We start from the raw sequence: 57,235 nt of genomic DNA on the forward strand, positions 1-57,235 counted from the left end.
CCTGGTGGCGGACACGGTGGTGCTGTGCATCCAGCCCGCCTCGGGCGACAGCCTGCAATTCATGAAAGCGGGGGTGATGGAGCTGCCGGACATCATCGTGGTCACCAAGGCGGACATGGTGGAGGTCTCCCGCCGCGCCGCCTCGGAGGTCGCCGGCGCGCTCTCCCTTTCGGGGGGCAGCGAGGCCTGGAAGGTACCGGTGATCCGCCTTTCCGCCGCCAGCGGCGAGGGCCTCGATGCCTTCGACGCGGCGGTGGACAGCCATCGCGCCTTCATGGCCGCCGAAGGCCGGCGCGAGGCGCTGCGGGCGGCGCAGGAAAGCAAGTGGGTGGAGGAGGCCATCAAGGTGCGCTTCGGCACCCATGGCCTCGGCCGCGCCCGCAGCCTTGCCACCACTGCGTGCACCCCCTTCGCCAAAGAAGCGGAATTGGCGGCCCGGTTAACCTCCGATCAACGGTGATCGGTCAATGTTCTTGTCTGTCGCCGGCACGCAACAGCCGGCGCGCTAAGGGCGCTTTCCCGCGGGCCGCGACACGCACCGCGCAGGGCGCATGAATGCGATCATCCCCGGCATGTGCCGCGAACCAACGCGGCCGGCCCGGCAATGAGCGGACGAGGGCAGAACCCATGGCTTCTTCGGATGTGTGGCGGCGCGCGCTGCCGCTCGTCGTCGCCGTCGGCGTGCTGGCCCCGCAGCCGCGGGCACCGAAGGCGGGCGAGCTGGGGCTGATGGACCGCCCGGGCGCGACGGCTCTCCTCTCCGCCCCCCTTGCCGCGCCCATGCGCACCCTGAAGGTCGCGACCCTCGATTTGCCCCAGCCCATCGGCACCATGCCGTCCGTCCCCGACCTGCCGGCCGAGGCGAAGGCCCCGGCTCCACCCCCCGCGCGCGCCGTCACCGCCGACCGGGACTATCAGTATCCCCCGCCTTTGGTGATGGGTGACCCCGAACCCGCCGCGCCCGAGGCGGCGCCGATCCGGGTCGCCAGCCTCACGCCCGATCCGGCCCCCATCGCCGCCAGCCCGGCGGCCATGGAAGAGCCCGCAGCTTCGACGGCGGACGACGCCTCCGCCATTCCCACGATCGCGGATACGACCCCGGCCGCCAGCGCTCATCTTGAGCTCGCTCTCGACCTGCTGCTGGAACTGCCGGTGATTCAGGACGATGGCGCAGGCCTTGCGGCCTCGACCGCCTTCGGCCCGGATTTTGACGGCATGGAAGCCGCGGATGTGGCCCTTCCGGCTGAGCCCGAAATGGTTCCCGACGAGAGCGCGCCCAGCAACGCCTTGACCGAGGTTTCCCCCGGCGAGGCGTCCGCTCCCGCCGTGCTGCACGACACCCGCACGGTGTTTGCAAGCGATCCGCGCCAGTTCCCGCCGCTGGCCTTTGAATACCACGCCTTGGCCGACCAGGGCTTCGTGCCCCAGCCGCTGGCCCCACCGACGCCCGCCCCCGCCTTGGCCCCCGCCGTGGTGGAGCAGAGCGCCGAGCGCGACGGTATCTGGCCCTCTCCGGCGCAGCGCCTGGGCCTTGCCGGCGCTGGCCTCGCCCGCGCCCAGAAGTGCCTGGCGGAAGCCATCTATTTCGAGAGCCGGGGGGAGCCGAAGCGCGGCCAGATCGCGGTCGCCCAGGTGGTGGTGAACCGCGTATTCTCCGGCTATTACCCGGCGGATGTGTGCGGCACGGTCTATCAGAACGCGCATCGCCACCTCGCCTGCCAGTTCACCTTCGCCTGCGACAATGTGAAGGACGTGATCCGCGAGCCCGACATGTGGGTGCAGGCCAAGCAGATCGCCGCCGAAATGCTGGATGGCAAGCTGTGGCTCGACAGCGTCGGCCGCGCCACCCACTATCACGCTTATTGGGTGCATCCGAGCTGGGTGCGGGAGATGAACAAGCTCGACCGCATCGGCGTGCACACCTTCTACCGCCCGCGACGCTGGCAGGGCTGAAGACGCGGCGGGAGGGGCCATGATCGAGGACAGCTTTCTGGCCCGCCCCCATCCGGCCTTCCGCGAAAGCTACATCGCAGCCCTGCGGGAAGGCTTCGTGTGGGCCGCCCGCGCGCCGCTGGCTGAGGACGCTATCGCCTTTGCCGCCAGCCACTTCCCCGATTATCTGCGCCGACTGGATGAGGACGGGCAGATGCCCAAGCCCGGCGGACCGGCGCTGAGCGGCGTGCCCGCAAACACCTTCTGGCTGGTGAGTGGCACAACCTTCATCGGCGCGGTGAACATCCGCTCTCGCGTCGATACCCCGGCCCTCACCCATTTCGGCGGGCATGTGGGCTATGCGGTGCGCCCCTCGCTGCAAGGGCGCGGCTATGGCCGCCACCAGCTGGCGCTGGCGCTCGACATCTGCCGGGGCATGGGCCTCAGCGTGCCGCGCCTGAGCTGCGCCGAGGACAACCACGCCTCGCGCCGGGTCATCGAGGCCAATGGCGGCCTGCTGCTGCGCCGCTGCCCGCCCGCATGGTACGCACCCTACCCATTCCGCCTGTACGAGATCCCTCTGCTGTAGCCGGCCGCGGGGTGGCCACGTCCCTGCTTTTCACTCGGGCCTGCCCGACAAGTGGGGCACCGAAAGCAGTCGATGAAAGCAGCGCTCACCGCTCATCGCCAGTCAGCAGCGGGGCGCAAGCGCCTCCTCCCCAACCCAAGTCCCGCAGATTGGCGCCCCGAACCTGGCGCCCCGAACTTGGCGCGACCGGAACGCCGCTTCCACGCGGGACCGAAACTCCGCCCCAGGGCATGGCTCCATCCCGGAGCGCGTTCGAGCGAAGCGGATGCCGGCCCGCCTCAGGAAGACGCGTGAACGCGATGCGCCGGAGCCCCTTCATTTCCGCGACGGGAGCGGCGGCACGGCACCGCGCGCTTCCCCCTAAGCGAGAAAAGAAAACGGGCCCCGCTGCGCGCAGGGCCCGCGTCTTCGGAATAGGTCGGCACGCCGCCGCCGGCAGGCGGGAAGCCTTGCGGCCCCCTGCCCGCAGCTGCGTTCAGTCCGCCGTCTGGGCTTCCACCACCGCGACGGCCGTCATGTTGACGATGCCACGGGCGGTGATGGAGGGGCTCAGAATGTGGGCAGGCTTCGCCGTGCCCATCAGGATAGGGCCGACGGGCAGGGAATCACCCAGCACCTTCAGCATGTTGTAGGCGATGTCGGCGGCGTCGAGGTCGGGCATCACCAGCACGTTGGCCACGCCCGAGAGCCGCGAATGCGGCAGCGCGCGCTTGCGGATGTCCTCCACCAGAGCCGCGTCGGCCTGCATCTCGCCGTCCACCTGCAGGTCCGGCGCCCGCTCGCGGAGGATATCCAAGGCCGCCCGCACGCGCTTGGCGGAGAGCGTCTCATGGCTGCCGAAATTGGAGTGGGAGAGCAGGGCCACCCGCGGTTCCAGGCCGAAGCGCCGCACATGCGCCGCCGCCAGCACCGTCATTTCGGCGAGGTCGGGAGCCGTGGGCTCGGTCTGGATCTGGGTGTCGCAGATGAAAAAGTTGCCCTTCGGGGTGATGAGCAGCGACAGCGCCGCCAGCTCCTTCACCCCCGGTGCACGACCGATGATGTCGCGCACCTGGCGGAAGTGGCGGGTGAAGCGCCCCTCGATACCGCACAGCATGGCGTCCGCCTCACCGCGCCGCACCGCCAGCGCGGCGATGACGGTGGGATGGGTGCGCACCAGGGTACGGGCGGCATCCGGCGTCACGCCGCGGCGGCCGGCAACCTCGATATAATCGCGCACATAATCGCGGTAGCGCGGATCATCTTCCGGATTGATGAGGTCGAAATTCTCGCCCGCCTTGATGGACAGGCCGAAGCGCTTGATGCGGGTTTCCACCACATTGGGGCGCGCCACCAGGATGGGACGGGCGATGCCCTCTTCCACCACGGCCTGCACGGCGCGCAGCACGCGCTCGTCCTCGCCCTCGGCATAGATCACGCGCTTGGTCTCCTGCTTCGCGCGGGCGAACAGGGGGCGCATGATGAAGCCGGAGCGGAACACGAAGTCGTCCAGCACCGCGTCATAGTGGTCGAAATCGGTGATGGGGCGGGTGGCGACGCCCGTCTCCATGGCCGCCTTGGCCACCGCCGGCGCGATGCGCAGGATGAGGCGCGGATCAAACGGTGAGGGAATGAGCGAATCGGCGCCGAACATGCGGGTTTCCCCGCCATAGGCCCGGGCCACCACGTCGGAGGGCGTCTCGCGGGCGAGCTCGGCGATGGCCTCCACGGCGGCCATCTTCATGGCGTCGTTGATGTCGGTGGCGCCCACGTCCAGCGCCCCGCGGAAGATGTAGGGGAAGCACAGGACGTTGTTGACCTGGTTCGGGAAATCCGAGCGGCCGGTGCAGATCATGGCGTCGGGCCGCGCCTCGCGCGCCAGCTCGGGCATGATTTCGGGCGTGGGATTGGCGAGCGCCATGATGAGCGGATTGTCCGCCATCTTCTTCACCATTTCCGGCTTCAGCACGCCGCCGGCGGACAGGCCCAAGAAGATGTGCGCGCCCTCGATGACTTCATCGAGGGTCCTTTTGTCCGTCTGCTGGGCGAACTTTTCCTTGTAGGGATCCATCAGGGTGTTGCGGCCCTCATAGACCACGCCCTCGATGTCACAGACCCAGATATTCTCTTTCTTCGCGCCCAGCTTCACCAGAAGGTTGAGCGAGGCGAGCGCGGCCGCGCCGGCGCCCGAGGCGACGATCTTGAGATCCTCGATCTTGCGCTTGCCCACTTCCATGGCGTTGCGCACGGCGGCGCCGACGATGATGGCGGTGCCGTGCTGGTCGTCATGGAAGACCGGGATCTTCATGCGCTCGCGCAGCTGGCGCTCCACCTCGAAGCACTCGGGAGCCTTGATGTCCTCAAGGTTGATGCCGCCGAATGTGGGCTCCAGCGCGCTGATGACGTCCACCATGCGGTCGACCGTCAAAGCGTCGATCTCGATGTCGAACACATCGATGCCGGAGAACTTCTTGAACAGGACGGCCTTGCCCTCCATCACCGGCTTGCCGGCGAGGGGACCGATGGCGCCGAGGCCCAGCACCGCCGTGCCGTTGGAAACGACGCCCACGAGATTGGCGCGGATGGTCAGCTCGGCCGCCTGGAGCGGATCGGCGGCGATGGCCTCGCACGCGGCGGCCACGCCCGGCGAATAGGCCAGCGCCAGATCGCGCTGATTGCCCAAGGGCTTGGTGGCCTGAATCTCCAGCTTCCCGGGCCGAGGCAGGCGATGGTAGACGAGAGCGCCGGAACGCAAATCATCGGAAATATTCGACGCCATCCTTGTCCCTGCTCCTTCACCCGTCATAACGTTACTTGGATACCGTGCCAGCGTTCGCATGTGTATGCCGGCACGATCTCGTTATGATCTGTCTTGCGTTAGTCCTGAAACGGGGGCGAAAGGTAGCTGTGCGGTTCGGCGATGTCACGGTCTACCGCACAAATTGAGCAATGCTGCGGACGCAAAGGAAGGCTGTGCGTAGCGCAGAGGTCCGGGACGAGGACTTTTCCCATGAAGAAACCGCTTGTCATCGGCATCGTGGCCGTCCTCGCCCTGGGCATTGGCGGATATGCCGGTGTTCAATACTGGGCGCAGAAGAAGGCCTATGCCGTCATCGATGACGCCCTCGCCCAGGTGCGGGCCACCGGGGCCAAGGCCAGCGTGGGGTCCAGCGCGGTCTCGCTGAAGGATCGCAGCCTGACGCTGGGTGACCTCTCCGTCACCTCGGCGGACGGGGCCGTGTCCCTCACCGTGGCCCAGTTTTCCGCCCACGGGGTGGGCGCGCCCACCAAGGACGGCCGAATCACGGCCGACAGCATCGTCCTGGAAAATCTCACCCTCACCCGCACCGACGGCGCGGACGGGCCGCGTGTGGTGGAAACCCTGCCCCATGTGGCCATCGAGCGCTTCGCCGGCCCGCTGGTGGTGACGCCCACCGCCGGCAACGCCGCCGACATGGTGAATGCGAACCCGGTGGTGCTGGCCCTGCGCCAGCTCGCGAGCGTCGACGCCGCGCGCATCGACGTGCCCCATGCCGTCACCCGCGTGACCCCCGGCAAGGCCAACCCGCTGCAGCTCAATGCACGCGAGCTGACCCTGGACGGCATCGCGGCCACCGATGTGCGTTCCGGCAAGGTAGCCCGCCTGTCCGTGGCGCGCCTGCTTTCCGAAGGTCAGCCAGCGGATGGAGCCGCCCAGGCGGCGGCTAACGCCGCAGCAAACGCCACCGGCGCGGGGGCCGACGGGGCGAAGGGGAACGACGAGCCGGCCAATCCCGCTCTGGCCGAGGGCAGCGGCCTGCCCCGCGTTCAGGCGGTGGCGATCGTGGCCCGCGACATTGACATCACCCCCCTCCTCGCCCCCTCGGCGGACAGTGACGGAGCCCTGCGCGCGGTGCTGGGGGCGCTGGAAACCGGCGCCTTCAACATCGAGCAACAGGACGACGTGCGCACCGAAGGCGCGGGCATGACCCTCACCGCCGTCGCGCTGCGGCCGGCGGCCATCACCGCGGCCCGCCTCGCGGCGCTGGAGGCCCTGGCGGCGGACGAGCCGCCGACCGATCCGGCGCCGATGCTGAAGGACGCCACCGATCTGCTGAAGGGGCTGGCCTTCACCGCATTCGAGGTGCGCGACATGCGCACCGTGGAGCCGGTGGGCGGCGGCCGCGCGGCCTTGTTCGCGCTCAAGGCGTTCGATGCCGGCACCCTGGCCGAGCTGCGGTTCGAGGGCGTCGATGGCGACAGCGACGGGCAGGCCGTCAAGTTCGGCACCATTTCCGTGACCGGGCTCGACCTACCGCGCCTGCTCACCATCGCCCATGCCGACGATCCGACCCAGCCGGACGTGGCCCTCTCCGGCTTCCGCGCCCTCACCGGCGTGACCGCGACCGACATCGAGGTTCCGGTGGAAGGCAGCGATGACACCCCGGCGGAGCCCGTGACCATCGCCCGCGCCAGCCTCACCTGGGGCGCGTTTCCGGACCCCGCCGCCGGCGAGCTGCCCGGCCGCATCCTGTTCGAGCTCAAGGACGTGAACGGCCCCATCGACGCGGAGGACGGCGAGCCCTTCAACACCCTGGCGGCCGCCGGGCTGAAGCGGGCCACCTTCTCCATGGCGCTGGGCGCCGCCTATGACGCCGGCACCCAAAGCATCTCGGTCGGTCCCGCCGACGTCGAGGTGAAGGACGCCTTCCGCACCGGCTTCAGCGCCCGGCTGGACAACCTGCCGCCGGCGGCGTTCGCCTCCGAACAGGCGTTCACGGGGGCGCTGCCCGGGGTGAATATCGGCCCGATCAGCGTCACCATCAGCGATCATGGCCTGGCGAACCTGGTGCTCCAGCGCCTCGCCGATGCCGACGGCCAGGGCCTGGAAGAGTATCGCGCCCATCTGCTGGACCTGCTGAACGAAGGCATTGCCGCCGTGGCCCCCGGCGCGCCGGAGACGGCGGCGGTGGCGGAGGCCATCGCCCAGTTCATCCGTGATCCGAAGACGCTGGAGATCACCGCCACGCCCAAGGGGCGCGTGCCGTTCCTCGCCTTCCTCAATTCGGATGATCCCACGGAGCCGCTGCAGCTGTTCAGCTTCTCCGCCGTCAACAAGCCCTGAACGCGAAAGGGGGGCGGGCGCCACGCCGGCGCCCGCCCCCCTTTTTTTGCGCCCGAGGCCGGGTCTCAGCCGCCGGCCTTTTCCAGCGCCGCGAGATCGATGGCGGTGAGGAACGCCTTCTTCTCCGCCTCTCCCGCATTGCCGTCGATGGTGATGAAGGTGGCGCCGCTCAAAAGCTGCACCGCGCCGTCCTTGGTGACCACGGCCGTGCGGCCGCGATCGCGGAACACCTTGCCCATGGCGCCGAGCATGCCGGCATTGGAGAACATGGCCGCCATCTGCGCCACCATGGGGGACTGGGCGATAATCTGCACATTCACATGGGTGTCGCCCTTGCTGTATTCGCGCTTGGCGATCAACCCGCCGCCGAACATGGCGGCCGCGGCCGCGTCGGTCTCGGTGGCGCCTGCGGTCCAGCCGGCGGGCGCCGGGGGCAGGAACTTGGCAAGGCCCTCGGCATTGCGCTGGGCGAGGAGCTGGGACGCCACGTCCAGCGCCTGCTTGGTGGTTGCGGTGTCGCCGGCCGCATAGGCCTTCTGGGCCTCGGAGATGGCGTCGGCGATCTCATCGGCCCGCGCCGCCGGCGCGGCAATCAGCGTCAGGGCAAGAACGGCTTTCGGCAGGATGCGGATCAAGGGGGCTCTCCCGGATCGAACAGGCGGGCGCAGACTGCCGGAACGTCATCCGGGCCGCAAGCCACGGCCCCGCTCAGGGCACCAGAAAGCGACGGCTCTTCTCGTCCCAGACCTTGATGCCGATGCGCAGGGCTTCATCATTGGAGACGAAATTCATCTCGTCCGCCGAGGCGCGAAACATGATGCGCAGGAAGTCCAGGTCTGTGCCGATGGCGCGAAGGTAATCAGCGACATCGAGCACGGTTCGCTGCGTGCGCTGCTCCAGCGCGGCCATGTCATTGGCGCTATAGGTTCGGTCCGCAGGGAAACGGCTCCGGAAGGAATGGAAGCCCAGCTCGCTCGACGATGATTTGGCGCGCCATGGTGCGCCGCTCCCGTCTCGCCCGCCGAGGAAGGCGAGCGCGCAGGCGCTCAGGCATCCCGCGCCATTCCCCTCGATGACGGTGCGCACGCCAAGTTCATGGAAAGCGCGGCCCAGGGCCATCCCCTCGTGAAGATTGCCGCCCGGCGAGTTCAGGTAGATCGCCGTACGTTTTCGCGCCGGCCGCTGCGCTAGATAGGCGCGGAACCGGTCGGCGTCTCCCTTTTCTACGGTGCCGGTAGCGAGCACGGCGAGCAGGCTCGCGCTGTCGTTCTCATGTCCGGAGAAATCCAGGGCATTCACATCCTGGATTGCAGGTAGCAATGCCAGAAGAGCCAGTACCACACGGAGCGCCGACCGGCCTCGCAAGGCCGGTCGGAAGACAACGCCCCCGGGGCGCAACGGCCTGCCCCTCACTTCTGCGGAGGCACCGGGCGGATGTGGAGCTCGCGCAGCTGCTTGGGGGTGGCCTCGTTGGGCGCGCCCATGAGCAGGTCCAGGGCCTGCTGGTTCATGGGGAAGATGGAGATCTCGCGCAGGTTCTCGGTGCCGCACAGGAGCATCACGATGCGGTCCACGCCTGCCGCCATGCCGCCATGGGGCGGGGCGCCGTACTGGAACGCGCGATACATGCCGCCGAAGCGCTCGATCACGGTGGCCTCGTCATAGCCCGCGAGCTCGAACGCCTTCACCATCGCCTCGGGACGATGATTGCGGATGCCGCCGGAGGCAATCTCGTAGCCGTTGCAGGCGATGTCGTACTGGAACGCCTTGATGGTGAGCGGGTCCTGCGTCTGCAGCGCTTCCAGGCCGCCCTGGGGCATGGAGAAGGGGTTGTGGGAGAAGTCCACCTTCTTCTCGTCCTCGTCCCATTCATAGAAGGGGAAGTCGACGATCCAGGCCAGCTCGAACCGCTCGGTGTCGATCAGGTTCAGGTCCTCGCCCACCTTGGTGCGGGCGGCGCCGGCGAACTTCACGAACTTCGAGGGATCGCCCGCCACGAAGAAGGCGGCATCCTCCGCCTGCAGGCCCAGCTGCTGGCGGATGGCCTCGGTGCGCTCGGGGCCGATGTTCTTGGCGACCGGGCCGGCGCCCTCATTGCCCTCGCGCCACATGATGTAGCCGAGGCCGGGCTGGCCTTCGCCCTGCGCCCAGGCATTCATGCGGTCGCAGAAGGCGCGCGAGCCGCCCTTGGGCGCGGGGATGGCCCACACCTCGTTCTTCTCCACCTCCAGCAGGCGGGCGAAGACCTTGAAGCCGGATTCACGGAAATGCGTGGAGACGTCCTGCATTTCCAGCGGGTTGCGCAGGTCCGGCTTGTCGGTGCCATATTTGCGCATGGACACGGCATAGGGAATGCGCGGCCAGTTCTGGGTCACCGGCTTGCCGTTCGCGAACTGCTCAAACACGCCGCGAATGACGGGCTCCACCGCCGCGAAGATGTCTTCCTGCTCCACGAAGCTCATTTCCAGATCGAGCTGGTAGAACTCGCCGGGCAGGCGATCGGCGCGCGGGTCCTCGTCGCGGAAGCAGGGCGCGATCTGGAAGTAGCGGTCGAAGCCGCTCATCATGATCAGCTGCTTATACTGCTGGGGCGCCTGGGGCAGCGCATAGAACTTGCCGGGATGCAGGCGGGACGGCACCAGGAAGTCGCGCGCGCCCTCGGGGGACGAAGCGGTGAGGATGGGAGTCTGGAACTCGAAGAAGCCCTGGCCCTTCATGCGGGCGCGCATGGCGTCGATGATGGCGCCGCGGGTCATGATGTTCTTGTGCAGCTTCTCGCGGCGCAGGTCGAGGAAGCGATACTTGAGCCGCGTCTCTTCCGGATATTCCACGTCGCCGAACACAGGCATGGGCAGCTCGGCGGCGGCGCCCAGCACTTCCAGATCGGTGGCGTAGACCTCGATGGCGCCGGTGGCCAGATCGGGGTTTTCCGTGCCCTCGGGACGCGGGCGCACCTTGCCGTCGATGCGGATCACCCATTCGGAACGGGCCTTCTCGGCGTCCTTGAAGGCGGCGCTGTCGGGGTCCACCACCACCTGGGTGAGGCCGTAATGGTCGCGCAGATCGATGAACAGCACGCCGCCATGGTCGCGGATGCGGTGGCACCAGCCCGAAAGCCGAACGTGCTCGCCGACCTCGGCGGTGGTGAGCGCGCCGCAGGTGTGGGAGCGATAGCGGTGCATCAGATTGCCCTTTCAAGGCTGAAAATATGAGACACGGGGAGCCTTCCCCGCCGGCGAGACCCCGCGCGCAGCCGGCCCGGCGCGCGCGGAACCGCGCTGGCACAGTCCGCCCCGGCCGCAGCGCTGACGCGCGCCGGCGCGGACTGTCCGCATCTGAAGCGGGGCGAAGGTGCATGCGCCCCGTCCCTTGTCAAGCACACAGTCCTATTTCACCATTCGCAAAGCGTGTTATGAGCATGACTTGCGTCAACCGCGCGCCTGTCCGAAGGCGGTGGTCCGACGCCCAATGCGAGAGACCGAGTGAGTTCAGGCGTTTCCCCCTCCGGCCCCGCATCGCCCCCTTCCCGTCTGGAAGCCATCGGTGGTGGCGAGCCGGCGGATGTCGCGCAAGCGCCCTCGGCGCGCCGCCTGCGCCCCCGCGCCCTGTTGATCGGCCTCGGCGTCATGATCTGCGCGATCATCTGCCTCGGCACCGCGATCCTGGTGACGGCCCTCTACCGCCAGAGCTACGCCGAACATCGCCGCGAGGTGCGCAACCTTGCCCTCAGCCTGGCGGGACAAACCGACCGCGCCTTGCAGAGCCTGGAGCTGGTGCAGCGCAGCCTCGCCGATCGGGTCGCGGACGCGAATGTCGCGACCCCGCAGGAATTCGCCACCTTCATGGGCCAGCGCTTCATGCACCGGCTGATGCGCGAGAAAATGTCCGGCCTGCCCCATGTGGACGCCATCTCGGTGGTTGGCAGCACCGGCAAGCTGCTGAACTTCAGCCGCGCCTGGCCTATTCCCGACCTTGACCTGTCGGACCGCGACTACTTCATCGTGCTGAGCAGCATGAAGGGCCCGCCCACCTTCATCGCCGAGCCGGTGACCAACCTCATCACCGGCGCCGTCACCCTGTTCCTGGCCCGGCGCGTGACCGCCGCGGACGGCACCTTCCTCGGCCTCATCCTCGGGGCGATGGAGCAGGCCTCATTCGAGCGCAACTTCTCCACCATTGACCTTGCCCCTTCCGGCCTCATCGCCCTGGTGCGCGATGACGGTGCCCTCCTGGCCCGTGTTCCGGGCAGTGCCGCCCGCTTCCCCCGAGACGCGGCGGTGCGGGCCGAGATGGCCCGCGCCCTGTTCGCTCCCGATGCGAGTGACGTGATCCCCGCCGGCATTCTCGACGAGCACGAGCGGGTGGTGGCAGTGCAGAAGCTGGCCCATTTCCCGCTCGCCGTGGTCATCAGCGATGGCACCGACTGGCTGGAGGCGCAGGCCTGGAAGGAGGTTCTGCCCATCATCCTGGCCGCCGCGCTGGTGTGCTGCCTGATTGGCAGCGTCATCTTCTTCGTGATTCGCCAGCTGGATGGCGAACGAGCCTTCTCGGAAAAGGAACACCGGCGGGCCCGCTACGACGCCCTGACGGGCCTGCCCAACCGCCTGTTCTTCTCCGAGCGCCTCGCGGCGCGCCTTGCCCACGCCGAGAGCCCCCCACTCGCCCTGCTGTTCATCGACCTCGACTACTTCAAGAGCGTCAATGACACGCTGGGCCACGATATTGGCGATTCGCTGCTGCAGGCCGTGGCCGAGCGCCTCCTGGACACGGTCGCGCCGCACGATTTCGTCGCCCGGCTCGGCGGCGACGAGTTCGCCGTCATCTGCCGGCAGGCCGCGGGCGACCGCAGCGCGGTGGCGGCCGCCGAAGCCATCATCGAATCCCTGAAGGCGCCGTTCCTGCTCGATCACCATCAGGTCCTCACCGGGTGCAGCGTCGGCATCGCCACCTCCCCCGCGGATGGGAACGATGTCGCGACCCTGCTCAAATGCGCCGATCTCGCGCTCTACGAGGCCAAGAATGACGGCCGCGGCAATGCCCGCCTGTTCGAGGCCAATATGGGCGCCGTGGCCCGCGCCCGGCGCGACCTGGAGCTCGACCTTCACGACGCCTGGGAGCGCCACCAGTTCCGCCTCGCCTACCAGCCCATCTTCGAGGCCGCCAGCGGCCAGCTGGCGGGCTTCGAGGCGCTGTTGCGCTGGCACCATCCGGTCCGCGGCGAGGTGCCGCCCGAGCGCTTCATTCCGGTGGTGGAAGAATCCGGCCTCATCGTGAAGGTGGGCGGCTGGATCCTCCGGGAAACCTGCCGGACGGCGGCGAGCTGGCCCGGCCACCTGTTCGTCTCGGTCAACGTTTCCCCCGCCCAGTTTCGCGGCGGCGGCACCCGCCAGCAGGTGCGCGACGCCCTGGCCACCAGCGGCCTCGACCCCACCCGGCTGGAGCTGGAAATCACCGAATCTCTGCTGCTGAAGGCCGACACCTCGGTGCGCACGCTGCTGGACGAGTTCCGCGCGCAGGGGATCATTCTCGCCCTGGACGATTTCGGCACCGGCTATTCCTCGCTGCGCTACCTGCAGGTGCTCAACATCAGCCGGCTGAAAATCGACCAGAGCTTCATCCGCCACGTGGTGGACGATCCCCACACCCATGCCATCGTGAAGGCCATCCTCAGCCTGGCCGAGGCGCTGGAGCTGAAGACCACGGCCGAAGGTATCGAGAACGAGTCGCAGCTCGCCATCCTGCGAGAGGAGGGCTGCACCCACCTGCAGGGCTACCTGCTGGGGCCTCCCATGTCGGAGGAGGACGCCGCGGGCCTCGCCCGCGGCGCCGCCGCCTGAAGACCGCCATCGCCGGCCCGGCCCATGCTCCGACATCCGGACAAATTCACGCCACAATCCCTTCCGCCCGCGACCCGAGGCGGCTATGTTCGAGCCCATGGATCCGATCACCACGACCGACGCTCTCACAGCGGCTTGCGAGCGTCTTGCCCGCCATCCCTTCGTCACCGTGGACACGGAATTCCTCCGCGAAACCACGTTCTGGCCCAAGCTTTGCGTCGTGCAGGTGGCCTCCCCGGAAGAGGCCATCGTGGTGGACGCACTGGCCCATGGGCTGGACCTGACCCCCTTCTACCGGCTCATGGCCGACAAGGAGGTGATGAAGGTGTTCCATGCCGGCCGGCAGGACATCGAGATCATCTGGCATCTCGCCCGCCTCATTCCCCACCCGGTGTTCGACACCCAGGTGGCGGCGATGGTTCTGGGCTACGGCGACAGCATCTCCTATGACCAGCTTGTGCAGCGCGTGTGCGGGCACGCCATCGACAAGTCCTCCCGCTTCACGGACTGGTCCCGCCGCCCGCTCAGCCCGGCCCAGCTCGTCTATGCGATGACGGACGTCACCCATCTTCGGGACATCTATGTGAAGCTCACCACCGATCTCGACACCCGCGGACGTGGCGAGTGGGTCGGGGAGGAGATGCATGTCCTCACCTCGCCGAGTACCTATGACCAGAACCCGGATAGCGCCTGGGAACGGCTGAAGTCGCGCGTGCGCAAGCCGCGCGAGCTGGCGGTGCTGGTGGAGGTGGCCGCCTGGCGTGAGCGCGAGGCCCAGACCCGCGACCTGCCGCGCGGCCGCGTCATCAAGGACGAGGTGATCGGCGAGATCGCCGTGCAGCAGCCGCAGACGCCGGAAAAGCTGTCGGAGCTGCGCTCCCTGCCCAAGGGCTTTGAGCGCTCGCGCTATGGAGAGGCCGTGATCGAGGCCGTGAAGCGCGGCATCGCCCGCGATCCACGCTCCCTGCCCCGCATCGAGCGTGACAAGCCCCTGCCCAACGGGGCCAGCGCCACGGTGGAGCTGCTGAAGGTTCTGTTGCGGATGACCGCCGAGCAGAATGCTGTGGCCGCCAAGGTGCTCGCCACCACCGACGACCTGGAGCGCATCGCCGTCGACGACGAGGCGGACGTGCCGGCTCTGAAGGGCTGGCGGCGCGAGCTGTTCGGCGAACGCGCCCTCGCGCTCAAGGCCGGGCGCATCGCCCTCGCCGTGGAGAAGGGCCGCGTGATCGCTGTGGAGCGCTGAGGCCCCGCGCGAGGGTCAATCCAACGAGCTCTCCCGAAAGGAGAGCGACCTTGGAGAGCCCTTGACCCTGGCCCGCCGGGCGCCCCGCCAAGACCAAGCCGGGCTTACGACGCCGGGCTTACCACGTGCCGGCATGTGCCCGCGTGCTCGTCCCGTCGCCCGGGGCGGCGTGCGGATCGAACAGGCTTGGAAGCGATTGACTATTCGCCCCTGAGCCGTCCCCTGCTGATCACGCCACGGGTGTAGCCATCCCCCCGGCCCATGGCAGTCGAGGATGCCCCTACGTCAACACTCCTGTCGGGATAGTGCTCCCAGGCATGTGAGCCTTCCCTAATCGGCATCAAAAGCACGAGCGCATAGCTGGAGCGATGAGACTTTCCCAACGCCTCGTCGACTATGACCGTCATTTTCCATAAGCGATTGCAGTACCCGAATATTTTCCGTTCGGCACGACCTCTTGAACGCCTTTCATGACTGGAACACCGGCGTCGACCAGCTGTTTACTGAAGAGGTTCTTCTTTCTTTTCTCGATACACGCCCTGACCTGTTTCTTGGTCACGACGATTTTCCGAGAGGCACCATCGGCGCGCGGATCCCCAGGTGACGTCTTTTTCAGGCGGGACGAGGCCTTGCATGCGAGAGGCCATGCGCTCCCCCGCTGTATAGGCCTTGCGGCAGCACCGCAAAGCCACAGAATATTCTACCTATGATTGCCTTTCCGGCACCTGCATCTTTTCGGCCTTCTGCGCGCACCAACGGGCCCGCTCGGTGGCCGACGCATGATGGGCATGATCGCGACGGAGGGAGCGGAAACGCTGAGCGTCCCCCCTCCGCCCCCGGCCAGCGGCACCGGCCCACTCTCGGCGGTGCGCCGGTGCCCGGGGCTCAGTCCACCACTTCGGTGTGCGGCTCGCGGCCGATGAGCTTGGCGAGCTGGCGCAGGCGGCCCTGCACGCGCTCGTTCACCAGGGATGCCAGATCCCGCGGCACGCTCAGCACCAGCTGGTCGCCGCGCACTGCCAGCGGCGTGCGCGACAGAATCCCCGGCATGGCGGCGGAGAGCAGGTAGCCCACCCGCATGGCGCCGCCCAGGATGCGCGCGCGGTCCAGCTGCCCGGTGCTCACCAGCTCCAGGATGCGCGTCTCCGCGTCGTCGGCGCTGATGCCCACATGGCGGAAATAGACCGACAGCGCCAGATAGGCCCGCCCCGGATGATCGAGCCCGGCAAGGGCCGCGTGGGCGATCATGTTGAGGCTCTGCTCACCGCGATAGTCCGGATGGGCGCGCCAGCTCACATCCGAAAGCAGGCAGGCAGCCCGGCGCAGGCGGGTTTCATCGGCGCTCTCCTCCAGCACCGGGGAGGAGGCGAAGAAGGCATCCGTCCACCCCACCAGCTCCTCGCCATGGCGCGGCGAGCGCGAGCGCAGCGCATTGAGCTCGGCGGCCGCCAGCAGCAGCGGATCCTCGGCCCGGTTCTCCTCGTTCATCAGGGAGTAGAGCAGGCCCTCACGAACGCCGAGCGCCGAGATCACTACTTCCGCGGCGCGCCCCTGGCGAACAACGTTTTCCAGCACCAGCGCCCCATAGGCCAGCAGCGGGCGACGGGCATCGGAGATCACGTCGATATGGGCGAGGGTGTCAGCATCGGCGCGATGGACGATGCGCGTGAAGTCCAGCGCCTCGCGCGCCGGAATCACGTAGCCGTGCATCACATGGAGCGGATAGCCCTTCTGGAACATGTGCAGACGCGCCAGCGCCCGCCAGGTGCCGCCCACCGCATAGAAGGTGCGCCCAGCCAGATCGCCCAGCACGCCGGCGTCGGGCATGGTCTCCTTGATGATCTTCTCGGCCTTGCGCGGCGAGCGCGAGGAGCGGTCCTGCAAAGCGAGGCCACCGAGCGGCAGGGTGATGCCCGTGCCGATCCGCCCGCCCTTCACGTTCACCAGCTCCAGCGAGCCGCCACCAAGGTCGCCCACCACGCCGTCCGGGTTGTGGACACCGGCGAGAATGCCGCAGGCGGCCAGCTCCGCCTCACGCTTGCCCGTGAGCAGCTCGATGGTGGTGCCGCAGATGGCCTCGCACTCGGCGATGAAGGCCGGGCCGTTCTCCGCGTCGCGGGCCGCGGCGGTGGCCAGAGCGTGGATCACCTCCACGCCCATGGCATTGCACAGGGCCTTGAAGCGGCGCAGCGCCGAAAAGGCGCGCTGCACCGCATCCTCCGCGAGCCGGCCGGTGGAGAGCACCTCCCGCCCCAGCCCGCACAGCGCCTTTTCGTTGAAGATGGGAGTGAGCGCACGGTTCATCCCCTCGTACACCACCAGGCGCACGGAGTTGGAACCGATGTCGATCACCGCCACCGGCGCCCCGACCGGCAAGCGGCCGGGTGCCCGATGGAGGCCGTCCGTCACCTCAGCGGCGGACGAGGAGACTGCGCGGCGAAGAATCCTTGAGAGACTTTCCACGTCCAGACAAGCTCGGGTTGGTCATGAAATATTGATGGGCGTTGAACGGTTCCTCGCCCGCGGCGGGGACTATGCGTTCCGAGGAGCCATCCGGCAACACCCGCCAGCTCTGCTGGTTGTCGATAAGGTTCGCGACCATGATCTGGTCGAGCACCTGCTCGTGCACCGTCGGGTTGGTAATGGGGCACAGGGTCTCGACCCGACGGTCGAGATTGCGCGGCATCAGGTCGGCGGAGGAAATGTAAACCACCGCCTGCGGGCTCGGCAGGCCGTGGCCGGCGCCGAAGCAATAGATGCGCGAGTGCTCCAGGAAGCGCCCGACGATGGACTTCACCCGGATATTTTCCGAAAGCCCGGGAATGCCCGGCCGCAGGCAGCAGATGCCGCGGATCACGCAATCCACCTGCACCCCGGCCCCGCTGGCCTCGTAGAGGGCATCGATGATGACCGGGTCCACCAGCGAGTTGCACTTCAGCCAGATGGCCGCCGGGCGGCCGGCCCGCGCGTGCTCGATCTCCTCGCGGATGTGCTGGAGCAGGCGCGGCTTGAGCGACACCGGCGAGACCGCCATGGCATCCAGCTCGCCCGGCTCCGCATAGCCGGTGATGAAGTTGAAGATGCGCGCCACGTCCTGCGCGATCACCGGATCCGCCGTGAAGAACGATAGGTCGGTATAGATGCGGGCGGTAATGGGGTGGTAGTTGCCGGTCCCCACATGCACATAGGTGGCGAGCGTGCCGCCCTCCCGGCGCACTGCCATGGAGAGCTTGCCGTGGGTCTTCAGCTCGATGAAGCCGAACACCACCTGCACGCCCGCGCGCTCCAGGTCGCGCGCCCAGCGGATATTGGCTTCCTCGTCGAAGCGGGCCTTCAGCTCCACCAGCGCGGTGACCGACTTGCCGGCCTCCGCCGCCTCGGCCAGCGCCTTCACGATCGGGCTGTCGGAGGAGGTTCGGTAGAGGGTTTGCTTGATGGCGACGACGTTGGGGTCTCGGGCCGCCTGGCGAAGGAACTGAACCACCACGTCAAAGGATTCATAAGGGTGGTGAACAAGAATGTCCTTTTCGCGTATGGCCAGAAAACAGTCTCCGCCGTTCTCGCGAATGCGTTCGGGAAATCGGGCGTTGTAGGACCGAAATTTCAGGTCCGGCCGATCCACCGACACGAGCTGGGAAAACTCGTTCAGCGCCAATACGCCGTTCACCACGAAGATCTCGTCGTCATGCACGCCGAGTTCGCGGGCCATGAAGTTGCGCAGTTCCTCCGGCATGGCGGCATCGGCCTCCATGCGGATCACCTCGCCATAGCGGCGTTGCTTCAGAGCGGTCTCGAACAGGCGGACGAGGTCTTCCGCCTCCTCCTCGATTTCCAGGTCGCTGTCGCGAACAACGCGGAACACGCCCTGGCCCTTCACATGGTAGCCGGGGAACAGGTTCGCGATGAACAGGCCGATCATCTGCTCCAGCGTCATGAAGCGCGCGCCCGGGGCGGCGGCGAGATCCGGCAGGCGGATGAAGCGCTCCACCTTGGCCGGAACGCGGATAAGCGCGTTCATGCCCCGCCCGTCGCCCTCGCGCACCAGCTGCAGCGCCAGGGAGAAGCCGAGGTTCGGGATGAAGGGGAAGGGGTGCGCCGGGTCGATGGCCAGCGGCGTCAGCACCGGGAACACATGGTTCAGGAAGTGCTTCTCCAGCGCCACGCGATCCTCGGCGGTGGCGTCGGCCCCGTCCACGAGGGTAACGCCCGCGCCGGCGAGATCGGTGCGCAGCTCGCGCCAGCGCACCTGCTGGTCGGCGATGAGCTGGGCGGCGCTCGCCATGATCTTGGTGAGCTGCTCGGAAGGGGTCAGGCCATCGGGGCTACGGGTCTGCACGCCTTCGCGGATCTGCTCCTTCAGGCCCGCCACGCGGACCATGAAGAACTCGTCGAGATTGTTGGCCGAGATGGAGAGGAAGCGCAGCTGCTCCAGCAGCGGGTGGCTGCGGTTGGAGGCCTCTTCCAGAACCCGGCGATTGAAGTGCAGCCAGGAAATCTCGCGATTGATGAAGCGGTGCGGCGACTGCGCCAGCGCAAGAGCCTCTTCGACGGGCACGGCCTGGGCATTCTCGGGAAGGGTCTCGTCGTCTCTCAAGATTGCGGCTTCCTGTGCGCTCATCGTCGGCTCCCTGATGTGCAGGCGGACCATGGCTGCCTTAGGTGACTACTCTATGACGGAGCGCGACCGGTCGCCGCCCCTCCCCCGCCACCATTTCAGGGGTCGTCGTCGGCATCCTCGCCCGGCTCGTCCTCGGGCATGGCGAGATCGGGGTGGGCCTTGAGCACCTGCGCCGCCAGGGCGCGGGTAACCGGCCGGTGGGCCGCGAGGGCGGCGCGGTCCAGCGCCTCCACCACCTTCTGCGCTCCCGCCACCGAGCGCGGAATGCGCAGCAGCAGATAGCTCACGGTGGCCTCGTCCACAGCCAGCTGACGGTCGGAGAACAGCTTCAGCAGCAGGGCCGCGAGCAGGTCGTCATCCGCCGGGGCGATCTCGAACACCGGCACCGCGCGCAGGCGCGAGGCGAGATCCGCGGTGGCAAGGCGCAGCTTGGACGGGGGCGTGCGGGTGGTCATCAGCAGGAACGCCCCCTGCTCGCGCGCAAGATTGAGGAGATGGAACAGCGCCGCCTCCTCGAACGGGGCGGCGTCGAGATCCTCCAGCACCAGGGCGCCGGACGCGAGCGCCGCGGGCACGCCGGCGCGCTCCAGCTCGCGGGCGGACAGGGTGCGCGCGCCGGAGCGGGCGGCGAAGATGGCCGCGAGGTGGCTCTTGCCCGCCCCCTCCGGCCCCACCAAGCACACCACCTTGGACGGCCAGGCGGGAAATGCGTCAATGAGCGCCAGCGCCGCCGCGTTGCCGGGCGCGGCCAGGAAATCCTCGCGCCGCGACGCCGGTTGCGCGGGCCATTCGAGGGGAAGCTGGCGCGAGGTTCCGTCGCCAACAGCCATGGGATCAGCGCCCCTCCGGGGGCAGCGCGCCCTCGCCCGGGCCGCGATAGAGCGAGGACGACAGGTATTTGGCAATGGCGAAGCGCGCCAGCACCCCCACCACCGCCGTCAGCGGAACCGCCAGCAGCAGGCCCACGAAGCCGAACAGATAGCCGAACGCCAGCAGCGCGAACATCAGCCACACCGGATGCACGCCGATGCTGTCGCCCACCAGCTTGGGGTAGAGCACATAGCCCTCGATGGTCTGGCCGACGATGAAGATGCTGAACACGATGGCGATCATGCTCCAATCCGGGAAGAACTGGACGATGGCCACGCCCGTGGACAGCACCAGCCCCGTCAGCGAGCCGACATAGGGAATGAAGGACACGGCACCCGAGACGAGACCGATGATCAGCCCGAAATTGAGCCCCGTCATCGACAGCGCGATCGCGTAATAGGCGCCGAGGGCGAGGCACACCAGCGCCTGCCCGCGCACGAAGCCGGCCACTGCCCCGTCCATGTCGCGGGCAAGGGTGCGCACCACGTCGTGGTAGTGGACGGGCACCAGGGCGTCCACGAACTCCACCATGTCGTCCCAGTCGCACAGGATGTAGAACATCACCACCGGCGTCACGACCATGAGCGCGAACATGGAAATGACCGCCTGCCCCCCGGCCCACACCGACGACAGCAGGCCGAGCAGATAGGAGACGCCCTGCGTCATCAGCTCCGAGATGGAGCGCTGCATGTCCGGCAGCCGGTCGCCCACGATGTGGCTCAGCCACTCGCGATTCTCCTCCGTCACCAGGCCTTGCAGCCGGGCGACATAGGAGGGCAGGCGCTGGATGAACTCGAACAGCTGGGACGCCAGGATGGGCAGCGCCACCAGGAAGAACAGCACCACCAGCAGCAGCATCACCACCACCACCGCCAGCGAGGCGATGGTGCGCCCGACCCCCAGGCGATGCAGGCGAATCACCACCGGATTGAGGAAATAAGCGAGCACGATGCCGGCCACGAACGGCAGCAGGATGCCGCTAAGCAGCCACAGCGAGAGCACCAGGACCGCAAGCGCCCCGACCCAGAACCAAAGCCTGATGCGCAAGGGCATTCCTTCTCCCCCGCCGTCGGAGCTCATGCCGGAGCCTATGCCCGCCCCCTTGCCGGAGCGAAGCCCCCAGCCCGCCACCGCGGATGGAGCGGACGCCCCGCCCGCGCGGTTGGGTTCACCATTCAACTGGCCATGTGGCGCGTCCATTCCGCGAGATAGGCAGCGGCGGAAAGCCCCGTCAAGAGCCCCACCGAAACGAGGCCCAGGGTGAAGGCCTGCGGCACATGGAAGCCGAAGCCGGCGCTGGCCAGCACGAAGGCGGCGAAGGCGATCTGCGCCGCCGTGTTCAATTTCGACACCAAGAGCGGACGGATGGCCACCGGCCGCGCCACCACCAGCGAGAGCACCACCGCCCCCACGATCATCACATCACGCGAGACCACGGCGATGGCCACCCAGCGCGGGATGAGCTCCATCACCGCCAGCGCCACATAGATAGAGACCAGGAGCGCCTTGTCGGCCACCGGGTCGAGATAGGCGCCGAGCTCGGTCTGCATGCCGAAGCGCTTGGCGATGAAGCCGTCAAGCGCATCGGACACGCCGGCCGTCAGGAACAGCCAGAAGGCGAGCTGGGTCTCGCCCACGCCGATGGCCCACACCACGGTGGGCACCAGCAGGATGCGAAACAGGGTGATGATATTGGGCACGCTCACGCCTTCACCTCCCCTCGCGCCATCATGCCGAGACCGCTCATCCTCCGCCACCCGCGATGCTCACGCCGGATTGCGCTTCACCACCAGCGGGCCGAACGTCTGCTGCGAGGCCATGGCCTGGATGCGGGTGATGTTGACATGGCGCGGCAGGGTGCAGGCGAAGAACACCTGCTCGGCGATGTCCGCGCCCGTCATGGGGGTGGCGCCGGCATAGACGTTGCCGGCACGGTCCTTGTCACCGCTGAAGCGCACCACGGAGAATTCGGTTTCCGTCATGCCCGGCTCGATATTGGTCACGCGCACGCCGGTGCCGGCCACGTCGGACCACAGATTGAGCGAGAACTGCTTCACGAAGGCCTTGGTGGCGCCATACACATTGGCGCCCGGATAGGGATAGTCGCCAGCGGTGGAGCCGGTGAGCACCACATGGCCTTCGCCCCGCGCCACCATGGCCGGCAGGGTCGCCCGCACGGTGTAGAGCAGGCCGTTGATGTTGGTGTCCACCATGGTGTCCCAATCCTCGATGTTCGCCTTTTGGGCCGGCTCCAGGCCCAAGGCGAGGCCGGCATTGGCGAACACCACATTATAGTTACGGAAGGCCTCCGGCAGGCTGGCCAGCAGCTCCTCGATGGCCTTCAGGTCGCGGGTATCGACCACCGCCGTATGAATCAGCTCGCCATACTGGGCCTTCAGCTCCTCGAGCCGCTCCACGCGCCGGCCGACGGCGATGACGCGGGCACCCGCCTGCGCGAAGCGGCGCGCCGTGGCGGCGCCGATGCCGGAGGTGGCGCCGGTGACAAGAAGCGTCAGGCTCCGGGGATCGAGGTGCTGGGTCATAGGCTGCTCTCCTGCTGCGGGGCGAATCAAGGGAATGCGGCGTGACAAGGAAGGCCGAGGCCGGTCATCGTGGCTGGATAACGCCACCGAAACCATGCGTCCATCCATCGGTGGAGTGCGGTATTTAGGTGCCTAACCAGCCTTGCTGCTGCCATCTTCTGCGGAAAGTGTGGTCCATTCGCACCCACCCTGAGGGAACAAGGCTTTGCGACCTGTTCCCAAGGCCGGGTGAGATCCGAACGTCGAATGGGCCGGCCGTCGCGGGGGCGCCATAAGGTGTCGCGAAGGCAGGACCCAGGGATGCGGGGCGCGTCCGGAGAGTGTTGATGCAGAGTGTGTGGCGCAAGGTGCTGACCGGAGCGGGAACCGCTTTGGCGATGGGAACTCTGGCAGCGGCCCTCTCCGGCTGCAGCACCGAGCTGGACGGCTTCGGCAACAAGCCCTCGGCCATGGCGGCCAATCGGGTCGACGCCCCTCCGCCGCTGGTGGCCCCCACCGGCGCCGTGGAAACCTCGCCCGCGCCCGCGCCAGCCACCGCGGCCCCCGCGCCGACGCAGACCGCCTCCGCCGCAGAGGCCATCACGCCCCGCAGCACCGCCAATAATGTGCCGCTGGCGCCGCCCCCGGCGAATCCGGGCGGGGCCGCCTATGCGCCCACCGCGGCGAAGGAGCAGATGTCCGGCGCCTGGACCTTCTCCTGGGACAATGGGCAGAACACCTGCCCCGTCACCCTGTCCACCGCTCGCGGCCTCAGCGGCATGTCCGCCCAGGCCGACGTGTCCTGCCCCAGCGACATCTTCATGACCAAGGGTTGGGACATGATGGGGCCGGACCTCGTCCTGCAGAATCACCAGGGCAAGGTCACCGCCCGCCTGCGACCCTCGGGCCCGAACCGCTATGTGGGCGTGCTGGCGGAGACCAACCAGCAGGTGGTCCTCACCCGCTGAGGTCACGCGGCCACAGCTCGCGGCCAACGCGCGCAGGCATTCTCGCGGCTTCATCTTCGTCCTGAAAATGGGAAAGGCCAGCTCCCTGGCCTGGCCGGGCCGCGCGCCGTCGCGGTGCCATCCCGGCGCGCCCGCACGGACGCCCCTCAAATCACCTGCGCCTGAGAGCGTCCGGTGCGGCCCAGCCCCGGTGAGCATGGGCCCGCTTCCAGGGACCGGGAACGCGGCTCTGCTTGGAGCCCCTTCACGCGACGCCGCGCGCGCTGCACCCGGCACATGTCGCCGGCAAGATACTCACTCGCGCCCCCATGCCGTCGGCTCAGCCGAACAGCACGGCCATCACGATCACCCCATAGGACAGGGCAAAGAAGACGCTGTCGCGGAGAAGCTGGCGCTGAGCCGTCGTCATGTTCATAGATCCCTATTTTCTATGAACATGATCGACATTAACGATGACGTCAATACACAACGTTTATCGGCGATATGGAATGTGCCTCTCAGTGCCCCTCGAAGCGTGGCGGGCGCTTGCCGACAAAGGCGGCGGCCCCCTCCGCGAAATCGAACGTGCCGGTGCTGGCAATGAACGCCTCGCGCTCGGCATGGAGCTGTTCCGACAGGGTATGGGAGAAGGAGGAGCGCAGCAGGTGCTTCACGCGGCCATAGGCGGCCGTGGGCCCGGCGGCGAGCCGGCGCGCCAGAAGCTCGGTCTCGCGGGCGAGATCGGCGGCGGGCACCACCTTGTTCACCAGCCCGAGGCGCAGCGCCTCTGCCGCGTCCACCAGGTCCGACAGCAAGGTAAGCTCCATCGCCTTGCGCAGCCCGACGATGCGCGGCAGGGAGAAGGTGCCCGAGCCGTCGGGCGTGGTGCCGATGCGGGTATAGGCCATGGTGAACTTGGCATCATCGGCCGCCACCACCAGGTCCGCGGCAATGGCCACCGACAGGCCGGCCCCCGCCACCGCCCCCTGCACGCTCGCGATCACCGGCGCCGACAGGCCGGCCAGGGTCAGCATCGCCTGATGGAAGGGATCGATGATGGCCGCGGCCACCTGCGGTGCGTCAGCGCCCGCCGCATGGAAGCGGCCCACATCGCCCCCGGCGAGAAAGGCCCGCCCCTCCCCCGACAGCACCACCACCCGCACCGTATCGTCCTGCGCCACCCGGTCGACCGCGGCCTTCCAGGCAAGAATGCTGGCCTCATCGAGGGCGTTGAGCACCTCCGGCCGGTTGAAGCGGATGCGGGCGATGCCCTCGGCCACGTCGAGCAGAACAGGCGGGGAAGGCGGAACGGCGGTCATCATGGGATCTCCTCGGCTTTCCTCTCGGCGGAACACGCGGCGCCGCCGGCGGAGCGTGCACGGGCCATCGCATCGGAGCAAGGGGAGCCGCGCACGGTTTCAGTCCCGCATTTTACATCGTATTTTAGTGTGATTTTTCATATTGCACATCATATGACGATATTTTAGCTTCTAATCACGGACAACAATCGTGTTAATCACACTGATTTTGTCAACTTTCAATTCCGAGGGCCGCACACATGACCTCTCCGCTGCAACGCAAGCTGAAGATTGCGGGCCCCACCGCCATCACCGCCAATCGCCTCGCCGACGGCGTGGTGGTGTGGCTCACGGCGGGCGGTGGATGGAGCCTCTCCATCGGCGAGGCCACGGTGGCCACCACCGCCGAGGAGGTGCAGCGCCTGCTCGCCATTGCGCAGAGCGATGAGAACACGGCGGTGGGCGCCTATGCGGCCCGCGTCGCCCTCACCCCGGAGGGTCACGCCATTCCGGTCAACCTGCGCGAGCGCATCCGCGTGGGCGGCCCCACCATCACGCCCGCCGCGTCCCCCGCCCGCGCGGCCTGAAGAGAGCCTGATCCCCATGTATGTTCATGACGCGTTCGACCGCACCTTCCTCCAGGAGCGCGTCGCCGAGTTTCGCGACCAGGTGGCCCGGCGCCTCTCCGGCGCGCTGACGGAGGAGGAGTTCAAGCCGCTCCGCCTCATGAACGGCGTGTATCTGCAATTGCACGCTTACATGCTGCGCGTGTGCATTCCCTATGGCACGCTGAATTCAACCCAGCTCAAGGCCCTCGCCCGCGTGGCGCGGCGCTATGACCGGGGCTATGGCCACTTCACCACCCGCCAGAACATCCAGTTCAACTGGATCAAGCTCGCCGAGCTGCCGGACGCCATGGCGGAGCTGGCGGAAGTGGGCATTCACGGCATCCAGACCTCGGGCAACTGCATCCGCAACACCACCACCGACGCCTTCGCCGGCGCCGCCCGCGACGAGATCGAGGACCCGCGCCTGTACGCGGAGGTGATCCGCCAGTGGTCCACCCTGCACCCGGAATTCACCTACCTGCCGCGCAAGTTCAAGATCGCCATCACGGCGGCGAAGCATGATCGCGCCGCCACCCGCGTGCATGACGTGGGCCTGCGCCTGCGCCAGCGGGACGGGCACACCGGCTTCGAGGTGATGGTGGGCGGCGGGCTGGGGCGCACGCCCTTCATCGGCCAGACCATCCGCGACTTCCTGCCGAAAGAGGACCTGCTTTCCTATCTGGAAGCGATCCTGCGCACCTACAATCTCGGCGGCCGGCGCGACAATATCTACAAGGCCCGGGTGAAGATCCAGGTGCACGAAATGGGCCCGGAGGCCTTCGCCGAAAAGGTGGAAGCCGAGTGGCAGGCCATCCGCGACGGTGCCTTGCGGCTCGACGAGACCGCCATCTCCGCCATCGCCGACCGCTTCGTGAACCCCGATCTGCCCCCCCTGGCGGACCATCCCCCGGAGCTGACGGCCGCCCTCGCGGAGCCGGCCTTCGCCCGCTGGCACGCCAACTCGGTGGCACCCCACAAGGCCGCGGGGCATGCCATCGTCACCCTTTCCCTGAAGCCGGTGGGCGGCCCGCCCGGCGACTGCACCGCCGACCAGATGGACGCGATCGCGGACCTCGCCGACCGCTACGCCTATGGCGAGATCCGCGTGGCCCACGAGCAGAACCTCGTCTTCCCCCATGTGCGGCAGAAGGACCTGCCCGCTTTGTGGAAGGCGCTCGACGCCATCGGCGTCGCCACCCCCAATGTGGGGCTGGTGACCGACATCATCTCCTGCCCGGGCCTCGATTATTGCTCGCTGGCCAACACCCGCTCCATTCCCATTGCCCAGAAGCTCACGGAGCGCTTTGCCGATGATGCGCGCATCGCCGACATCGGCCGGCTGCACGTGAACATCTCCGGCTGCATCAATGCCTGCGGCCACCACCATATCGGCCATATCGGCATTCTGGGGGTGGAGAAGAAGGACGAGGAGTTCTTCCAGATCACCCTGGGCGGCAAGGGCAATTCCAAGGCGCGCCTGGGCGAGCTGATCGGCCCGGCCATCCCGGAGAGCGAAATCGTGGATGCGGTGGAGCGGCTCGTCGAGACCTATCTGGAGCTGCGCACATCGCCCCAGGAAACCTTCATCGCCGCGGTCGAGCGCCTGGGCATCGAACCGTTCAAGGAGCGCGCCTATGCCCCTCGTTAAGTCCGGGACGATCATCGCCGATCCCTTCACCGCCGTCGCCGACGACGCCCCCTTGCCGGACGGCCCGACGATCGTCTCCGCCGCGCGCCTGCTGGCGAACAAGGAGGCCCTTTTCGCCCGCAATGTCGCGCTTGGCGTGGCCTGGCCCAACAATCGCGACGTGGCCGAGCTGGAGCCGCTGCTGCCCCGCCTTGCGCTGGTGGCACTGGCCTTTCCGAAGTTCCGCGACGGCCGCGCCTTCAGCCAGGCGCGCCTGCTGCGCGAGCGCTACGGCTTCACCGGCGAGCTGCGCGCCACCGGCAACGTTCTGCGCGACCAGCTCCTGATGATGGCGCGGGCCGGCTTCGACGCCTTCGAGCTGGAGAAGGCGGCCGATGCCGGCACCGTCCACCGCGCGCTCACCAGCTATTCCATCTTCTACCAGCCCACGGGCGACGGCCGCCGCACGGCCGCCGAGACCCGCCGCGCGGCGAAGGGACGACTGGCATGAACGCGACGACGAGCACGGCCATCGGCGCGGCCGCGAGCACCACCGGCGCGCCGCCCATCGCGGTGGCCCAGCCGCTGCCCCTCGACGTGTTCGCCCTTGACGCCGCCCTGCGCCGGACCGAGCCCCAGAAGATCATTGAGATCGCGCTGGCCCTGTTTCCCGGACGCATCGCGGCGGTCTCGTCCTTCGGCACGGAATCGGTGGTGCTGCTGCATCTCATCGCCCAGGTGAATCCGGCGACGGCCGTGGTGTTCCTGGACACCGGCCACCTGTTTCCCGAAACCCTGGCCTATCGGGACCAGCTCACCGAGCTGCTGGGGTTGACCCAGGTCCTCACCGTCACCCCCGACCCGGCGGCCCTGGCCGCGCGCGATGCCGGCAACGGCTTGTGGGCGGACGACCCGGACACCTGCTGCGCCCTGCGCAAGGTGGAGCCGCTGGCCCGTGCCCTCTCGCCCTATTCGGCCTGGATCAACGGCCGCAAGCGCTACCAGGCGCAGACCCGCTCCACCATTCCGGTGGTGGAGGGCGACGGCGCGCGGGTGAAGTTCAACCCGCTGGCCACCATGGCCCGCGAGGATCTCCTGGCCTATATGGAGCAGCATAAGCTGCCCCATCATCCGCTGGAAAAGCACGGATTTCTGTCCATCGGCTGCATGCCGTGCACCTCACGGGTGAAGCCGGGAGAAGACCCGCGCGCCGGCCGCTGGCGTGGCCGTGCCAAGACGGAATGCGGCATCCACCTGGGTGAGGGCATCTGACCCCGGGGCGCGCGCCGCCTGTCGCGAAGCCGCATCCCGCTCGCCCTGGAATCGGCCTATGATGGCCTGGACGATGGCCTTTTCGCGCGATGGAACCGCGCCCAGACCACCACGAAGGACGCACTTCATGAGCACTCCCGCGCAGGACGCGCCCCCGGTTCACGGCGCCAGCGAGGGATTGCCCACCGGCGTGGTGGAGAGCCACGGGCGCGCCCACCACGGCTACCGCCCGGTGAACACGGAGCCGCGCGCGGTGCGGGTGGCGCTGACCGCCCTGGCCCTGGCCTTCCTGGGCCTGTTCATCGGCCTGCCGCTGGTGGCGGTGTTCGTGGAAGCGCTCAAGCGGGGCGTTCCCGCCTATCTCGAAGCCCTGGCCGATCCCGATGCCCTGGCGGCCATCCGCCTTACCCTGGAGGTCGCGGCCATCTCGGTTGCGGCCAATCTGGTGTTCGGCCTCGCGGCCTCCTGGGCCATTGCCAAGTTCGAGTTTCCCGGCAAGAGCGTCATCATCTCGCTGATCGACCTGCCCTTCTCGGTCTCGCCGGTGGTGGTGGGCCTCATGTTCGTGCTGCTGTTCGGCGCCGAAGGCCTGTTCGCGCCGCTGCTTGAGGCCGCGGACGTGAAGATCATCTTCGCCCTGCCCGGCATCGTGCTGGCCACCGTGTTCGTCACCTTCCCGTTCGTGGCGCGCGAGCTCATTCCGCTGATGCAGGAACAAGGCACCTCCGAGGAAGAAGCCGCCGTTTCCCTCGGCGCATCGGGGCTGTCCACCTTCTTCCGTGTCACCCTGCCCAATGTGAAATGGGCACTGCTCTACGGCGTTCTGCTCTGCAATGCGCGGGCGATGGGCGAATTCGGCGCGGTTTCGGTGGTGTCCGGCCACATTCGCGGCCTGACCAACACCATGCCGCTGCACATCGAGATCCTCTATAACGAGTATCAGTTCGTGGCCTCGTTCGCCGTGGCCTCGCTGCTGGCCCTGCTCGCTTTGGTGACACTGGTGGCCAAGACCATTCTGGAGCACCGGCTGGCCCAGGAAGAGGGCTGATCCCCCCCTGCCGGTCCGCCGCGGCATCGTGATTTCGCCATCGGCGCGCTTCACGGTGGGCCTTGAGGCGATGCGGCGCTGGATGCGGTGCTATAAAGGTGCGCCGGCTCCGGAACGCATCCGCGATCGGAGCGCCACCGGCAGGGTGCCGGGGCTTGCGGCCGCAGTGCTGAGGAGAATGCCCGTGCCCCCGTGGATCATCGTCGCTCTGGGAACCCTCGGCGCCGCCGCGCTGGCCAAGGTGATCGCCGCCGAGACGCGCAAGGTCAACGACCGCATGGACCGGCAGCGGGCCGCCGAGGACGGCGAGCTGAAGACCATTCCCCTGGTGCGCGACCCCGTGACCGGAGACTATCGCCCGCGCCAACCCTGAGTCCCCACGACCGGAGCGCATATGCCGAGAGGCTCGGCGCTCCCGGCCCCGGCTCGGCTCCCGGCCCGCCTTGGCTCAAGCGCCGCGCGGGGGAGGCTGAGCCCTTGGCCTGACGCGTGACCTGCCGAGCCTTGGGCGTGATTTGTGCCTTGGTCGCGATCGGAGCCTTGGCCTTGATTGACGCTTGGCCTTGATTGACGCTTGGCCTTGATTGACGCTTGGCCTTGATTTGACTCGTCGCCGTGACCAGAGCTTGGCCGTGACCTGAGCTCGGCCGCGATCGGAGGCTCGGCCGCGATCGGAGGCTGGGCCGCGATCGGAGCCTTAGCCGTGACCGGAGCCTTAGCCGCGATCGGAGCCTTAGCCGTGACCGGAGCCTGGGCGGCCCGGCGCGGCGGCACATCTGGCTCGCGGCGCTCACGCCCATGACGCTCGCGCAGGAGCGCCAGCCTTGTGCGCGTCAGGCCGGTGGCCCTCCGGCCTCAGTCCTTGGAGGGAGCGCAGGCGACTGCCGCGCCCAGGGTGGCGTTGCCGCAACCGGAAGCGGCGCGGCGCGCCATCACGCTGCGCCGATGCTCGGCCGTGATGGCATAAAGCCCCGCTCCCACCACCAGCACCATGCCGATGCTGGTCCACGCATCCGGCAGATCGCCGAACACCAGGAAGCCGGAGACGAGCGCGCCGAACACCATCAGGTAGCGCAGCGGCGAGACCGAGGCGACCGGCGCATGGCGGAAGGCGAACACCAGCAGCAGCGTGCCGGCGGCGAAGGCCGCGCCCGCCAGCAGCACCAGCCCCACCGCCTGCAGGGACAGGCCGTGCCACGGCTCCCACAGCGCGAACGCCCCGGCGCTGGCGATCAGCACGAAGGTGGACGACACGCCCACCACCGAGCCCGGAATCTCCATGCCGATGCCCCGCGTCATCACATCGCGCGCCGCGCCGCAGAAGGCCGCGAGGGCCGGCAGCAGGGCCACGGCGGAGAAGGTGGCGGGATCCGGCCGGGTGACGATGAGCGCGCCGCAAAAGCCGATGATGATGGCGCACCAGCTCCGCCAGCTCACCTTTTCGCCCAGCATGGGCACGGCCAGCGCCGTCGTCATCAGCGGGGCGACCATATAGATGGTGGTGGATGAGGCGATTGGCATCACCGCCAGCGCCGCCACATAGATGAAGGTGGTGAGCGCATCGAGCCCCGCGCGCGCCAGCACCCGCGGGCGCAGCACCATGGGCAGCGCCGCCAGGTCGCCGGCACGGGCCACCAGCGCCAGGATGATGGCGGCCGAAAGCAGGGTTCGCAGGAAGATGGCCTCGCCCAGGGGGATTTCCCGCACGGCCATCTTCAGGCAGGTGTCGTTGGTGATGAACATGGCCATGGCCAGCGCCATGGCGATCACGCCCTTCACCGCCATGCTCGCCACTCCGGATTTGCCCGGCGCGCCCGATGGGCCTGTGCTGACACCCGTCCCGTTCGTCATGTCTCGCCTCTCACGCGGCCTTCTGCTGCGCGCAAATCATGGGTCTCCGCGCCCGGGCCCCCGTCCCCCGCCGAGATGCTGAGGGTACGGCCCCGCACCCACGGCAACAGCTGCGGGCGCGCCCGGCACGTTCAGGCCAGAGCCTCCGGCGCCACAGGCAGCCTCCGGGCCCCCGCAGGGCCAGCGGGAGCCGGCGCGAGGGGTGGATGGGCTGGGGTGCTCGGATACGTTCTATGCGTCGTATTAGCCCATCGGCGCAGCACCGCAGCGCGCGGAATTCTGGCCCCTTATCGGCCAGCCTTGCGCCGGACGCATGGCGGCGCCACCGTTGCGCCGCAATGGCAAATGGAGGGTTAACCGCCCGTGGTGCTCATGTGGCGCTGCACCGCCGGGCCATGGGCGCGATCGATGACGAAGTCGTGGCCCTTGGGTTTGCGGAAGATGGCGGCGTCGATGGCCGTGTTAAGGGCCTCGTCCGAGGCCGAGGCGCGCAGCGGGGCCCGCAGGTCCGCCGCATCCTCCTGGCCGAGGCACATATAGAGGGTGCCCGTGCAGGTGACACGCACCCGGTTGCAGCCCTCGCAGAAATTGTGGGTGAGCGGGGTGATGAAGCCGAGCCGCCCCCCGGTCTCCTTCACCTCCACATAGCGGGCGGGCCCGCCGGTGCGATAGGCGATGTCGGTGAGGGTGAAGCGCTCCTCAAGGCGGGCGCGCACAGTGTCGAGGGGCAGATACTGGTCCACCCGGTCCTCGCCCGTATCGCCCAGCGGCATCACCTCGATGAGGGAGAGGTCGTGCCCCTCGCCGTGGGCCCATTCCATGATGCGGGCGATCTCATGCTCGTTCACACCCTTGAGGGCCACCGCATTGATTTTCACCTTGATGCCCGCCGCCTTGGCGGCCGCGATGCCGTCCAGCACGCGGGAAAGGTCGCCCCAGCGGGTGATGGCGCGGAAGGTGTCCGCATCGAGCGTGTCGAGGGAAACGTTCACCCGCCGCACGCCGCAACCGGCCAGGTCGCCCGCATAGCGCGCGAGCAGCGACCCATTGGTGGTGAGCGTCAGCTCGTCGAGCCGGCCGGTTTCCAGATGGCGCGAGAGGCTGTGGAACAGGGTCATCACGTCCCGCCGCACCAGGGGCTCGCCGCCGGTGAGGCGCAGGCGCCGCACACCGCGCTGCACGAAGGCGCTGCACAGGCGGTCCAGCTCCTCCAGGGTGAGAAGGTCCGGCTTGGGCAGGAAGGTCATGTGCTCGGACATGCAATAGACGCAGCGAAAATCGCATCGGTCCGTCACCGAGACCCGAAGATAGGTCACCGCGCGACCGAACGTATCCACCAGCGGCCCCGCCTCGCGGCCCGCCGCCACGCCGGGCCGGTCCATCAGGTCTCTCGACACAGCACTCACCGTCGCGCTCACGTCGCCTCTCTCCTGGCCATCCACCCCACGCACCCCGACCGCCGGCTTTTCGCCGATCTCACGGGAGCCCGTCGCCGCCTGCGGCAGCGCGCGGACTTCGGCGCCCGTTCCTTATATCGTATGCAACAGAGCCATGAACAGGGATGCGGGCGCACAAAGCCGTGCCCGTTGGACATCCCGCCCAGACAGGGAACATGCGTCATGACCGAACAGATCACCCAGCAGGAAACGCCCCTCGCCGCAGCCCCGCAGCCCGTGCCGGCCGCCTGGCCCAGCGAGATCCGACTTGCCGCCGACAAAAGCGCGCTCGACATCGCCTTCGACGATGGCGCCCGCTTCTCCATTCCCGCCGAGCTGCTTCGGGTGGAAAGCCCCTCGGCCGAGGTGCAGGGCCATGCGCCCTATGAGAAGATCACGGTGGCGGCCAAGCGCGCCGTGCGCATCACCGGCATCGAGATGACGGGCAATTACGCCATCCGCATCACCTTCGACGATGGCCATTCCACCGGCATCTATCCGTGGGCCCTGCTCTACCGCTACGGCCGCGACCAGACGGCGCTGATGGCCGCCTACGTCGACGCCCTCAAGGCCCGCGGGCTCTCGCGCGACTGACCGTCCGGGCCGCGCCGGACGACCTCAGGACAGGCCGGCGATGAAGCCGTCGGGGGCCACGTAGATGTGCTCCGACGCCGGGTGGGACGGCAGGCCCGGCATGGTCATGATGTCGCCCGCATAGGCCACCACGAAGCCGGCGCCCGCCGACAGGCGCACGTCGCGGATGGGCAGAGCGTGCCCGCTCGGCGCGTTGCGCAAGGTGGGGTCGGCGGAGAAGGAGTATTGGGTCTTCGCCATGCACACCGGCAGCCGGCCGAAACCCGCCGCCTCGAACTCCCTGAGGCGGTTGGTGGCGGCGGTGGAGAAGTCCACCCGGCCGGCGGCATAGATCTCCCGCGCCACGGTCTCGATCTTCTCCTTCAGCGGCATCTCGTCCGGGTAAAGGAGGCGGAAGCTGCTCGGCCGCTCGGCCAGGGCCTTCACCGCGCGGGCCAGCTCCTCGGCGCCGGCGCCGCCATCGGCCCAGTGGGAGCACACATGCACCTCGACGCCCATGGCCGCGAGCGCCGCGCGCACGGCCTCCACCTCGGCCGGGGTGTCGGTGGTGAAGCGGTTGAGCGCCACCGCGACGGGCAGCCCGAACTTGCCGAGATTCTCCACATGGCGCTTGAGATTGGCGGTTCCGGCCAGCACCGCCGCGACATTCTCCGGGCCCAGCTCCTTCACCGGCACGCCGCCATGCATCTTCAGCGCCCGGATGGTGGCCACCACCACCGCCGCCGAGGGGGCAAGGCCCGCCTGCCGGCACTTGATGTCGAGGAACTTCTCGGCCCCGAGATCGGCGCCGAAGCCCGCCTCGGTCACCACATAATCGGCCAGGGCCAGGGCGCTCCGGGTGGCCATCACCGAATTGCAGCCATGGGCGATGTTGGCGAAGGGGCCGCCATGCACCAGAGCGGGCGTGCCCTCCATGGTCTGCACCAGGTTCGGCTGGAAGGCGTCGCGCAGCAGCGCCACCATGGAGCCGATGCCACCCAGCTCTTCTGCGCTCACCATGCGCCGGCCGCGCGTCTGGCCCACCACCATGCGCGCGAGGCGGGCGTCGAGGTCCTCCAGGCTGTCGGCCAGGCAGAAGATGGCCATCACCTCGCTCGCCACCGTGATGTCGAACCCATCCTCGCGAGGGAAGCCGTTGCCGGGGCCGCCGAGGCCGATGGTGATGGAGCGGAGCGCGCGGTCGTTCAGGTCCATCACCCGCCGCCAGACGATGCGCCGGGCGTCGAGATCCAGGCTGTTGCCCCAATAGATGTGATTGTCGATCAGCGCCGAGAGCAGATTGTGGGCGGCGGAGATGGCGTGGATGTCGCCATTGAAGTGCAGGTTGATGTCCTGCATGGGGATGATCTGCGCCCGCCCGCCGCCGGTGGCGCCGCCCTTGGCGCCGAACACCGGGCCGAGGGAGGGCTCGCGCAGACACACGGCGGTGCTGGCGCCGAGCCGCGAGAGGGCGTCACCGAGGCCGATGGTGGTGGTGGTCTTGCCCTCCCCCGCCGGCGTGGGGCTGATGGCCGTGACCAGGATGAGCTTGCCCTTGTGCCCGCCCACCGGCGTTGCCGCCGGCTGCTCCCGGTCGAATCCCGCCCCCGCGCCGGCCTCGAGATCGGCGATGAAATCGAGAGAAAGCTTCGCCTTGTGCGGGCCGTAACGGAAGATGGCGTCGGCCGGAATGGAGAGCTTCGCCGCCACCTGCTCGATGGGCAGCGGCGTCACGCTCGCGGCGATGGCGGCATCCGAGGCCGGGTCGATGGGGCGGGCGGTTCTTTGGTGCATCGGTCGTTTCCGGGGCGGCAGGGCGAGCCGACCCTAATGCACCCTTTGCTTCTCCCGCAACGCGGGATGGCGCCTCCAGGCACCGAAATCGCGCTCCGAAGGCGCGAAATGCACATTCGGATGGGCTCGAGGACCCCATCCGGCGCCCATTTCGGCCGCCCCGTGGCGAAAATCCGCCTTCAGCGTCTCCCGAGCCGCCTCCGGGAGCGAGGCGCCAGCGGCTAATCCACCGGCACCTTTTGGTCGAGCAGGCAGCGGTCGCGGCCGGCGCGCTTGGCGGCATACACCATGAGATCGGCGCGGTGGATGAGCTCGGCCAGGGTTTCCGTGGGCCCGGCCTGGGCGACACCGAAGCTGGCGGTAACCGCGCGGCCATCGCTCAGCTCGTCGAAGCGGGTGGCGCGCAGGACCCCGCGCACCCGCTCGACAATGGCAAGGGCCGCCTCGCCCGAGGCGCGCGGCAGCAGCAGGACGAATTCCTCGCCGCCGAACCGCGCGGCCACGTCCCAGTGTCGCAGCTCGCTGGAGACGATGTCCGAGAACTGCCGCAGCACCCGGTCTCCCACCGCGTGGCCGAAGGTATCGTTGATGGATTTGAAGTGGTCGAGATCGCAATAGGCCACGCTCAGCGGCCGCATGCCGGCATTGTTCCAGAGCGGCGTCGCCACCAGGTGGAATCCGCGCCGGTTGAGCAGGCCGGTGAGTGTATCGGAGCCGCTCTCGCGCCGGAAATCCTCGATCACGTCCAGCGCCACCGCCACGAACAGCATGAGCGCGATGAGAAGGCCGCTGATGAAAACGCTGAAGTTCATCACCTGCCAGAACGGCGAGGACGAGAAACCCTTGCGCATCTCCACCGGATCCGCCCCCGCGGCGATCAGGGCATCATAGCGGGCGAGATCCCCCGCGATGGGCGCGGTGAGAAGGGTGCGCACGAAGAAATGCAGGCCGAAGACCAGCAGCACCCAGAAAAAGGATTGATCCAGAAGCCCCCTGCGGGTGCGAAGGCGCAAGGCCGCCAAGGTCACCATGAACCCATAGCCAAAGTTCTGCACGTAGATGCGCAGCAGAAGGCTTCGGTCCACATAATAGAAATAGGTGGTCAGCGCGACGACCGCGAGGGCCAGCGCCACCGTCAGCTTCTCCTGTCCAGGCTCCTGGAAGCGCAAGCTGACCCCCTTCACCAGAAGGGAGATGCAAAGCGTGTAGATGACCGTCGAGATGACCGAATTCAGCCCCGGATCCCGCGGGATGAACAGCATCTGCGTCAGCGCCGCGAGCGCGTAGCAAAGGAAGGCGAACGACAGCACCAGGATGTAGAGCCGCTCGCGCCTATGCGTCCAGACACCAAAATAGAGCGCGGAAAAGAAGAAGGCGACAATCGGCCCCGTGTAAAGATAAAGGCCGCCGCTGGCCATGTTCTCCTCCACACCCCAATGTGCCGCCGCTTGAGCTGCGGTCCTTTCCGCCCGAAACGACTGTGCCTGCACTGCCCGCCGCCCCGACCGGCGCGGAGGTTAGCGCGATCCGGCTACGGCGTGCAGTGGCTTTGCATCCGGAAACGGAGGAAGCCGAGGCCCACCGGTGAAGAAAAGGCTCCCGGTCCACCCCGCCGCGCGGGTCGCTGGAAGGCGCTGCCTCAGCGCCGGTAGAGCCAGATCCGCAATTCGTCCTTCAGCCGGCGGAAATCGTAGAAGGTGAAGGCCAACAGCGCCGTCGCGCACAAAGCCAGCACCAGCGACACCGCGCCCGGCCAATCGAGGGCGGAGGAGCAGAAATCATAGACCAGGTAGGTCAGGAGCAGGGTGACCGCGAGGGCCACGCCGAAATAGATGCGCGCATCGAGCCGCGCCAGCGCGATGCCCACGCCCACCCAGATGACGACGGCGATCAGAATCGCCCAGCCCCAGCCCAGCCCGAACTGGCGCGCCACGAAATTGCCGCCGGCGGCGCACAGCAGCACGAAGCCGACCAGCAGCAGCAGGCCCGCCCGAAGGCGGAGGATGGAGGCTTTTCGTGCTCCGGTCATTGGGCTGGACATGGTGCATCCCTTGCGATGAAAGCGAGCCACTCCACATGGGGGACACCAAGGCGGGAATCCAGCGCGAATTCCCGCTGCAAAGTCCTTTTCGGCGCGAAGCGGCCCGGGGAGCCTACGATGCGGCGAATGCTGGTGGTACTCAATGCCAAAGCCGGCCGGGTGCTCGATCTCGGCGCCGAGCCCGTGCGCCGGCAGGTGGAAGCGGCCTTGACCCGCGCCGATCTCGACGTTCAGGTCGTGCTGGCCACCGGGGAGGAGATGTGCCGCCAGATCCGCGAGGCGCCCGCGGCGGGCCATGACATCGTGGTGGTGGGCGCCGGCGACGGCACCCTCTCCTATGCCGCCTCCGTGCTGGCTGGAACCGACACCGTGCTGGGCATCCTGCCGCTCGGCACCATGAACCTGCTTGCCCACGATATCGGTCTGCCCCGCGACCTCGACGGGGCGCTCGCCGCCCTCACCGACGCCCACCCCATGCGGATCGACCTCGGCACCATCAATGGGCGGCCCTTCCATGGCGTCTCCGGCGTCGGCTTCTTCAGCCAGATGGCGCTGGCGCGCGAGCAGGCGCGCGAGCATCATGGGCGCGTGGCGGGCTGGCTCATTGCCCTGGCGAAGGCAGCCTTCCGGGCCGGGCGTTTTTCCCTGGAGCTGGAAATCTCTGGGGTTTCCCATCCGGTGGAGGCCTATGCCGCCCTTGTCACCGTCAACGCCTTCGACGCGCCTGGCCTGCACCGTTCAAGGCTCGATGGCGGGGAGCTTGAAGTGCTGGTGGCGGAAGATCGCGGCACCCTGGCGCGCCTGAAGGCGGGCGCGGACGTGCTGGTGGGCGCCTGGCGTGACAATCCCGCCATCCATCGCTTCACCAGCCCACGCCTCACCATCCACGCCCGGCGCAGCCGCGCCTGGGTCGCCACCGATGGCGAGGCCACCCGCGAAAGCCTGCCCCTGCGTTATGCCATCGCCCCTGGTGCCCTGCGGCTGCTGGTTCCGCGCGGCGCCGCGCAATGGCGCCATCACGACGAGGAGATCACCTAGAGCGCCAGCCGGCGAAGCGGCACCGGCGCGCGTGAGGGAGCCGCGTTAAAACAAAGGGATCAGCAGCTTCTCTGCTTCCATGAGAGGCGAAGCGCGTCGGCGCTGGGCCCCTCCGGCTGGAACAAGATCCCGAAATCATCGCTCCACGCGGCGACTGCGGATATGCTCGCGTCCCCATCCTCAGCTCACCGTGCCCATGCCTTCCGCCCTCGCCCTCTCCCGCGCCACTCCCGTTCCGGCGGCGGCGTGATGGATTTTCCGACCCCGCTCATCCCCGCCCGCCTGATCCGTCGCTACAAGCGCTTTCTGGCCGATGTCACGCTGGAAGACGGCACCGAGACCACGGTCCACGTGGCCAATTCCGGCGCCATGACCGGCCTTGATGCGCCCGGCAGCCAGGTCTGGCTCTCCCGCTCCGCCAATCCGGCCCGCAAGCTGCCTTTGAGCTGGGAGCTGGTGGAGGCGGATTTCGGCGCCGGGCCGGAGCTCGTGGGCGTCAACACCATGCACCCCAATGCCCTGGTCGCCGAGGCCATCGCCGCCGGGCAGGTGGATGGCCTGCGTGGCTATGGCGGGCTGCGGCGGGAGGTGAAATACGGCCACAACAGCCGCATCGACATCCTCCTGGAGCACAACGCCCGCCCGGCCTGCCTGGTGGAAGTGAAGAACGTGCACCTGATGCGCGCCGCCGGCGCCGCCGAGTTTCCCGATTGCGTCACCGCGCGCGGCTCCAAGCATCTCAACGAGCTGGCCGCCCAGGTGCGGGAAGGGCGGCGGGCGGTGATGGTCTATATCAGCCAGATCGGCTCGGCCCGCTCCATCGCGCTCGCCCGCGACCTCGACCCGGCCTATGGCGCCGCCTTCGATGCCGCCCGCGCCGAGGGCGTGGAGGCCATTGCCCTGCTGTGCCGCATCACCCTTCAGGGCATCACCGTCGCGGGCGAAATTCCCATGCTCGGATGACCTTCATGGAGGCACAGCGCTTGCTTTGGCGGCAAGTTGGCATAAATCTTGGGGGATATATCCGATACGACAGACGCGGCCGCGCCCTGGCGCCGGCCAGCGATAAGGCAGGACCATGACCTATGTGGAGGCGGCGGACGCGCCGCTCAGAAAGACCGGACACATCAAGCTCTACGGCCCGGAAGGGTTCGAGGGCATGCGCAAGGCCGGTCGCCTCGCCGCCGAGATTCTCGATGCCATCGCCGAGATGATCGGCCCCGGCGTGACCACCGCCGCCGTGGACGACCTGGTCTATGAGTACGCGGTCTCCCACGGCGCTTATTCCGCCACTTTGATGTATCGCGGCTACCGCTATTCGGTGTGCACCTCCATCAACCATGTGGTCTGCCACGGCATGCCCAATGCCAAGCCGCTGCGCGAAGGCGACATCGTGAACGTCGATGTCACCATCGTTCTCGACGGCTGGTACGGCGATTCGAGCCGCATGTTCGCCATTGGCGAGATCCCCCGCCGGGCCGAGCGGCTGCTGGATGTGACCTACGAATCCATGATGCGCGGCATCGCCGCCATCAAGCCCGGCGGCCATGTGGGCGACATCGGCGCCGCCATCCAGGAATTCGTGGAGCCGCAGCACATGAGCGTGGTGCGCGACTTCTGCGGCCATGGCGTAGGCCGCGTGTTCCATGACGAGCCCAACATCGTGCATGTGGGCCAGCGTGGCACCGGGCCGGAACTGGTGCCCGGCATGATCTTCACCGTCGAGCCCATGATCAATCTCGGCCGCCCGCATGTGAAGGTGCTCTCCGACGGCTGGACCGCCGTCACGCGCGACCGCTCGCTCTCCGCCCAGTTCGAGCATGCGGTAGGCGTGACCGAGACGGGCGTCGAGATCTTCACCCTCAGCCCCAAGGGCTACCACAAGCCCCCCTACGCCACCGTGTGACGGCGGCGCGCCCCGAAGCGGGGACGCGGCCCGCGGCGACGTAGCCTGGCTGCGGCGAAACACGCACCATCGGGATGGATCGTTTCGATGCATCCGCATGCCTGGAGTGGCGGGGAAGGAACCCATGGCGGAAGAGCCCGACGGTGGCCTGAGCGAGGCCCCGCACTTCCACGGCCATCGCGATCGCCTGCGTGCCCGCTTCCGGGAGGCAGGCGCGCAGGCGCTCGCGGATTACGAGCTCCTGGAGCTGATCCTGTTCCGCGCCATCCCCCGGCGCGACGTGAAGCCCCTGGCCAAGGCCCTGGTGGAACGGTTCGGCTCGTTCGCCGAGGTCATCACCGCTCCCGCCTCGCTGCTGGCCCAGGTGCCCGGCGTGAAGGACGCCATCATCACCGAGCTGAAGCTGGCGGAAGCCGCCGCCCAAAGGCTGGCCAAGGGGCAGGTGAAGCGCCGCCCCGCCCTCTCCTCCTGGAGCGCGGTGATCGATTATTGCCGCACCGCCATGGCCTATGCCGAGCGCGAGCAGGTGCGGGTTCTGTTCCTGGACAAGCGCAACCAGCTCATCACCGATGAGGTGCTCCAGACCGGCACGGTGGACCACGCCCCGGTCTATCCGCGCGAGGTGGTGAAGCGCGCCCTGGAGGTTTCCGCCTCGGCGCTGATCCTGTGCCACAACCACCCCTCGGGCGACCCCACGCCCTCGCGCGCAGACATCGACATGACCCGCAAGATCATCGATGTGGCAAAGCCGCTCGGCATCGAGGTCCACGACCACATCATCGTCGGCAAGGATGGCCACGCCAGCCTCAAGGGCCTGCGCCTGATCTGACGCCTTCGCCAAACCCGCGACAGCTGCGCCCCCAAACGCCTTTTGCCTTCGAGGCGCCCTAACGGACCCGCCGCGCCTTCGCTTGGCCCGAGCGGCGTGAGCGCACGTATGTGCCAAGTCAGCCCCGGCGTGCCAAATCGACCCCGGCTCGCGTGGAGTAAGCGCATCAGCTCAAGACGCCAGGGCCCCAAAAGAAAAAGGGCGCCGCGCGAGTGCGCGACGCCCCTCATCCGTCAGATGACGGAAGATATCACTTCAGCTTGCTGAAGGCGGTGTCGAAGGACAGCGAAGCCACGTAGCGATCGCCGCAGGCGTTGCTCGCGCCGCTGACGAGGGCGCACTGATCGCCGCTCAGGTCGCTGTCATAGTAACGCAGGTCGAGGGTAGCGGCCTTGTAGGTGAAGCCGAGACCGACGTTCCAGGTGGTGTAGTCGGGCATGGTGTGGTTGTTCCACGCCACATAGGCGGTGGTGGTGCCGAGCCACTGATAGCCGAGCTCACCCGACACGTAGAAGCCGACATCCTGCACCGGGCTGTACTTGCTGAAGTCGAGCTTCAAAGTACCGGACAGGTAGGTCTCGGTGGCGCCCGAACCGGCGTAGCTGTCGCCGTAGTACAGGTTCGCGCCGACAGTGATCATGTCGTTGAACGCGTAGGTCGGCTTGAAGTAGATTTCCCAGTAGTTGTAGTCCGTGTCCTTCCACTCGTCGGGCCAAGCCAGGCCGTTCGAGCCACCCGGATACGCGTAGTACACGAAGCCGGCGTCGAGGGTCAGGCCACCCCAGGAGTGACGCAGGCCGGCATAGAGGTCGATCTCAGCCGAGCCGGTGGACAGGAAGGAGACGTTCGAAGCCCAGATGCCGGCATAGAACCAGTCGAGAGCCTGGAACTCGGCATAGCCCTGAACGGCAGCGTTGCCATTGGTCTGGGTGATGCCGCGGAACACGTAGTCGGTGGTCAGCTTGGTGCCGAAAGCGATGTCCCAGGCCGGGGCCGCAGGCTCGGGTGCCGCAGCCTTCACCGGATAGGACAGATCGGCCGCCGAGGCGGCTCCGGCGAACAGCATGGACGCGGCGACCAGTGCAATCTTTTTCATATGTATGTACCCCAGCAGAGATTTAAGGAGATAAAAATCAACTCTGCTGCGAAGTCCAATACGAAAAAAAAGGCATGTCGTGCTTCCATTTTAGGCAAACCCGCATGAATGCTGGATTTCTGTGTTGCCATTCGGCAACGCTTAGGGCCGAACTGGAATTCAAGCATCTTCCTGACAGGAAAACCCGCAACCCAGCATGCCCCAAAACCGTCACGGACGCGTCATGAGAAGGGGCCGATTTCGCTCCGGGACCCGCGCCCAGGTACCGTCATCCTGCCGGGCGAAGCGAATCGTTGTCCCGGCGGCAACACCTCGGACCAGGATGTTGCCTCCGGACAATTCCCAGGTCGAAGCGCCGAAACGGGTCAGGATCTCGTCGCAGTCCGGCGCCACCCGCAGCCGGTAGCGCCCCTCGGCGGCGGGCGTCTCCTCGAAGGTCCAGCGGCACACCGGCGCGGCGCCGCGCTCGCGCGACAGGAGCCACTCCCCCATGACCTCCTCTGCCGTCGCCGGCAGCGCATCGGAAGCCGCGGGCGGACCGAGGAAATAGACGCCATCGCCCTCCCTCAGCGCCTCGAAGCTGCCGCCGGTCGCCTCGGTGAACTCGGCCACGAGCCCGCCCCGGGCATTCAAAAGGCGGATCGACCCGGAAGCGTCGGGGATCCATGCGGTCACCTGCGGAATGAAGGCGATGGCCGTGCAGGCCGCCGGGTCGAGCTGCACCGCCAGCCCCGCACCGGCGGGCTCCTGCGCCAGGGTCAGGTCGCAGCGGCGCTCGCCATCGGCACTGGTGAGGCGAAACGGTCCGGCAAGGCGGGCCGCCATCTGGCGCGCGGCGGCGTCGATCTTCGCATCCGCGACCACCGTTCCGCCGCCACCCGGGGCCTGCGCGAAAGCCGCCCCCGAAGCCCACAGCGACACCATGGCGAGCAGCGCACCCGCGCCCATGGACCGAACCGGCATCGCAGATCTCCCCTCACGCCCGATTGAGAGCATTGTCCGCCCGGCTTGGGCCGCGTCAATGGCGCGGCCCACCCTCTGTCAGCGACGCGGCCAGGGCGTCTCGGGCACCGGAGTGAGCGGCCCCCTGCCCTCGAACCACGACACCAGATTGTCCACCACCAGCTGCCCCATGGCCGTGCGCGTATGGACGGTGGCCGAGCCCACATGCGGCAGCAGCACCACATTATCGAGCGAGAAGAACGCCTCGGGCACATGGGGCTCATGGGCGAACACGTCGAGCCCCGCCGCCAGGATGGTTCGCGCCTGAAGCGCCGCCAGCAGCGCCGCCTCATCCACCACGGAGCCGCGCGCCACGTTCACCAGCACCCCCTGCGGGCCCAGCGCGGCGAGCACCTCGGCATTCACCATGTGGCGGGTGGCCGGGCCGCCCGGCACGATCACCACCATCGTGTCGACCGCGCCAGCCATGGTCATGAGGTCGGGGAAATGGGTGTAGGCGAGGTCGGGCACCGGCCGGCGGCTGTGATAGACGACGCCGACGCCGAACGCCTCCAGGCGCCGGGCGATGGCGCGGCCGATGCGTCCCATCCCGAGCATGCCCACCATGCGCCCCCGCAAGGTTGCGGTGAGGGGAAACGCCCCCTTCACCCACTCGCCCGCGCGCACGAAGCGATCCGCCTGGGGCAGGCAGCGCACCGTGGCCAGCAGCAGGCCAAGGGTGAGGTCCGCCACCTCCTCGTCCAGGACGTCCGGCGTATGGGTCACGACGATGTCGCGGGCGGCTGCGGCCGCCGCATCCACCGTGTCATAGCCGACGCCGAAATTGGCGATGATCTCCAGCGCCGGCAGGCGATCCATCAGCGCCCCGTCCACCCGCGCGGCGCCCCGGGTGGCGATGGCGCGCACCGACGCCGGATCGAGCGAATCGAGCTCCGCGAGCGGACGCAACGTGAAGTGCCCCGCCAGCTGCGGCTCCACCACCTGTTCCATGACCGGCCCGGTGAGCAGGAGGGTCGGGCGAGCAGGCGTGGTCATGGCGGCGGTCTCCCTGGATCAGGCCCCGTTCCACGGAATCGGGGTCATGCCGAACCTTATTGAGCTGACGCGGCGTCCGCGCGCGGAGCGGTGTCCGCGTCGCGCAACAGCGCGCCGGCGACGGCGCGAACCTGTTTAAGACCGCCGTCGGCCGCCCTCAAGCGCCGCGCGACTTCCCCTGCGAAGCTTTGCCCGCTTGCCGCAGCGCCCGGGCCATGGCACCGGTTAGGCGTTGCACAGACGCTTTTGTAAGCAACAATTCTTATTGAGGCAGGAGGTGGGGATGATCGAGCGGCTGATCGAATCGATTCTGTTCCGCAGCCGCTGGATCATGGCGCCATTCTATCTGGGGCTGGTGGTCGCGCTGTTCGTGCTGCTGTTCAAGTTCGGGTCGGAGGTGGTGCATTTCGTCACCCACGCCCTGGGCGCCAGCGAGAGTGACACCATTCTCGGCATCCTGGCGCTGGTGGACCTGACGCTGACCGGCAATCTGGTGCTCATCGTCATCTTCTCGGGATACGAGAATTTCGTGTCGAAGATCGACCCGGCCGGCCATCCCGACTGGCCGGAATGGATGACGCGCGTGGACTTCACCGGCCTCAAGCAGAAGCTGCTGGCCTCCATCGTCGCCATCTCGGCCATCCAGCTCCTGAAAGCCTTCATGGACCTTCCCAAGGGCTACAGCCAGGACACGCTGACCTGGCTCGTCATCATCCATGTGGTGTTCGTGGGGTCGAGCCTGCTGCTCGCCTGGTCGGACAAGCTCTCCGGCAACAAGCACTGAGAACCATCATGCGGCAGGGGAGAGCGGCGTCCGCGGAGGCCGCCTCCACACCGGGCTGAAGAAATAGGCACGCCTTCATCTTCAGCAGAACAGGGCCTTTTGCAATGCAACGGGCTTCCCGTCGGCGCCAAGGCCGGGCCAAGCCCGCCGTGGAGCGAAAATCTAGCGAGCCGGCATCGCATCTCACCTTGAGAAATCCTGCGTGAGGGTGCAGAACGTTGCGCGCCCGGGGGTGGAGCGTTCACAATGCATTTCAACATGGTCATCATTCAGCCGGCGGTGGCGTTGATCGCAGGCGTGCTGATCCTTGTTTTTCCCCGCCTTCTCAATGTGCTGGTGGCGCTCTACCTGATCCTCGTCGGGCTCACGGGTTTGCTGGGCCAATAAGGATTTCGCCCAAATAACGACGAAAGGAGCGCCCTAGAACCTGCCGGTGCGGTTGATGCCTGTTGCACTGCGAGCTAAAGCATCCGCCCATCCAGCAAGTCCCGCGCCCCTCCACAAGGGATCTCTTAGATGACGAAATGGGTCTACACCTTCGGCGACGGCAAGGCCGAGGGCAAAGCCGACATGAAGAACCTGCTCGGTGGCAAGGGCGCCAACCTCGCCGAGATGTCCAACCTCGGCCTGCCCGTCCCGCCCGGCTTCACCATCACCACGGAAGTGTGCACCTATTACTACGCCCACGGCGAGACCTACCCGGCCGAGCTGAAGGGCGATGTGGAAAAGGCGCTGGCCCAGGTGGGTGAGCTCACCGGCAAGTCGTTCGGCGACGCCGCCAATCCGCTCCTGGTCTCGGTGCGCTCGGGCGCCCGTGCCTCCATGCCCGGCATGATGGACACGGTGCTCAATCTCGGCCTCAATGACGAGACTGTGGAAGCCGTGGCCAAGCTCGCCGGCGACCGGCGCTTCGCCTATGACAGCTACCGCCGCTTCATCACCATGTATTCCGACGTGGTGATGGGCGTCGCGCACCACCACTACGAAGAGATTCTCGAGCACTACAAGGCCGAGAAGGGCTTCACCCTCGACACCGAGCTTTCGGCGGACGACTGGGCCTTCCTCATCACCAAGTACAAGGCCAAGTACCAGGCCGAGCTGGGCAAGCCCTTCCCGCAGGATCCCCACGAGCAGCTCTGGGGCGCCATCGGTGCCGTGTTCGGCTCGTGGATGAACAATCGCGCCATCACCTATCGCCGCCTGCACTCCATTCCGGAGAGCTGGGGCACGGCTGTGAACGTGCAGTCCATGGTGTTCGGCAACATGGGCGAGACCTCGGCCACCGGCGTCGCCTTCACCCGCAACCCGTCCACCGGCGAGAACGCGCTTTATGGCGAGTTCCTGGTGAACGCCCAGGGCGAGGACGTGGTGGCGGGCATCCGCACCCCGCAGGACCTCACCGAGCGCGCCCGCATCGCCGCCGGCTCCGACAAGCCCTCCATGGAAAGCGCCCTGCCGGACGCCTTCAAGGAATTCGAGCGCATCTCGCACATCCTTGAAAACCACTACCGTGACATGCAGGACATGGAATTCACGGTGGAAAAGGGCAAGCTGTGGATGCTGCAGACCCGCTCCGGCAAGCGCACCGGCAAGGCCGCTTTGCGCATCGCCGTGGAGCTGGCCAATGAGGGCCTCATCTCCCAGGAAGAAGCGGTGGGCCGCGTCGAGCCCGGCTCGCTGGACCAGCTGCTTCATCCCGCCATCGACCCCAAGGCCCCCCGCACGGTGCTGACCACCGGCCTGCCGGCCTCCCCCGGCGCCGCCGCTGGCGCCATCGTGTTCTCGGCCGACGAGGCCGAGCAGTGGAAGGAAAAGGGCCGCAAGATCATCCTCGTGCGCGCCGAGACCTCCCCTGAGGACATCAACGGCATGCATGCCGCCGAGGGCATCCTCACTTCCCGTGGCGGCATGACCTCCCACGCGGCGGTGGTGGCCCGCGGCATGGGCAAGCCCTGCGTCTCCGGCGCCGGCGCCCTGCGCATCGACTATGGCGCGCAGACCATGACGGTGGGGGGCGAGACCTTCAAGAAGGGCGACTTCATCACCATCGACGGCGGCACCGGCCAGGTGCTGAAGGGCGAAGTGCCCATGCAGCAGCCGGAGCTTTCGGGCGAGTTTGTCACCCTCATGGGCTGGGCCGACAAGGTGCGCCGCCTGAAGGTGCGCGCCAACGCCGAAACCCCCTCCGACGCCCGCATGGCCCGCTCGTTCGGCGCCGAGGGCATCGGCCTGTGCCGCACCGAGCACATGTTCTTCGATGCCGGCCGCATCCTCGCCGTGCGCGAGATGATCCTGGCCGACGACGAGGCCGGCCGCCGCGCCGCTTTGGCGAAGTTGCTGCCCATGCAGCGTGATGACTTCGTCGAGCTGTTCGAGATCATGAAGGGCCTGCCGGTCACCATCCGCCTGCTCGATCCGCCGCTGCACGAGTTCCTGCCCCATACCGAGGCGGAAACCCTGGAAGTGGCCAAGAGCCTGGGCGTTGCGGTGGAGCGCATTGAGCGGCGCAATAAGGAGCTGCACGAAATGAACCCGATGCTCGGGTTCCGCGGCTGCCGCATCGCCATCGCCTTCCCCGAGATCGCGGAAATGCAGGCCCGCGCCATCTTCGAAGCGGCCGTGATCGCCGCCAAGAAGACGGGCGAGGCCATCGTGCCCGAGATCATGGTGCCGCTCATCGCCACCAAGGCGGAGCTGGACATCGTCGGCGCCGTGATCCGCAAGGCCGCGGCCGATGTGGAGGCTGAGACCGGCGCCAAGCTCACCTTCCAGGTGGGCACCATGATCGAGCTGCCGCGCGCCGCGCTGCAGGCCGACAAGATCGCCGAGAGTGCCGAATTCTTCTCGTTCGGCACCAACGACCTCACCCAGACCACGTTCGGCGTGTCCCGCGACGACGCCGGCACCTTCCTCGGCACCTACGTGCAGAAGGGCATTGTGGAGACCGACCCGTTCGTCTCCATCGACGTGGAAGGCGTGGGCCAGCTGGTGAAGCTGGGCGCCGAGCGCGGCCGGGCCACCCGGTCCAACCTCAAGCTCGGCATCTGCGGCGAGCATGGCGGCGACCCGGCCTCGGTGAAGTTCTGCGACAGCATCGGGCTCGACTATGTGTCCTGCTCGCCGTTCCGCGTTCCGATCGCCCGTCTCGCGGCGGCCCAGGCCGCCCTCGCCCACAAGAAGGGCTGAACCACCCGTCGCACGGCCCCGTGCGATCCTGCGCCTCATTCGCCCGCCGATGTTTCAGCCGTAACATCGGCGGTGCGGAGGAACCACGATAGCGACGCGTACGTTTCGTCAGATGGCAGTGCTGGCTCTCGCCGGCGCTGCCTTTTTCATATCGGCGGCGCCCGGCCGCGCGGTCGAGCTGGACAATTTCCTGACTGGCCTCGATGAATGCGCGTTCCCCAAGAAAGGGAGCCCGTTCGCGGTGTTCGCCATCTCCATGCTGGAGCGCTATGGCAACCGGCCCGGCAATCCGCGCGGATACTCCGCCGACCGCACCGATGTCATGCTCACGGTGCCGCCGGACCTGGAGAGCGCCTTCGGCCCGCCGAGCACGCACAATTACGGGGAATATACCCAGGTCGTGGTGCCGGTGGACGGGACCTTCGGCGGGCTACCGGTGAGCAACATGCAGTTCACCTTCGGCAACCGCAACGGCATTAAGGCCCTGCTCATCACCTTCGCCGCCAGCCATTCAGACGTGGCCGTGGTGTTCGGCGATTCCATCGAGCGCGGAGACGAGGCCGGCCAGGATGCAGGCTTCCGCGGCGACGGCTATTCGGCCGAGATCCCCCCCGGCGAACCGGGCCGCATCAGCTGCGACTGGTCGAGCTGAGCCGCGCCCGGCGCTACCCTTTCATTAACCATTTCCGCCTAATCTGAGACTGTTCCGTGATGCGGAGCGGGGCCAGAGGCGGGCTACCGCGCCGCACGCCTCAGTCGACGAGCGCGCCGCGTCCGGACAAAAAAAATTCGCCCGCCGAGAAGCCCGGCGGGCGAATGAACCGCTTCACATTGCGGAAGAACGCGTTCCGAAGGAACAGACGCCTTCACTCGGCCTCGCTCGCACCCGCCATCGCCGCCGGCGCGCCAACGTCGCTCGTCTGGCTTGCATTCAGCGCCATGCCAGTGAGCGCATAGCCGAGCACCAGAGCGGCAAACACGGCAATTCGCTTGAACATTTCTTCACCCCGACCCAGAACGTCGCGCCCGAGCTCTCGGCTCCTGTCGACGAATCCCGGCGCGGAATGTGTTCTAGCGCCACAAAGACAAACGGACGATAAACGCCGCACAGAAATCACCGCCGCAGCGCACAAGCGTGCCGCCCTGTTGCAGGAATGGCACGCTCGCGCTCCGGTCGCAGCAGCGGCGGCCCCGTGGGAGCCGCCGGCCGCGAGCCCGGGGCTCACTCCTCGACGACGCCTTCCTCGGCCGCCACTTCCGCAGCCACCTCGGCGCGGGCCACGGCCAGCTCGGCCTCGATCTCGGCGTCCTCGTCACGGGCCGTGCGCACGTCCTCGCCACGGGCCTGACGCTCGGCCTCGTCGGCGTTGCGGGCGACGTTCACGGTCACGGTGACCTCGACTTCCGGGTGCAGGGTCACCGGCACCGGATGCAGGCCGAGGGTCTTGATGGGGTGGTTCAGCACGATCTGGTGGCGGTCCAGCGTGAAGCCGGCGGCCACCAGGCCTTCGGCGATGTCACGGGTGGAGACCGAACCGTAGAGCTGACCGCTCTCACCGGCCTGCCGGATGGTGACGATGATCTGGCCGTTGAGCTTCTCGGCCACCACCTCGGCGTCCTTGCGACGCTCCAGGTTCCGGGCCTCGAGCTCCACCTTCATGTGCTCGAAGCGCTCGCGGTTGGCCTTGGTGGCACGCAGGGCCTTGCCATTGGGCAGCAGGTAGTTGCGGCCGAAACCGTCGCGCACCTTCACCACTTCGCCCATCTGGCCGAGCTTGGCAACGCGCTCAAGAAGAATGACGTCCATTTGTATCTCCTGGAATGTTCATGTGTCCGAGATTGGGGAAGCCGCTCAGCGCCCCCCGGTCGCCGGCGGCGGCAGACCGTCGGCGAGGCGCGAGCGGAAATCGAAGATGGCGTCGGTGAAGCCCAGCACCGCCATCGCCAGCACGGGCCAGCCCAACACCAAAGTGGTGAGCCAGACCCCCGCCAGAACTAGAAAACGCGAACCGGACCCCACGGTAATGGCATGCACCACCGCAAAGCCCTGCAAGGCGAAGCCCAGCACCAGGGTCGCGGCCGCGACCGATCCGGCGAGCCCCAGCATGCCCGGCAGCAGCGTCACCACCATCGCGACAGCAAGTGCGAAGCCGGCGATCCGGGGCAGGTGCAGGCCGGAAATCTGCGGCCAAGGCCGCGCCAGACGATCCGAGATCCGCGCCGCACGGCCCGCCAGATAGAGGCAGAACAGCTGGGATACCATGGTGATGAGACCAGCCATGGGCGGCAGCACATGGGCCATGAAGGCGCCCAGGCTCTCCGCATCGTCACCAGGACTGCCCGCGGGTACACCCACCATGGCGTCGAACGCCACCGTCACCGCAGCCTTGTAGGACTCATAGTCCGTGGCCATGGACAACACCGCCACCCAGACCCCCACGGTGGCGAACGCCGCGGCGAGCAGAACCAGGCGCCCCACCGGAAACCATGCAAGCTGCTCCGGATCGGCTTCGTCGGAGCGCGCCAGCATGGCGGCATAGGCCAATGCGAAAGCGGGTGCCCCAATGCCCACCGCATAGGCGAGCAGGAAGGCGCCTCCGAACATCAGGCCGAGGCCGACGCTGGCGAGCACCACGGAAAGTCCGGCTGCAATGGGGGAGAAGGCGATGCCGGCGATCATGACCGGCAGCGGCGCCAGATAGAAGAGCGGGACAGCCAGCACCGATCCCGCCGCGACACCGGCGGCAAGCAGAGCGGAGGCCGCAGCAGCGGCAATGGCGATGAGAAGGATCGGTCCCATTCGACGAGCTGTCCCGCATGCGAGCGGTTAGAGGCGGATCAATCCGCCCCAGCCAGCGCCCCGGAGGTCATTCCCCGCGACGTGTCGTGCGTGGAGGGGCCGCCGGAACGGCCCCTCGCAAAGAGCGTGTGATCAGCGGATCACGAACGGCAGCAGGCCCAGGAAGCGGGCGCGCTTGATGGCGGCCGCCAGCTCGCGCTGCTTCTTGGCGGAAACCGCCGTGATGCGCGAGGGGACGATCTTGCCGCGCTCGGAAATGTAGCGCTGCAGGAGCCGCACGTCCTTGTAGTCGATCTTCGGCGCGTTAGGGCCGGAGAAGGGGCAGGTCTTGCGACGACGGAAGAAGGGACGGCGCTGGCCGCCGCCGGCGCCACCGGTCGGAGCGAAAGCCATCAGTTCTCCTCCTCGCTCTGCTGGGTCTCTTCAGCCGGACGCGGACGGCGCGGACGGTCCTCACGGCCGCCGAAACCACGGTCGCCGCGCTCACCGCGCTCGCCGCGATCCTCGCGGTCACGCTTCTGGAGCATGGCCGACGGGCCTTCCTCGTGCTCCTCGACGCGCAGCGTGAGGGAGCGCAGGACGTCCTCGTCGATGCGCTGCTGACGCTCCAGCTCCTGGATCGCCGCCGCCGGGGCGGTGATGTTCAGCAGCGTGAAGTGCGCCTTGCGGTTCTTGTTCATGCGATAGGTGAGGGACTTCACGCCCCAGTACTCGGTCTTGCCGACCGAGCCACCATTCGCCTCGATGACACCCTTGAAACGGGTGGTAAGTTCCTCGACTTGCTGCGCCGTAACATCCTGGCGCGCGAGGAACACGTGCTCGTAAAGCGGCATGTGCTCATTCGCCTTTCGTTGTCTCCGTCCACCGGCGCCGAGCCCTTCTCGCCTTTTCCGAAAGGCGCGAAGCACGGAAGGCGGGGACACGGGACGACGGGCTTTTCGCCCTGCCCTTCCGCTCATCCCGATGGGATGGGCGCAATGGCCGTCCGTTCAGCCCCCGGCCGGGTGCGACGGAAGCGGCGCGTATAGCAGGTTTCAGCGGAAAGGCAAGCTGCCGCCTCGCCGGGCTTTCAGCCGCCGCGCCGGCGCCCGCCGAGCTGGGCCACCTGGAGCACCGCGCGCTCGCAGATGGCGGGGGCCAGCGCCGCATTGCGCCGCGCCGCCAGAACCGCCTCATCCACCGCCAAGAGCGCCTTCAGGCAGCGCGCCGGATCGAATGCGCGCAGCGCCTTTTCCAGCTTGGGCTTGCGGGAGAAATGCACCATCGGCCGGGCGCCATCGATCACCCGCTCGGGGCTCTGGCCGGCGGCCACCTGGAGCGTCATCTGGTGCAGGCTGGACAAGGCGCGCAGAAGCGCCCCCAGCACCGCATCAGGCCGGGTGGCGGCGCCGAAAGCCTTGGCGAGGGCGGCCACCGCATCCCCGGTCTGGCCGGCAAGGGCGGCATCCACCACATCGTCCATGGCAAGGGCGGAAGCATCCCCCACGATGATGCGGACGTCGTCCAGCGTCACCCGCCCCTGCCCCTGGGCATAAAGGGCGAGCTTGGCGATCTCCCCGCGCGAGGCCAGCCGATCACCGCCGATGAGGGAGACCAACAGCTCGCGGGCATCGCGATCGATGGAAAGGCCGGCTTCGCCCATCATGGTGTCCACCAGCCGGGCCAGGTCGCGCTCGGTGTCGGCGTAGCAGGCGATGGCGAGGGCGTTGGGCGATGATTCGCAAAGGGAGCGCAGGGGTGCGCCGCGCTTCAGGTCGCCCGCCTCCACCACCACCAGGGTGCCGGTGGGGTTTTCCAGGACCGGCTGAAGCGCCGGCACGAAATTGCGATTCCCGGCCCGAACCCACACCACCCGCTCACCGCCGAACAGGCCGATGGTGGACGTCTCGTCGATCAGGCGCTGGGGATCGGAGGCCAGCTCGTCCCCTTCCAGGCGAACCAGGGCGAAGGGGTCATGGGCATCGGGGATCGAGCGGCGCACCAAGCCTTCGGCGCGCTCGCGCACAAGCCCCATGTCGGGGCCGAAGATGAGCACCACATGGCGCTTGGGATCCCGCCGGGCGAGGGCCGCCTCGGCGTCGCCGGGGCGAACCGCAACCATGGATCAGCTACCGGACGCCTTGGCCGGCTGCGGCTTCGGCAGCTCGTTGGCGGCACGGAGGAAATAGGCCACCAGCTCCGCCTTGATCTGCTCGGCCACGGCGCGCGAGGCACGAGCCTGGGCATCGTGCTGGGCGCTGTAATTGGCAAAGCGCTGGTCGCTCAGGTCGACGGAGGCTGTGCCCACCGCCTCGCCGCCGGCAATGGGCTTCTTCTTGTCGTCGTCGGCGCGCACCAGCCGCCAATTGGCAGCCACGCGCATGATCGCATTCTCGGCGAGGCCAGAGGACGAGTTCACCAGCGCGGTGGACGAGGTGGTGCTGGTGGAGGTGTAGATCTGGAAGGTGGCGCCCTTCGGATTTCCCGCCCCACCGCCGAGCAGATAGATCAGCTCGTTGCGCAGCTCGTCGCCGAGCCGGCCCTTGATCTCCATCACCTCGACATCCTGGAGCTTTTCCTGGAGGCCGGGCCCGCCAACGGTGGCGTTGTCCGCATAGAGCGGCTGGAAGCAGCCGGCGAGCGCGCCGGACAGGAGCCCCACCACGGCGAGGCGCGCCAGAAGGCGCGCCGGGCGGCGGACAAGTGCGCCGGGTGCCATCGCGGCCCCGGCCGTAGGAGTGTCAGGCAACGACATTCACGATCCTCTGCGGCACCACGATGATACGCTTCGGCGCGCGGCCGTCGAGAGCCCGCTGCACGCTTTCCAGCGCCAGCACCGCCGCTTCCACCTCCGCCGGGGTGGCCGCGCGGGGCACCACGATGTCGTCGCGCTTCTTGCCATTGATCTGAATCGGCAGCGTGACGGTGTCCTGCTTCAAGAGCTCGGGCTCCGTCTGCGGCCAGGGGGCCTCGGCCACCAAGGTGTCGTGGCCCAGGCTCGCCCAGCACTCCTCGGCCAGATGGGGCGTCATGGGCGCCACCACCCGCACCAGCATCTCCGCCGCCTCCCGCAGAGCGAAGGCAAGATCCGCCGGCACACCGTCCTTCGCGCCACGGGCGGCCGCGACCGCGCCGCCGAACACGTTGGCGAATTCGTGCACATGGGCCACGCCCACATTGAAGCGCAGGCGCTCGATATCCTCCGCCACCGCGGCCACCAGTCCGTGGGAGGCGCGACGCAGGCCGAGCGCGTTTTCACCGAAGCTGTCGGGCTTCGCGGTGCCCGCCGGCGCGCCGAGCTCGATGGCTTCGTGCACCATGCGCCACACGCGCTGCACGAAGCGCCAGGCGCCTTCAATGCCGCTCTGCGTCCACTCGCTGTCGCGCTCGGGCGGGGTGTCGGAGAGCATGAACCAACGGGCGCAATCCACGCCATAGGTGTCGGCGATGACCTCGGGGGCCACCACGTTGCGCTTCGACTTGGACATCTTCTCCGGCGGGGAGACGATGACGGGCGTGCCGTCGGAGATCTTCTCCGCCTTGCCCGGCCCCGTGAGCTTCACCTCCTCCGGGTAAAGCCACTTGCCGGCCTGGTCCTTGTAGGTCTCGTGGACGATCATGCCCTGGGTGAACAGGCCCGCGAAGGGCTCGCTCACGTCCACCCGGCCACATTTCTTCAGCGCCCGCGTGAAGAAACGCGAATAGAGCAGGTGCAGAATGGCGTGCTCGATGCCGCCAATATACTGGTCCACCGGCAGCCAATGGGCCACCGCCGCCTTGTCCAGGGGCTTGTCCACATTGTCCGAGGCATAGCGCAGGTAATACCAGGACGAATCCACGAAGGTGTCCATGGTGTCCGTCTCGCGCCGGGCCGGCTTGCCGCATTTGGGGCACGGCACGTCCCGCCACGCCGTGGCGCGGTCCAGCGGATTGCCGGGCTTGTCGAAGGTGACGTCGTCGGGCAACTGCACCGGCAGCTGGTCGCGCGGAACCCCCACCGGGCCGCAGCTCTCGCAATGAATGATGGGGATGGGGCAGCCCCAATAGCGCTGGCGGGAAACGCCCCAGTCGCGCAGGCGGAAATTCACCTTGCGCACGCCCTGGGGGGCATCGCCCACCCGGAAACGTTCCAGCTGGCGGGCCACCGCCTCCTTGGCCTGCTCGATGGTCATGCCATCGAGGAATCCGGAATTGAACAGCGTGCCCTCGCCGTCATAGGCGATCTCCTCGACGCGGAAGGCGCCGGGATCGGTCTCGGGCGGCAGCACCACGGGCACCACGGGCAGCTTGTACTTGCGGGCGAAGTCGAGGTCGCGCTGGTCGTGGGCCGGGCAGCCGAAGATGGCGCCGGTGCCGTAATCCATCAGCACGAAGTTCGCCACATAGACTGGCACGGTGCGGGCGGGATCGAGCGGATGCACCACCTTGAGACCGGTGTCGAAGCCCTTCTTCTCCTGGGTTTCGATGATCTCGGCGGAGGTGCCGCCCTTCTTGCATTCGGCCACGAAGGCGGTCAGCGCGGGATTGCCAGCCGCCAGCGCCTGGGTGAGCGGATGGTCCGGCGAGAGCGCCACGAAGGCGGCGCCGAACAGGGTGTCAGGGCGGGTGGTGTAGACCTTCACCGCCTTCTGGCCCTCGGGCGCAAAGCCCTTGGCGAACTCGAACAGCACCTCCAGGCCCTCGGAGCGGCCGATCCAGTTGCGCTGCATCAGGCGCACCTTTTCGGGCCAGCGGTCGAGGGTGTCGATGGCGTCCAGCAGCTCCTGGGCGAAATCGGTGATGCGCAGGAACCATTGGGAGAGCTTGCGCCGCTCCACGATGGCGCCCGAGCGCCAGCCGCGCCCATCGATCACCTGCTCATTGGCGAGCACGGTGTGGTCCACCGGATCCCAGTTGACCTCGCTCTCCTTGCGATAGGCGAGGCCATGTTCCAGGAAATCCAGGAAGATGCGCTGCTGCTCCACATAATAGCTGGGGTCGCAGGTGGCGATCTCGCGATTCCAGTCCAGGGAGAGGCCGAGCAGTTGAAGCTGCTCGCGCATGGCGGCGATGTTGTCGTAGGTCCAGCTTTTCGGGTGGATGCCGCGCTCGATGGCCGCGTTTTCCGCCGGCAGGCCGAACGCATCCCAGCCCATGGGGTGCAGCACGTTGAAGCCGCGCATGCGCTTGTAGCGCGCCAGCACGTCGCCCATGACATAGTTGCGGCCATGGCCGATATGGATGCGCCCCGACGGATAGGGGAACATTTCCATCACGAAGAATTTCGGCCGCGGGTCGTCATTGCGGGTGCGGAAGATGCCGCGCTCGGCCCAGGTCTTCTGCCAGCGGGGTTCCGCCTCGCGGGCGTTGTAGCGGTCGGAGCCACGCTCCGAGTTGCGATCTTGCGTCATCGTGCCGTTCATATACCTGTGCCGGAAACCTCCCGGCAGAAAGCTCCAGCGCCGCGCGGGCCTGCCCGATGATACCGCCGGCAGGGTCCACGGGGCGCGCTCAGCCCCTTGCCCGTCGGGGATCCCGAAAGCGGCGGGACTAGGACAGAAACCGGCGCGCCGGTCAACCACCGCATCGCAACGCGAACGCCCCCGCCTGGCCGGAGGAACGCCCCGGCGGCGGGCGGTCTCCCGCCATCCTGTCTGGCCCCAGGCCGGTTTGAGTTATCATAGGGCAGTTTGACTTGCCTCAAGCGCGACCATCGTCCATCAAGCCCACTGCAACGAGGAAAGGGATGGCGATGGGATTTGTGCGCCACGGAACGCTGCTGCAGCTCGCAACTGCGACAATCGCGACCCTGGTCACATCGAGCGCGGCCCTGGCGGCGGACGGCGTGGCAACCCTGAACGGGGCGGAGCTCTCGCCCATATGGGCTATCCCGTTCGTCGGCATGCTCCTGTCCATCGCGCTGTTTCCGCTGCTGGCGGGGCACTTCTGGCATCATCATTACGGCAAGGTGGCGCTGTTCTGGGCGGCCGCCTTCGCCATTCCGTTCGCCATCGTCTATGGCCCGGCCATGACCGGCCATGAGGTGGTGCACACCGCTCTGCTGGAATACATCCCCTTCATCATCCTGCTTTATGCGCTGTTCACGGTGTCGGGCGGCATCCTCATCACCGGCAACCTGCACGGCAGCCCGGCGGTGAACACGGCCATCCTGGCTTTCGGCACGCTCATTGCCAGCCTCATCGGCACCACCGGCGCGTCCATGGTGCTGATCCGCCCGCTGCTGCGCGCCAATGACAACCGCCGCTACAATGTGCACACGGTGGTGTTCTTCATCTTCCTGGTGTCGAACATCGGCGGCTCGCTCACCCCGCTGGGCGACCCGCCGCTGTTCCTGGGCTTCTTGAAGGGCGTCAACTTCTTCTGGACCACCACGCACCTGCTGCACGATACGGTGGTGATCGCGGTGCTGCTGCTCGCGGCCTTCTAC

Annotated in this window: 51 protein-coding genes (2 of these 51 running past the window's edge); 23 read left to right on the forward strand and 28 right to left on the reverse strand. The window is 67.8% G+C overall.

Going from position 1 to position 57,235, the window contains the following annotated elements; translation table 11 throughout:
* The 3 genes from L0966_RS05895 to L0966_RS05905 all read left to right on the forward strand — a co-directional run.
* Nucleotides 1-460: the 3' portion of an ArgK/MeaB family GTPase gene (locus L0966_RS05895; protein WP_234050939.1), read on the forward strand. The gene continues 515 nt to the left of window position 1, outside the view; 460 of the gene's 975 nt are visible here — the last part of the coding sequence; its start codon lies beyond the left edge, outside the window; it ends in the stop codon at nt 458-460.
* A gap of 167 nt (nt 461-627) precedes the next feature.
* Entirely contained in the window at nt 628-1,953 is a 1,326-nt protein-coding gene (locus L0966_RS05900) for a cell wall hydrolase (protein WP_234050940.1), read from the forward strand.
* A 19-nt stretch (nt 1,954-1,972) separates the two neighbouring features.
* Nucleotides 1,973-2,521, forward strand: coding sequence for a GNAT family N-acetyltransferase (locus L0966_RS05905; RefSeq protein ID WP_234050941.1), 549 nt, complete (start codon nt 1,973-1,975; stop codon nt 2,519-2,521).
* 475 nt (nt 2,522-2,996) lie between these two features.
* Here L0966_RS05905 and L0966_RS05910 read toward each other — a convergent pair whose 3' ends face one another.
* Complete coding sequence (locus L0966_RS05910) at nt 2,997-5,279, reverse strand: NADP-dependent malic enzyme (protein WP_234050942.1); 2,283 nt, start codon at nt 5,277-5,279, stop codon at nt 2,997-2,999.
* A 231-nt stretch (nt 5,280-5,510) separates the two neighbouring features.
* Here L0966_RS05910 and L0966_RS05915 point away from each other — a divergent pair, with 231 nt between their 5' ends.
* Nucleotides 5,511-7,604: a hypothetical protein gene (locus tag L0966_RS05915; RefSeq protein WP_234050943.1), complete on the forward strand. Its 2,094-nt coding sequence runs from the start codon at nt 5,511-5,513 to the stop codon at nt 7,602-7,604.
* Between the two features lie 65 nt (nt 7,605-7,669).
* Here the strand turns inward: L0966_RS05915 and L0966_RS05920 are convergent, their stop codons facing one another.
* The 3 genes from L0966_RS05920 to aspS all read right to left on the reverse strand — a co-directional run bounded on the left by L0966_RS05920 (nt 7,670) and on the right by aspS (nt 10,786).
* A complete protein-coding gene (locus L0966_RS05920; RefSeq protein ID WP_234050944.1) occupies nt 7,670-8,239 on the reverse strand; it encodes a hypothetical protein in 570 nt (189 codons plus the stop codon).
* Between the two features lie 73 nt (nt 8,240-8,312).
* Entirely contained in the window at nt 8,313-8,945 is a 633-nt protein-coding gene (locus L0966_RS05925) for a hypothetical protein (RefSeq protein WP_234050945.1), read from the reverse strand.
* Nucleotides 8,946-9,013: 68 nt separating this feature from the next.
* Nucleotides 9,014-10,786: an aspartate--tRNA ligase gene (aspS, locus tag L0966_RS05930; RefSeq protein ID WP_234050946.1), complete on the reverse strand. Its 1,773-nt coding sequence runs from the start codon at nt 10,784-10,786 to the stop codon at nt 9,014-9,016.
* A 300-nt stretch (nt 10,787-11,086) separates the two neighbouring features.
* Between aspS and L0966_RS05935 the strand changes: the two genes are divergently transcribed.
* Both L0966_RS05935 and rnd read left to right on the forward strand, forming a co-directional pair.
* Nucleotides 11,087-13,441: an EAL domain-containing protein gene (locus tag L0966_RS05935; protein ID WP_234050947.1), complete on the forward strand. Its 2,355-nt coding sequence runs from the start codon at nt 11,087-11,089 to the stop codon at nt 13,439-13,441.
* Between the two features lie 97 nt (nt 13,442-13,538).
* Complete coding sequence (rnd, locus tag L0966_RS05940; protein ID WP_234051293.1) at nt 13,539-14,687, forward strand: ribonuclease D; 1,149 nt, start codon at nt 13,539-13,541, stop codon at nt 14,685-14,687.
* 403 nt (nt 14,688-15,090) lie between these two features.
* On the opposite strand, the gene L0966_RS05945 is transcribed toward rnd, so the two are convergent.
* From L0966_RS05945 to L0966_RS05975, 7 genes are all read right to left on the reverse strand, one after another.
* A complete protein-coding gene (locus tag L0966_RS05945) occupies nt 15,091-15,246 on the reverse strand; it encodes a hypothetical protein (RefSeq protein ID WP_234050948.1) in 156 nt (51 codons plus the stop codon).
* 326 nt (nt 15,247-15,572) lie between these two features.
* Nucleotides 15,573-17,045, reverse strand: a complete 1,473-nt coding sequence (locus tag L0966_RS05950; protein WP_370640931.1) for a Ppx/GppA family phosphatase — start codon at nt 17,043-17,045, stop codon at nt 15,573-15,575.
* Nucleotides 17,046-17,097: 52 nt separating this feature from the next.
* Nucleotides 17,098-19,305 carry an RNA degradosome polyphosphate kinase gene (locus tag L0966_RS05955; protein ID WP_234050950.1) on the reverse strand — a complete coding sequence of 736 codons (2,208 nt, stop codon included), beginning with the start codon at nt 19,303-19,305 and terminating at the stop codon, nt 17,098-17,100.
* Nucleotides 19,306-19,400: 95 nt separating this feature from the next.
* Entirely contained in the window at nt 19,401-20,135 is a 735-nt protein-coding gene (locus L0966_RS05960) for a DnaA/Hda family protein (protein ID WP_234050951.1), read from the reverse strand.
* A 4-nt stretch (nt 20,136-20,139) separates the two neighbouring features.
* Nucleotides 20,140-21,228, reverse strand: coding sequence for an AI-2E family transporter (locus tag L0966_RS05965; protein WP_234050952.1), 1,089 nt, complete (start codon nt 21,226-21,228; stop codon nt 20,140-20,142).
* 122 nt (nt 21,229-21,350) lie between these two features.
* Nucleotides 21,351-21,881 (reverse strand): CDP-alcohol phosphatidyltransferase family protein, encoded by a 531-nt coding sequence (locus tag L0966_RS05970; RefSeq protein ID WP_234050953.1) that lies wholly within the window; start codon nt 21,879-21,881, stop codon nt 21,351-21,353.
* 60 nt (nt 21,882-21,941) lie between these two features.
* On the reverse strand, nt 21,942-22,718 hold the full coding sequence (locus tag L0966_RS05975; protein WP_234050954.1) for an SDR family NAD(P)-dependent oxidoreductase: 777 nt from the start codon (nt 22,716-22,718) through the stop codon (nt 21,942-21,944).
* 326 nt (nt 22,719-23,044) lie between these two features.
* On the opposite strand from L0966_RS05975, the gene L0966_RS05980 reads away from it, so the two are divergent.
* A complete protein-coding gene (locus L0966_RS05980; protein ID WP_234050955.1) occupies nt 23,045-23,665 on the forward strand; it encodes a protease inhibitor Inh/omp19 family protein in 621 nt (206 codons plus the stop codon).
* 497 nt (nt 23,666-24,162) lie between these two features.
* Here L0966_RS05980 and L0966_RS05985 read toward each other — a convergent pair whose 3' ends face one another.
* Nucleotides 24,163-24,966, reverse strand: coding sequence for an enoyl-CoA hydratase/isomerase family protein (locus L0966_RS05985; RefSeq protein WP_234050956.1), 804 nt, complete (start codon nt 24,964-24,966; stop codon nt 24,163-24,165).
* A 236-nt stretch (nt 24,967-25,202) separates the two neighbouring features.
* Between L0966_RS05985 and L0966_RS05990 the strand changes: the two genes are divergently transcribed.
* The 6 genes from L0966_RS05990 to L0966_RS06015 all read left to right on the forward strand — a co-directional run bounded on the left by L0966_RS05990 (nt 25,203) and on the right by L0966_RS06015 (nt 29,870).
* Nucleotides 25,203-25,529 (forward strand): DUF2849 domain-containing protein, encoded by a 327-nt coding sequence (locus L0966_RS05990; protein WP_234050957.1) that lies wholly within the window; start codon nt 25,203-25,205, stop codon nt 25,527-25,529.
* Between the two features lie 16 nt (nt 25,530-25,545).
* A complete protein-coding gene (locus L0966_RS05995) occupies nt 25,546-27,198 on the forward strand; it encodes a nitrite/sulfite reductase (RefSeq protein WP_234050958.1) in 1,653 nt (550 codons plus the stop codon).
* Complete coding sequence (locus L0966_RS06000) at nt 27,185-27,688, forward strand: DUF934 domain-containing protein (RefSeq protein ID WP_234050959.1); 504 nt, start codon at nt 27,185-27,187, stop codon at nt 27,686-27,688. Before L0966_RS05995 ends, L0966_RS06000 begins: the two co-directional genes overlap by 14 nt.
* On the forward strand, nt 27,685-28,449 hold the full coding sequence (locus L0966_RS06005; RefSeq protein ID WP_234050960.1) for a phosphoadenylyl-sulfate reductase: 765 nt from the start codon (nt 27,685-27,687) through the stop codon (nt 28,447-28,449). The genes L0966_RS06000 and L0966_RS06005 overlap by 4 nt, the downstream gene beginning before the upstream one ends.
* 127 nt (nt 28,450-28,576) lie before the next feature.
* The gene (gene cysW, locus L0966_RS06010) at nt 28,577-29,497 is read left to right on the forward strand and encodes a sulfate ABC transporter permease subunit CysW (protein WP_234050961.1); all 921 of its coding nucleotides are present in this window, start codon (nt 28,577-28,579) and stop codon (nt 29,495-29,497) included.
* 184 nt (nt 29,498-29,681) lie between these two features.
* The gene (locus tag L0966_RS06015; RefSeq protein WP_234050962.1) at nt 29,682-29,870 is read left to right on the forward strand and encodes a hypothetical protein; all 189 of its coding nucleotides are present in this window, start codon (nt 29,682-29,684) and stop codon (nt 29,868-29,870) included.
* Nucleotides 29,871-30,352: 482 nt separating this feature from the next.
* On the opposite strand, the gene L0966_RS06020 is transcribed toward L0966_RS06015, so the two are convergent.
* Nucleotides 30,353-31,348: a DMT family transporter gene (locus L0966_RS06020; protein WP_234050963.1), complete on the reverse strand. Its 996-nt coding sequence runs from the start codon at nt 31,346-31,348 to the stop codon at nt 30,353-30,355.
* A gap of 353 nt (nt 31,349-31,701) precedes the next feature.
* Entirely contained in the window at nt 31,702-32,730 is a 1,029-nt protein-coding gene (gene moaA / locus L0966_RS06025; protein WP_234051295.1) for a GTP 3',8-cyclase MoaA, read from the reverse strand.
* A 237-nt stretch (nt 32,731-32,967) separates the two neighbouring features.
* Here moaA and L0966_RS06030 point away from each other — a divergent pair, with 237 nt between their 5' ends.
* Nucleotides 32,968-33,378 (forward strand): gamma-butyrobetaine hydroxylase-like domain-containing protein, encoded by a 411-nt coding sequence (locus tag L0966_RS06030; protein WP_234050964.1) that lies wholly within the window; start codon nt 32,968-32,970, stop codon nt 33,376-33,378.
* 24 nt (nt 33,379-33,402) lie between these two features.
* Here L0966_RS06030 and L0966_RS06035 read toward each other — a convergent pair whose 3' ends face one another.
* The 3 genes from L0966_RS06035 to L0966_RS06045 form a co-directional block, all read right to left on the reverse strand.
* Nucleotides 33,403-35,151, reverse strand: a complete 1,749-nt coding sequence (locus tag L0966_RS06035; protein ID WP_234050965.1) for a formate--tetrahydrofolate ligase — start codon at nt 35,149-35,151, stop codon at nt 33,403-33,405.
* 221 nt (nt 35,152-35,372) lie between these two features.
* A complete protein-coding gene (locus tag L0966_RS06040; protein ID WP_234050966.1) occupies nt 35,373-36,569 on the reverse strand; it encodes a diguanylate cyclase in 1,197 nt (398 codons plus the stop codon).
* A gap of 221 nt (nt 36,570-36,790) precedes the next feature.
* The gene (locus L0966_RS06045) at nt 36,791-37,192 is read right to left on the reverse strand and encodes a hypothetical protein (protein ID WP_234050967.1); all 402 of its coding nucleotides are present in this window, start codon (nt 37,190-37,192) and stop codon (nt 36,791-36,793) included.
* 117 nt (nt 37,193-37,309) lie between these two features.
* Between L0966_RS06045 and L0966_RS06050 the strand changes: the two genes are divergently transcribed.
* From L0966_RS06050 to radC, 4 genes are all read left to right on the forward strand, one after another.
* On the forward strand, nt 37,310-38,230 hold the full coding sequence (locus L0966_RS06050) for a diacylglycerol kinase family protein (RefSeq protein ID WP_234050968.1): 921 nt from the start codon (nt 37,310-37,312) through the stop codon (nt 38,228-38,230).
* 249 nt (nt 38,231-38,479) lie between these two features.
* On the forward strand, nt 38,480-39,193 hold the full coding sequence (sfsA, locus tag L0966_RS06055) for a DNA/RNA nuclease SfsA (RefSeq protein WP_234050969.1): 714 nt from the start codon (nt 38,480-38,482) through the stop codon (nt 39,191-39,193).
* Nucleotides 39,194-39,308: 115 nt separating this feature from the next.
* Nucleotides 39,309-40,136 (forward strand): type I methionyl aminopeptidase, encoded by an 828-nt coding sequence (map, locus tag L0966_RS06060; protein ID WP_234050970.1) that lies wholly within the window; start codon nt 39,309-39,311, stop codon nt 40,134-40,136.
* Nucleotides 40,137-40,260: 124 nt separating this feature from the next.
* The gene (gene radC / locus L0966_RS06065; RefSeq protein WP_234050971.1) at nt 40,261-40,965 is read left to right on the forward strand and encodes a DNA repair protein RadC; all 705 of its coding nucleotides are present in this window, start codon (nt 40,261-40,263) and stop codon (nt 40,963-40,965) included.
* Nucleotides 40,966-41,215: 250 nt separating this feature from the next.
* On the opposite strand, the gene L0966_RS06070 is transcribed toward radC, so the two are convergent.
* The 3 genes from L0966_RS06070 to L0966_RS06080 all read right to left on the reverse strand — a co-directional run bounded on the left by L0966_RS06070 (nt 41,216) and on the right by L0966_RS06080 (nt 44,059).
* Nucleotides 41,216-42,061, reverse strand: a complete 846-nt coding sequence (locus L0966_RS06070) for a TorF family putative porin (RefSeq protein ID WP_234050972.1) — start codon at nt 42,059-42,061, stop codon at nt 41,216-41,218.
* 210 nt (nt 42,062-42,271) lie between these two features.
* Nucleotides 42,272-43,024: an AprI/Inh family metalloprotease inhibitor gene (locus L0966_RS06075; protein WP_234050973.1), complete on the reverse strand. Its 753-nt coding sequence runs from the start codon at nt 43,022-43,024 to the stop codon at nt 42,272-42,274.
* Between the two features lie 78 nt (nt 43,025-43,102).
* Entirely contained in the window at nt 43,103-44,059 is a 957-nt protein-coding gene (locus L0966_RS06080) for a 2-hydroxyacid dehydrogenase (RefSeq protein ID WP_234050974.1), read from the reverse strand.
* Nucleotides 44,060-44,342: 283 nt separating this feature from the next.
* On the opposite strand from L0966_RS06080, the gene L0966_RS06085 reads away from it, so the two are divergent.
* From L0966_RS06085 to L0966_RS06100, 4 genes are all read left to right on the forward strand, one after another.
* Nucleotides 44,343-44,843 (forward strand): TIGR00645 family protein, encoded by a 501-nt coding sequence (locus L0966_RS06085; RefSeq protein ID WP_234050975.1) that lies wholly within the window; start codon nt 44,343-44,345, stop codon nt 44,841-44,843.
* Between the two features lie 246 nt (nt 44,844-45,089).
* Nucleotides 45,090-45,230 carry a DUF3096 domain-containing protein gene (locus L0966_RS06090; RefSeq protein WP_234050976.1) on the forward strand — a complete coding sequence of 47 codons (141 nt, stop codon included), beginning with the start codon at nt 45,090-45,092 and terminating at the stop codon, nt 45,228-45,230.
* A gap of 129 nt (nt 45,231-45,359) precedes the next feature.
* The gene (ppdK, locus tag L0966_RS06095; protein ID WP_234050977.1) at nt 45,360-48,029 is read left to right on the forward strand and encodes a pyruvate, phosphate dikinase; all 2,670 of its coding nucleotides are present in this window, start codon (nt 45,360-45,362) and stop codon (nt 48,027-48,029) included.
* Between the two features lie 112 nt (nt 48,030-48,141).
* A complete protein-coding gene (locus L0966_RS06100; RefSeq protein ID WP_234050978.1) occupies nt 48,142-48,681 on the forward strand; it encodes a hypothetical protein in 540 nt (179 codons plus the stop codon).
* Between the two features lie 214 nt (nt 48,682-48,895).
* Here L0966_RS06100 and L0966_RS22200 read toward each other — a convergent pair whose 3' ends face one another.
* The 8 genes from L0966_RS22200 to leuS form a co-directional block, all read right to left on the reverse strand.
* Nucleotides 48,896-49,027 carry a hypothetical protein gene (locus tag L0966_RS22200; protein ID WP_255683971.1) on the reverse strand — a complete coding sequence of 44 codons (132 nt, stop codon included), beginning with the start codon at nt 49,025-49,027 and terminating at the stop codon, nt 48,896-48,898.
* Nucleotides 49,028-49,251: 224 nt separating this feature from the next.
* Nucleotides 49,252-49,836 carry a 50S ribosomal protein L9 gene (gene rplI, locus L0966_RS06105; RefSeq protein WP_234050979.1) on the reverse strand — a complete coding sequence of 195 codons (585 nt, stop codon included), beginning with the start codon at nt 49,834-49,836 and terminating at the stop codon, nt 49,252-49,254.
* Between the two features lie 45 nt (nt 49,837-49,881).
* On the reverse strand, nt 49,882-50,829 hold the full coding sequence (locus L0966_RS06110; protein ID WP_234050980.1) for a DUF2232 domain-containing protein: 948 nt from the start codon (nt 50,827-50,829) through the stop codon (nt 49,882-49,884).
* A gap of 132 nt (nt 50,830-50,961) precedes the next feature.
* Nucleotides 50,962-51,222: a 30S ribosomal protein S18 gene (gene rpsR, locus L0966_RS06115; protein ID WP_234050981.1), complete on the reverse strand. Its 261-nt coding sequence runs from the start codon at nt 51,220-51,222 to the stop codon at nt 50,962-50,964.
* Nucleotides 51,222-51,662 (reverse strand): 30S ribosomal protein S6, encoded by a 441-nt coding sequence (rpsF, locus tag L0966_RS06120; RefSeq protein WP_234050982.1) that lies wholly within the window; start codon nt 51,660-51,662, stop codon nt 51,222-51,224. Before rpsF ends, rpsR begins: the two co-directional genes overlap by 1 nt.
* A gap of 236 nt (nt 51,663-51,898) precedes the next feature.
* Complete coding sequence (holA, locus tag L0966_RS06125; RefSeq protein WP_234050983.1) at nt 51,899-52,930, reverse strand: DNA polymerase III subunit delta; 1,032 nt, start codon at nt 52,928-52,930, stop codon at nt 51,899-51,901.
* Between the two features lie 3 nt (nt 52,931-52,933).
* Nucleotides 52,934-53,563 carry an LPS assembly lipoprotein LptE gene (gene lptE, locus L0966_RS06130; protein WP_234050984.1) on the reverse strand — a complete coding sequence of 210 codons (630 nt, stop codon included), beginning with the start codon at nt 53,561-53,563 and terminating at the stop codon, nt 52,934-52,936.
* Nucleotides 53,550-56,198 (reverse strand): leucine--tRNA ligase, encoded by a 2,649-nt coding sequence (gene leuS, locus L0966_RS06135; protein ID WP_234050985.1) that lies wholly within the window; start codon nt 56,196-56,198, stop codon nt 53,550-53,552. The genes lptE and leuS overlap by 14 nt, the downstream gene beginning before the upstream one ends.
* A gap of 335 nt (nt 56,199-56,533) precedes the next feature.
* Between leuS and L0966_RS06140 the strand changes: the two genes are divergently transcribed.
* Nucleotides 56,534-57,235 carry the start of a sodium:proton antiporter gene (locus tag L0966_RS06140; protein ID WP_370640659.1) on the forward strand. It continues 750 nt past the right edge of the window, so 702 of the gene's 1,452 nt are visible here — the first part of the coding sequence; its start codon is at nt 56,534-56,536; the stop codon falls past the right edge of the window.

Source organism: Xanthobacter sp. NM-59, assembly GCF_021401125.1.
In the GTDB taxonomy this organism is placed as follows: Bacteria; Pseudomonadota; Alphaproteobacteria; order Rhizobiales; family Xanthobacteraceae; genus Xanthobacter.

Bases quoted from the DNA above. Each gene is read 5' to 3' on its own strand.
- L0966_RS05900 (WP_234050940.1), top strand. From the start codon at position 628: ATGGCTTCTTCGGATGTGTGGCGGCGCGCGCTGCCGCTCGTCGTCGCC.
- L0966_RS05905 (WP_234050941.1), top strand. From the start codon at position 1,973: ATGATCGAGGACAGCTTTCTGGCCCGCCCCCATCCGGCCTTCCGCGAA.
- L0966_RS05910 (WP_234050942.1), bottom strand. From the start codon at position 5,279: ATGGCGTCGAATATTTCCGATGATTTGCGTTCCGGCGCTCTCGTCTAC.
- L0966_RS05915 (WP_234050943.1), top strand. From the start codon at position 5,511: ATGAAGAAACCGCTTGTCATCGGCATCGTGGCCGTCCTCGCCCTGGGC.
- aspS (WP_234050946.1), bottom strand. From the start codon at position 10,786: ATGCACCGCTATCGCTCCCACACCTGCGGCGCGCTCACCACCGCCGAG.
- rnd (WP_234051293.1), top strand. From the start codon at position 13,539: ATGGATCCGATCACCACGACCGACGCTCTCACAGCGGCTTGCGAGCGT.
- L0966_RS05955 (WP_234050950.1), bottom strand. From the start codon at position 19,305: ATGAGCGCACAGGAAGCCGCAATCTTGAGAGACGACGAGACCCTTCCC.
- L0966_RS05960 (WP_234050951.1), bottom strand. From the start codon at position 20,135: ATGGCTGTTGGCGACGGAACCTCGCGCCAGCTTCCCCTCGAATGGCCC.
- L0966_RS05965 (WP_234050952.1), bottom strand. From the start codon at position 21,228: ATGCCCTTGCGCATCAGGCTTTGGTTCTGGGTCGGGGCGCTTGCGGTC.
- L0966_RS05975 (WP_234050954.1), bottom strand. From the start codon at position 22,718: ATGACCCAGCACCTCGATCCCCGGAGCCTGACGCTTCTTGTCACCGGC.
- L0966_RS05980 (WP_234050955.1), top strand. From the start codon at position 23,045: ATGCAGAGTGTGTGGCGCAAGGTGCTGACCGGAGCGGGAACCGCTTTG.
- L0966_RS05985 (WP_234050956.1), bottom strand. From the start codon at position 24,966: ATGATGACCGCCGTTCCGCCTTCCCCGCCTGTTCTGCTCGACGTGGCC.
- L0966_RS05990 (WP_234050957.1), top strand. From the start codon at position 25,203: ATGACCTCTCCGCTGCAACGCAAGCTGAAGATTGCGGGCCCCACCGCC.
- L0966_RS05995 (WP_234050958.1), top strand. From the start codon at position 25,546: ATGTATGTTCATGACGCGTTCGACCGCACCTTCCTCCAGGAGCGCGTC.
- L0966_RS06000 (WP_234050959.1), top strand. From the start codon at position 27,185: ATGCCCCTCGTTAAGTCCGGGACGATCATCGCCGATCCCTTCACCGCC.
- L0966_RS06005 (WP_234050960.1), top strand. From the start codon at position 27,685: ATGAACGCGACGACGAGCACGGCCATCGGCGCGGCCGCGAGCACCACC.
- cysW (WP_234050961.1), top strand. From the start codon at position 28,577: ATGAGCACTCCCGCGCAGGACGCGCCCCCGGTTCACGGCGCCAGCGAG.
- L0966_RS06020 (WP_234050963.1), bottom strand. From the start codon at position 31,348: ATGACGAACGGGACGGGTGTCAGCACAGGCCCATCGGGCGCGCCGGGC.
- moaA (WP_234051295.1), bottom strand. From the start codon at position 32,730: ATGGACCGGCCCGGCGTGGCGGCGGGCCGCGAGGCGGGGCCGCTGGTG.
- L0966_RS06030 (WP_234050964.1), top strand. From the start codon at position 32,968: ATGACCGAACAGATCACCCAGCAGGAAACGCCCCTCGCCGCAGCCCCG.
- L0966_RS06035 (WP_234050965.1), bottom strand. From the start codon at position 35,151: ATGCACCAAAGAACCGCCCGCCCCATCGACCCGGCCTCGGATGCCGCC.
- L0966_RS06040 (WP_234050966.1), bottom strand. From the start codon at position 36,569: ATGGCCAGCGGCGGCCTTTATCTTTACACGGGGCCGATTGTCGCCTTC.
- L0966_RS06045 (WP_234050967.1), bottom strand. From the start codon at position 37,192: ATGTCCAGCCCAATGACCGGAGCACGAAAAGCCTCCATCCTCCGCCTT.
- L0966_RS06050 (WP_234050968.1), top strand. From the start codon at position 37,310: ATGCGGCGAATGCTGGTGGTACTCAATGCCAAAGCCGGCCGGGTGCTC.
- sfsA (WP_234050969.1), top strand. From the start codon at position 38,480: ATGGATTTTCCGACCCCGCTCATCCCCGCCCGCCTGATCCGTCGCTAC.
- map (WP_234050970.1), top strand. From the start codon at position 39,309: ATGACCTATGTGGAGGCGGCGGACGCGCCGCTCAGAAAGACCGGACAC.
- radC (WP_234050971.1), top strand. From the start codon at position 40,261: ATGGCGGAAGAGCCCGACGGTGGCCTGAGCGAGGCCCCGCACTTCCAC.
- L0966_RS06070 (WP_234050972.1), bottom strand. From the start codon at position 42,061: ATGAAAAAGATTGCACTGGTCGCCGCGTCCATGCTGTTCGCCGGAGCC.
- L0966_RS06075 (WP_234050973.1), bottom strand. From the start codon at position 43,024: ATGCCGGTTCGGTCCATGGGCGCGGGTGCGCTGCTCGCCATGGTGTCG.
- L0966_RS06080 (WP_234050974.1), bottom strand. From the start codon at position 44,059: ATGACCACGCCTGCTCGCCCGACCCTCCTGCTCACCGGGCCGGTCATG.
- L0966_RS06085 (WP_234050975.1), top strand. From the start codon at position 44,343: ATGATCGAGCGGCTGATCGAATCGATTCTGTTCCGCAGCCGCTGGATC.
- L0966_RS06090 (WP_234050976.1), top strand. From the start codon at position 45,090: ATGCATTTCAACATGGTCATCATTCAGCCGGCGGTGGCGTTGATCGCA.
- ppdK (WP_234050977.1), top strand. From the start codon at position 45,360: ATGACGAAATGGGTCTACACCTTCGGCGACGGCAAGGCCGAGGGCAAA.
- L0966_RS06100 (WP_234050978.1), top strand. From the start codon at position 48,142: ATGGCAGTGCTGGCTCTCGCCGGCGCTGCCTTTTTCATATCGGCGGCG.
- L0966_RS22200 (WP_255683971.1), bottom strand. From the start codon at position 49,027: ATGTTCAAGCGAATTGCCGTGTTTGCCGCTCTGGTGCTCGGCTATGCG.
- rplI (WP_234050979.1), bottom strand. From the start codon at position 49,836: ATGGACGTCATTCTTCTTGAGCGCGTTGCCAAGCTCGGCCAGATGGGC.
- L0966_RS06110 (WP_234050980.1), bottom strand. From the start codon at position 50,829: ATGGGACCGATCCTTCTCATCGCCATTGCCGCTGCTGCGGCCTCCGCT.
- rpsR (WP_234050981.1), bottom strand. From the start codon at position 51,222: ATGGCTTTCGCTCCGACCGGTGGCGCCGGCGGCGGCCAGCGCCGTCCC.
- rpsF (WP_234050982.1), bottom strand. From the start codon at position 51,662: ATGCCGCTTTACGAGCACGTGTTCCTCGCGCGCCAGGATGTTACGGCG.
- holA (WP_234050983.1), bottom strand. From the start codon at position 52,930: ATGGTTGCGGTTCGCCCCGGCGACGCCGAGGCGGCCCTCGCCCGGCGG.
- lptE (WP_234050984.1), bottom strand. From the start codon at position 53,563: ATGTCGTTGCCTGACACTCCTACGGCCGGGGCCGCGATGGCACCCGGC.
- leuS (WP_234050985.1), bottom strand. From the start codon at position 56,198: ATGACGCAAGATCGCAACTCGGAGCGTGGCTCCGACCGCTACAACGCC.